This window comes from Microvirga sp. P5_D2, from assembly GCF_054049475.1.
The window spans coordinates 1-44,922 of sequence record NZ_JBFUMH010000027.1 but is presented as its reverse complement, the minus strand read 5'-3'; the positions used below and the strand labels follow the sequence as shown (position 1 = coordinate 44,922).

At 61.9% G+C, this 44,922-nt stretch carries 35 protein-coding genes; 13 read left to right on the top strand and 22 right to left on the bottom strand.

Annotated features, from left to right (window positions below):
* The 10 genes from ACXJKO_RS10360 to ytfQ form a co-directional block, all read right to left on the bottom strand.
* The coding region (locus ACXJKO_RS10360) for a response regulator (RefSeq protein ID WP_457091008.1) at nucleotides 1-238 on the bottom strand (238 nt) is incomplete at its 3' end.
* A gap of 231 nt (nucleotides 239-469) precedes the next feature.
* Nucleotides 470-1,945, bottom strand: coding sequence for an aldehyde dehydrogenase family protein (locus ACXJKO_RS10355; RefSeq protein WP_457091007.1), 1,476 nt, complete (start codon nucleotides 1,943-1,945; stop codon nucleotides 470-472).
* Nucleotides 1,946-2,050: 105 nt separating this feature from the next.
* The gene (gene mmsB, locus ACXJKO_RS10350) at nucleotides 2,051-3,247 is read right to left on the bottom strand and encodes a multiple monosaccharide ABC transporter permease (RefSeq protein ID WP_457091006.1); all 1,197 of its coding nucleotides are present in this window, start codon (nucleotides 3,245-3,247) and stop codon (nucleotides 2,051-2,053) included.
* A 1-nt stretch (nucleotide 3,248) separates the two neighbouring features.
* The gene (gene mmsA / locus ACXJKO_RS10345) at nucleotides 3,249-4,778 is read right to left on the bottom strand and encodes a multiple monosaccharide ABC transporter ATP-binding protein (RefSeq protein ID WP_457091005.1); all 1,530 of its coding nucleotides are present in this window, start codon (nucleotides 4,776-4,778) and stop codon (nucleotides 3,249-3,251) included.
* A gap of 100 nt (nucleotides 4,779-4,878) precedes the next feature.
* Nucleotides 4,879-5,940 (bottom strand): multiple monosaccharide ABC transporter substrate-binding protein, encoded by a 1,062-nt coding sequence (chvE, locus tag ACXJKO_RS10340; protein ID WP_457091004.1) that lies wholly within the window; start codon nucleotides 5,938-5,940, stop codon nucleotides 4,879-4,881.
* A gap of 306 nt (nucleotides 5,941-6,246) precedes the next feature.
* Nucleotides 6,247-6,996, bottom strand: coding sequence for a FadR/GntR family transcriptional regulator (locus ACXJKO_RS10335; RefSeq protein WP_457091003.1), 750 nt, complete (start codon nucleotides 6,994-6,996; stop codon nucleotides 6,247-6,249).
* A 33-nt stretch (nucleotides 6,997-7,029) separates the two neighbouring features.
* The gene (gene yjfF, locus ACXJKO_RS10330; protein WP_457091002.1) at nucleotides 7,030-7,995 is read right to left on the bottom strand and encodes a galactofuranose ABC transporter, permease protein YjfF; all 966 of its coding nucleotides are present in this window, start codon (nucleotides 7,993-7,995) and stop codon (nucleotides 7,030-7,032) included.
* The gene (gene ytfT / locus ACXJKO_RS10325) at nucleotides 7,992-8,996 is read right to left on the bottom strand and encodes a galactofuranose ABC transporter, ATP-binding protein YtfT (protein WP_457091001.1); all 1,005 of its coding nucleotides are present in this window, start codon (nucleotides 8,994-8,996) and stop codon (nucleotides 7,992-7,994) included. The genes yjfF and ytfT overlap by 4 nt, the downstream gene beginning before the upstream one ends.
* A 1-nt stretch (nucleotide 8,997) precedes the next feature.
* A complete protein-coding gene (ytfR, locus tag ACXJKO_RS10320) occupies nucleotides 8,998-10,506 on the bottom strand; it encodes a galactofuranose ABC transporter, ATP-binding protein YtfR (RefSeq protein ID WP_457091000.1) in 1,509 nt (502 codons plus the stop codon).
* 72 nt (nucleotides 10,507-10,578) lie between these two features.
* Nucleotides 10,579-11,541 carry a galactofuranose ABC transporter, galactofuranose-binding protein YtfQ gene (ytfQ, locus tag ACXJKO_RS10315; RefSeq protein WP_457090999.1) on the bottom strand — a complete coding sequence of 321 codons (963 nt, stop codon included), beginning with the start codon at nucleotides 11,539-11,541 and terminating at the stop codon, nucleotides 10,579-10,581.
* Between the two features lie 167 nt (nucleotides 11,542-11,708).
* On the opposite strand from ytfQ, the gene ACXJKO_RS10310 reads away from it, so the two are divergent.
* Complete coding sequence (locus ACXJKO_RS10310; protein ID WP_457090998.1) at nucleotides 11,709-13,442, top strand: IlvD/Edd family dehydratase; 1,734 nt, start codon at nucleotides 11,709-11,711, stop codon at nucleotides 13,440-13,442.
* Between the two features lie 36 nt (nucleotides 13,443-13,478).
* Nucleotides 13,479-14,417, top strand: a complete 939-nt coding sequence (locus ACXJKO_RS10305; RefSeq protein ID WP_457090997.1) for a dihydrodipicolinate synthase family protein — start codon at nucleotides 13,479-13,481, stop codon at nucleotides 14,415-14,417.
* A 190-nt stretch (nucleotides 14,418-14,607) separates the two neighbouring features.
* Here ACXJKO_RS10305 and ACXJKO_RS10300 read toward each other — a convergent pair whose 3' ends face one another.
* The 3 genes from ACXJKO_RS10300 to ACXJKO_RS10290 are packed head-to-tail and all read right to left on the bottom strand — an operon-like array spanning nucleotide 14,608 to nucleotide 18,406.
* A complete protein-coding gene (locus tag ACXJKO_RS10300; RefSeq protein WP_457090996.1) occupies nucleotides 14,608-16,854 on the bottom strand; it encodes a xanthine dehydrogenase family protein molybdopterin-binding subunit in 2,247 nt (748 codons plus the stop codon).
* A gap of 8 nt (nucleotides 16,855-16,862) precedes the next feature.
* Nucleotides 16,863-17,888 carry an FAD binding domain-containing protein gene (locus ACXJKO_RS10295; protein WP_457090995.1) on the bottom strand — a complete coding sequence of 342 codons (1,026 nt, stop codon included), beginning with the start codon at nucleotides 17,886-17,888 and terminating at the stop codon, nucleotides 16,863-16,865.
* Complete coding sequence (locus ACXJKO_RS10290) at nucleotides 17,885-18,406, bottom strand: (2Fe-2S)-binding protein (RefSeq protein WP_457090994.1); 522 nt, start codon at nucleotides 18,404-18,406, stop codon at nucleotides 17,885-17,887. Before ACXJKO_RS10290 ends, ACXJKO_RS10295 begins: the two co-directional genes overlap by 4 nt.
* Nucleotides 18,407-18,621: 215 nt before the next feature.
* Here ACXJKO_RS10290 and ACXJKO_RS10285 point away from each other — a divergent pair, with 215 nt between their 5' ends.
* A complete protein-coding gene (locus tag ACXJKO_RS10285; protein ID WP_457090993.1) occupies nucleotides 18,622-19,242 on the top strand; it encodes a nucleotidyltransferase family protein in 621 nt (206 codons plus the stop codon).
* Here the strand turns inward: ACXJKO_RS10285 and ACXJKO_RS10280 are convergent.
* Complete coding sequence (locus ACXJKO_RS10280) at nucleotides 19,191-20,276, bottom strand: XdhC family protein (RefSeq protein WP_457090992.1); 1,086 nt, start codon at nucleotides 20,274-20,276, stop codon at nucleotides 19,191-19,193. The genes ACXJKO_RS10285 and ACXJKO_RS10280 overlap by 52 nt on opposite strands.
* A gap of 209 nt (nucleotides 20,277-20,485) precedes the next feature.
* Between ACXJKO_RS10280 and ACXJKO_RS10275 the strand changes: the two genes are divergently transcribed.
* The 4 genes from ACXJKO_RS10275 (at nucleotide 20,486) to ACXJKO_RS10260 (ending at nucleotide 24,459) form a co-directional block, all read left to right on the top strand.
* The gene (locus ACXJKO_RS10275; protein WP_457090991.1) at nucleotides 20,486-21,646 is read left to right on the top strand and encodes an adenylate/guanylate cyclase domain-containing protein; all 1,161 of its coding nucleotides are present in this window, start codon (nucleotides 20,486-20,488) and stop codon (nucleotides 21,644-21,646) included.
* Nucleotides 21,647-21,850: 204 nt separating this feature from the next.
* On the top strand, nucleotides 21,851-22,792 hold the full coding sequence (locus tag ACXJKO_RS10270; protein WP_457090990.1) for an ABC transporter substrate-binding protein: 942 nt from the start codon (nucleotides 21,851-21,853) through the stop codon (nucleotides 22,790-22,792).
* A 102-nt stretch (nucleotides 22,793-22,894) separates the two neighbouring features.
* A complete protein-coding gene (locus ACXJKO_RS10265) occupies nucleotides 22,895-23,671 on the top strand; it encodes an ABC transporter permease (RefSeq protein WP_457090989.1) in 777 nt (258 codons plus the stop codon).
* On the top strand, nucleotides 23,668-24,459 hold the full coding sequence (locus tag ACXJKO_RS10260) for an ABC transporter ATP-binding protein (protein ID WP_457090988.1): 792 nt from the start codon (nucleotides 23,668-23,670) through the stop codon (nucleotides 24,457-24,459). The genes ACXJKO_RS10265 and ACXJKO_RS10260 overlap by 4 nt, the downstream gene beginning before the upstream one ends.
* Here ACXJKO_RS10260 and ACXJKO_RS10255 read toward each other — a convergent pair whose 3' ends face one another.
* From ACXJKO_RS10255 to ACXJKO_RS10245, 3 genes are all read right to left on the bottom strand, one after another.
* Entirely contained in the window at nucleotides 24,460-25,404 is a 945-nt protein-coding gene (locus tag ACXJKO_RS10255) for a pirin family protein (protein ID WP_457090987.1), read from the bottom strand.
* A gap of 105 nt (nucleotides 25,405-25,509) precedes the next feature.
* Nucleotides 25,510-26,130 (bottom strand): alpha/beta hydrolase, encoded by a 621-nt coding sequence (locus tag ACXJKO_RS10250; RefSeq protein ID WP_457090986.1) that lies wholly within the window; start codon nucleotides 26,128-26,130, stop codon nucleotides 25,510-25,512.
* 88 nt (nucleotides 26,131-26,218) lie between these two features.
* Entirely contained in the window at nucleotides 26,219-27,151 is a 933-nt protein-coding gene (locus ACXJKO_RS10245) for a ring-cleaving dioxygenase (RefSeq protein WP_457090985.1), read from the bottom strand.
* A gap of 193 nt (nucleotides 27,152-27,344) precedes the next feature.
* On the opposite strand from ACXJKO_RS10245, the gene ACXJKO_RS10240 reads away from it, so the two are divergent.
* The 5 genes from ACXJKO_RS10240 to ACXJKO_RS10220 all read left to right on the top strand — a co-directional run bounded on the left by ACXJKO_RS10240 (nucleotide 27,345) and on the right by ACXJKO_RS10220 (nucleotide 33,346).
* The gene (locus tag ACXJKO_RS10240) at nucleotides 27,345-27,782 is read left to right on the top strand and encodes a DoxX family protein (protein ID WP_457090984.1); all 438 of its coding nucleotides are present in this window, start codon (nucleotides 27,345-27,347) and stop codon (nucleotides 27,780-27,782) included.
* A 68-nt stretch (nucleotides 27,783-27,850) separates the two neighbouring features.
* Nucleotides 27,851-28,807, top strand: a complete 957-nt coding sequence (locus tag ACXJKO_RS10235; RefSeq protein WP_457090983.1) for a LysR family transcriptional regulator — start codon at nucleotides 27,851-27,853, stop codon at nucleotides 28,805-28,807.
* 174 nt (nucleotides 28,808-28,981) lie between these two features.
* Nucleotides 28,982-29,659 (top strand): hydrolase, encoded by a 678-nt coding sequence (locus tag ACXJKO_RS10230; protein WP_457091011.1) that lies wholly within the window; start codon nucleotides 28,982-28,984, stop codon nucleotides 29,657-29,659.
* A 172-nt stretch (nucleotides 29,660-29,831) separates the two neighbouring features.
* Nucleotides 29,832-31,703, top strand: coding sequence for an amidohydrolase (locus tag ACXJKO_RS10225; protein WP_457091010.1), 1,872 nt, complete (start codon nucleotides 29,832-29,834; stop codon nucleotides 31,701-31,703).
* A gap of 11 nt (nucleotides 31,704-31,714) precedes the next feature.
* Nucleotides 31,715-33,346, top strand: coding sequence for an MFS transporter (locus ACXJKO_RS10220; protein ID WP_457090982.1), 1,632 nt, complete (start codon nucleotides 31,715-31,717; stop codon nucleotides 33,344-33,346).
* Between the two features lie 34 nt (nucleotides 33,347-33,380).
* Here the strand turns inward: ACXJKO_RS10220 and ACXJKO_RS10215 are convergent, their stop codons facing one another.
* From ACXJKO_RS10215 to ACXJKO_RS10195, 5 genes are all read right to left on the bottom strand, one after another.
* On the bottom strand, nucleotides 33,381-37,688 hold the full coding sequence (locus ACXJKO_RS10215; RefSeq protein WP_457090981.1) for a translocation/assembly module TamB domain-containing protein: 4,308 nt from the start codon (nucleotides 37,686-37,688) through the stop codon (nucleotides 33,381-33,383).
* Nucleotides 37,688-39,676, bottom strand: coding sequence for an autotransporter assembly complex protein TamA (locus tag ACXJKO_RS10210; RefSeq protein ID WP_457090980.1), 1,989 nt, complete (start codon nucleotides 39,674-39,676; stop codon nucleotides 37,688-37,690). Before ACXJKO_RS10210 ends, ACXJKO_RS10215 begins: the two co-directional genes overlap by 1 nt.
* A 181-nt stretch (nucleotides 39,677-39,857) precedes the next feature.
* Nucleotides 39,858-40,514, bottom strand: a complete 657-nt coding sequence (locus tag ACXJKO_RS10205; RefSeq protein ID WP_457090979.1) for a dioxygenase family protein — start codon at nucleotides 40,512-40,514, stop codon at nucleotides 39,858-39,860.
* Nucleotides 40,515-40,596: 82 nt separating this feature from the next.
* Nucleotides 40,597-41,409, bottom strand: coding sequence for a formate dehydrogenase accessory sulfurtransferase FdhD (fdhD, locus tag ACXJKO_RS10200; protein ID WP_457091009.1), 813 nt, complete (start codon nucleotides 41,407-41,409; stop codon nucleotides 40,597-40,599).
* A 2-nt stretch (nucleotides 41,410-41,411) separates the two neighbouring features.
* Complete coding sequence (locus ACXJKO_RS10195; RefSeq protein WP_457090978.1) at nucleotides 41,412-43,724, bottom strand: FdhF/YdeP family oxidoreductase; 2,313 nt, start codon at nucleotides 43,722-43,724, stop codon at nucleotides 41,412-41,414.
* Between the two features lie 553 nt (nucleotides 43,725-44,277).
* Here ACXJKO_RS10195 and ACXJKO_RS10190 point away from each other — a divergent pair.
* Nucleotides 44,278-44,733, top strand: a complete 456-nt coding sequence (locus tag ACXJKO_RS10190) for an Lrp/AsnC family transcriptional regulator (protein ID WP_457090977.1) — start codon at nucleotides 44,278-44,280, stop codon at nucleotides 44,731-44,733.
* Nucleotides 44,734-44,922: the final 189 nt, after the last annotated feature.

The following is a 44,922-nucleotide window of genomic DNA, read 5'->3' as shown; positions in this document are numbered from 1 at the left end:
GCTGGACGAGCCGTGCGAACTCGAAACCGTCAATCGAGCCAGGCATGTTCACATCTGTGAGAACTGCACCGATATCCGGGCGGTTTTTCAGGAGATCGAACGCCTCGTCCGCATCCTGAGCCTCCACGACCCAGAATTCCGCATCCTTCAGGATTTCGACTTGGGTCAACCGCACGAGCGACTCGTCCTCAACGAGCAGGACGACAGGACGGTTAAGGATCTCGCGGCGCGGCTTCATGGAGCGGAAACGGACGATACCGATTCAAGTTCCCACAATCGTAGCAGCAGAATTGAGATGCTTGTGGAAGGCCGGAGCCTGCCTTCTTTTCTCTGCCGTCATCACCGGCCTTGTGCCGGTGATCCCGAAGGTTTGAAGCGCGGTGCTATTCGGATCGGGATGGCCGGGACAAGCCCGGCCATGACGGAGACGAAAGCGCCTAAACCGTCCAACTCGATGGCAACCTTGCTCCTACTCGCTGCCTTTTGTCTTGGGCACGTAGGGGCCGTTGCCGTCAAACGTGTAGGCGGTCTTGACCGTGGTGTAGAACTCCGCCGCATAGCGCCCCTGCTCGCGCGGGCCATAGCTCGAGCCCTTCCGCCCGCCGAACGGCACATGATAATCCACCCCCGCCGTCGGCAGGTTCACCATCACCATCCCGGCTTCCGCGTTCCGCTTGAAGTGCCCGGCATATTTCAGGCTCGTGGTGCAGATCCCCGACGACAGCCCGAACGGCGTGTCGTTGGCCAGCGCCAGCGCCTCGTCATAATCCCGTGCCCGGATCACCGTCGCCACCGGCCCAAAAATCTCCTCGCGCGCCACCCGCATCGCRTTGTCGACTTCCGTGAACARRGCCGGCTGCAGATAGAAGCCCGGCGCCTCGCGCTTGAGCACCTCGCCGCCCGCCACCAGCCGGGCGCCCTCGTCCTGGCCGATCTGGATGTACTTCAGGTCCTGGTCGAGCTGGCCCTGGTCGACCACCGGGCCGATCTGCGTGCCCGCCTTGAGGGCATCGTCGACCACCAGCTTAGCCATCCGCTCCTGCATCGCGGCGACGAAGCGGTCGTGGATGCCCTCCGTCACGATCAGCCGCGACGAGGCGGTGCAGCGCTGGCCGGTGGAGAAGAAGGCCGAGTTGATGGCGCACTCCACCGCCACGTTGAGATCGGCATCGTCCAACACCACCATCGGGTTCTTGCCGCCCATCTCGAGCTGCAGCTTCTTCATCGGRTCGGCGCTGATCGCGCTCATGGCGACCCGSCGCCCCGTCGGCACCGAGCCGGTGAACGAGATCGCSGCGACCTTGGGGCTGGCGAGCAGCGCCTCGCCGACCACCGAGCCCCGGCCCATGACSAGGTTGAACACGCCCGAAGGCACCCCGGCGCGGATGATGATCTCGGCCAGCGCGTGCCCTGAGCCCGGCACCAGCTCGGCCGGCTTGAACACCACGGTGTTGCCGTAGGCCAAGGCCGGGGCGATCTTCCAGGCCGGAATGGCGATGGGGAAGTTCCACGGGGTGATCAGSCCGATCACGCCGACCGGCTCGCGGGTGATCTCGACCTCGACGGCCGGSCGCACCGAGGGCAGCTTCTCGCCSGMSAGMCGCARGSWTTCGCCGGCGAAGAAGTGRAAGATCTGGGCGGCGCGGGTGACCTCGCCGATGCCCTCGGGCAGGGTCTTGCCCTCCTCGCGCGAGAGCAGGCGGCCGAGCTCGTCCTTGCGGGCGAGGATCTCGTCGCCGACCGCTTTGAGGAGGTCGTGGCGGGCCTGGATCGAGGAGCGCGACCAGGCCGGGAAGGCGTCGTACGCCGCGGCGATGGCGGTCTCGGCCTCGGCCGCCGAGGCGCGGGCGAACTCGCCGAGGATGTCGTGGGTGTTGGAGGGGTTGATGTTGGGCGCGGCCTCGGAGCCCACAACCCACTCGCCCGCAATGTAATTCTTCGTCATCTCTCACTCCGTTCCATACAGCCGCCACCCTCGTCGCCATATCAACGGGGCGGCAGCGCGATGTAGCTTTAAGCCAATGCGGCTGCCTCGACGAACAGCCCTCGTTTACTTCTTTCGGTTGTAGACATCCAGCGAAACAGCGGCCAGGAGCACAAGGCCCTTGATGACCTGCTGGTAATCGATGCCGATGCCGAGGATCGACATGCCGTTGTTCATGACGCCCATGACGAAGGCGCCGATCACGGCGCCCGTGACCTTGCCGACGCCACCCGTCGCCGATGCGCCGCCAATGAAGACGGCGGCGATGACATCGAGTTCGAATCCGAGGCCCGCCTTCGGGGTCGCCGTGTTCAAGCGGGCGGCGAAGATCAGACCGGCAAGGCCTGCGAGTACGCCCATATTGACGAAGGTCAGGAAGGTCAGGCGCTCGGTCTTGATGCCGGAAAGCCTTGCCGCCTTCTCATTGCCGCCGAGCGCATAGATCCGCCGGCCGATGGTCGTCCGGTTCGTCACGAAGGCGTAGAGCGCGATCAGGGCCGCCATGATGATGAGAACGTTCGGCAGACCGCGATACGTCGCCATCAGATAGCAGAAGGCCACCACGAGGATCGCCAGCAGCGCATTCTTGAAGACGAACAGGCCGAAAGGCGCGGTCTCGACCGCGTGCTTGAGCTGGTTCGCGCGGCTGCGGACGCTGAAGTAGATCAGCGCGATCACGCTCGCGGTGCCCAGAAACAGGGCGGTGTAGTTGAACCCTTGCCCTCCGAAGACATCGGGGAGGAAGCCGGAGCTGAGGCGCTGGAAGGCGACCGGGAACGGACCGACCGACATGCCGCCGAGAAGCGCCAAGGTCAGGCCCTTGAACACGAGCATGCCGGCAAGCGTCACGATGAAGGACGGCACCTTGAAATAGGCCACCCAATAACCCTGCGCCGCGCCGATGAGACCGCCGACGACGAGGCAGGCGATGGTCGTCGTCACCGGATCGATGCCCCACCGCACCATCATCACGGCGGCCAAACCGCCGACGAAACCGACGATGGAGCCGACGGACAGATCGATGTGCCCGGCCACAATGACAAGCAGCATGCCCAACGCCATGATGACGATGTAGCTGTTCTGAAGGACGAGGTTCGTAAGATTGAGCGGGCGCAGCAGGGTGCCGTCCGTCACCACTTGGAAGAACAGCATGATGACGAGGAGCGACAGCAGCATGCCGTAGTCGCGGAAATGCGTCTTCACGAAATCGAGCCACGACGTTTTCTGGGAAGCGTGAAGCTCGTCAGCGGTTCTCGTATCCATCTCAGCGCCTTCCCGACTTAACAATGGCGTGCATGATCTTTTCCTGGGATGCCTCGGCAACCTCGAGCTCGGCGATGAGTGCGCCCTCGTTCATGACGTAGATCCGGTCGCACATGCCGAGCAGCTCCGGCATTTCCGACGAGATCACGAGCACGCCCTTCCCGGCATCCGCCAGCTTGTTGATGATGGTGTAGATTTCATACTTGGCACCGACATCGATGCCCCGGGTCGGCTCGTCCAGAATGAGGATTTCAGGATCTGAAAAGAGCCACTTGCTCAAAACGACCTTCTGCTGGTTGCCACCGGACAGGTTCACCGCCTGCTGGAACACGTTCGAGCTTCTGATGCGAAGCTTGTTGCGGAAGTCGTTGGCGACGGCAAGCTCGCGGATATCGTCGATCACCAGAAGCTTCGAGACGCCTTTGAGATGCGCCAGAGTCACGTTCTTGCGGATGTCTTCTTCGAGAACGAGGCCATAGGTCTTCCGGTCCTCGGTGGCGTAGGCGATGCCATTCGAGACGGCTTTCTCCACCGAGCTGACGTCGATTTCCTTGCCGTGCAGCATGACCCGGCCGCTGATGTTCTGGCCATAGCTCTTGCCGAACAGGCTCATGGCGAACTCGGTCCGCCCTGCCCCCATCAACCCCGCGATGCCGACGATCTCGCCGCGCCGGATGTGCAGGTTGACGTTCTTGACCACCTGAACATTGCTGTGCAGCGGATGGTAGGCGGACCAGTTCTCCACCTGGAAGATCGTCTCGCCGATCTTCGGTTCCCGGTGCGGATACCTGTCCTCCATAGTGCGGCCCACCATGCCGCGAATGATGCGATCCTCGCTTACCTCTTGCGCGCGGCAATCGAGGGTTTCGACCGTGCCGCCATCACGAAGGACGGTGATGGAATCCGCCACCTTCGAGATCTCGTTGAGCTTGTGCGAGATCAGGATGGAGGAGATGCCTTTCGCCTTGAACTGCAACAGCAGGTTCAAGAGCGCGTCGCTGTCCTTCTCGTTCAGGCTCGCCGTGGGCTCGTCGAGGATCAGGAGCTTCACCTTCTTGGAAAGCGCCTTGGCGATCTCCACGAGTTGCTGCTTGCCGACGCCCAGATTGGTGACGAGTGTCTCAGGCGATTCATTGAGCCCGACGAGCTTGAGCAGTTCCTTGGTGCGCGCAAACACGAGCGACCAGTCGATGACCCCGTATTCCGCCTGCTCGTTGCCAAGGAAGATGTTCTCCGCAATCGACAGGAGCGGCACGAGCGCCAGCTCCTGGTGAATGATGATGATGCCGAGATGCTCGCTGTCGGCGATGCCCTTGAAGCGGCGCTCCTCGCCCTCGTAGACAATCGAGCCGGTATAGGAGCCGTGCGGGTAGRCGCCGCTCAGGACCTTCATCAGCGTCGATTTACCCGCGCCGTTCTCGCCGACCAGCGCGTGGATTTCGCCCGCCTTGACGGTGATATTGACGTTGTCCAGCGCCTTGACGCCCGGAAACGTCTTGGTGATCCCCCGCATTTCAAGGATCGCACTCATGACCAAACCTCGGATCGCTCTGCGGGCGGGCTTTTGAGACGCCCTCACCAAATGAACGAGGACCCTGCGTTCACACGCAGGGTCCGCCACCATATCGTTCTTACTTGAACTGGTCTTCCTTGTAGTAGCCGCTGCCGACCAGAACTTCCTTCCAGTTGGAGGCGTCCACGCTCACGGGCTTTAAGAGATAGGACGGAACCGTCTTCACGCCGTTCTCATAGGTCTTCGTGTCGTTGACCTCGGGCGTCTTTCCGGAGAGCACGGCGTCGACCATGTTCACGGTGACCTTCGCGAGCTCGCGAGTGTCCTTGAAGACCGTCGAGGTCTGCTCCTTGGCAAGGATCGACTTGACCGACTGCACCTCGGCGTCCTGGCCGGTGATGACCGGCATCGGCTGCTGGGGCGTGCCATAGCCCACGCCCTTGAGCGAGGAGATGATGCCGATGCTCAGACCGTCATAGGGAGACAAAACCGCATCGACGCGCTTGTCGGTGTAATAGGCGCTGAGCAGGTTATCCATGCGGGCCTGGGCGACCGCGCCGTCCCAGCGCAGGGTCGAGACCTTGTCCATGCCCATCTGGCCGCTCTGCACCTTGAGCTTGCCGCTCTTGATGTAGGGGTCGAGCACCGACATGGCGCCGTTGTAGAAAAAGAATGCGTTATTATCGTCCGGCGAGCCGCCGAACAGCTCGACATTAAAGGGGCCCTTGCCCTCCTTCAGCCCGAGCGCCTTCTCGATATAGCCGCCCTGGAGCACGCCGACCTGGAAGTTGTCGAAGGTTGCGTAGTAATCGACATTCTTGGAATTGCGGATGAGGCGGTCATAGGCGATGACCTTGATGCCCTTGTCGGCGGCCTGCTGGAGCGCATCGGAGAGCGTGGTGCCGTCGATGGCCGCGATCACCAGAACCTTCGAGCCCTTCGTGATCATGTTTTCGATCTGGGCGAGCTGGTTGGGAATGTCGTCCTCGGCATATTGCAGGTCTACGTTGTAGCCCTTCTCCTTCAGCACCTTGACCATGTTGTTGCCGTCGTCGATCCAGCGGGCGGATGACTTGGTGGGCATGGCGACGCCGACGGTGGCTTTGGTCTGCGCTTGAGCCGCGCCGACGAATCCGACGGCTCCGAGAGCCAGGATCGCCAGAGTTGTCTTGAGATTCATCAAGGTCGTTCTCCCTCTTTCATGTGCGCATGCCCTGGCCTGTCGTTGGCGTGCCCGGTGCATGACCTTCCGTGCTTCTCAACAGTGAATTTGTGTCAGCTGTGACCTGCTGACCAGGGCCGTCTTCCTATCCTCCCCGCTGGTGAGGCGATGAGCCGGGACGCCGCATGCTCCGGGCTCGCATTCCAGGCAATCAGCGAATGAGCCTCATCCGTCCGATCGTCAATTAATACTATAATACTATTTTGCTGCGGCAAGTGGGTTCTTCGGATGAGGCGACCTTATCCTCCTGGGAAATTTGCGCCGTCAGGCTTTCGAAAAAGCGTGCACCTGCAGGGTTGCGATGGCGCTCTCTGCCCGTTTGATCTGTACCCGCTCGGCCGCCTGGACGATCAGCAGGGACATGGCATCGCTCGCGGCTTGCGGGTCGCGCGCCTTGATCGCCTCGAACACGTCCTGATGCTGGCGCATGACCCGCTTGAACTGGGCATCGCTCGAAACCGGAGAGCTGATCGTGAACGAGGTCGCAAGCGCCGCGCCGATGACGGAGCCGATGGATTGCAGGAACGGGTTGCCGGAGGCTTCCAGAATAGCCTGATGGAACGCGAGATCGGCCTTGGTGAAGCCCTGCCGGTTCTTCTCGCAATGATACATGGCCTGGAGCGCCTGGTTCGTGCTCTCCAGTTGCGCGGGCGTCCAGCGCAAGGCCGCGGTGGCGCAGGCCAGCGGCTCCAGCGTCTGCCGGATCTCGAAAAGCCAGCCGAGGAACTGGGGATCGACACCGAGCTCGAGATGCCAGCCGAGGATATCGGCATCGAACATGTTCCAGTTCTGACGATCCAGAACCTTCGTACCGACCTTTGTCTTCGATTCAATCAGGCCCTTGGCGGCCAGGGTCTTCATGGCTTCCCGCAGCGCCGTGCGGGACACGCCGAAATGCTCCATCAGCTCCGCATCGCCCGGCAAGGTGCTGCCGATGGGGAAGTGGCCCTGCATGATGCTCTGCCCGATCCCCTGGGTCACGAGATCATGAGCGGAGCGCGCTCTGCCGGCCATTTTGAAGCTGCTACCCGAAACCATTATACCGCCTTAAGCCTGTCGTGAACGCAGCGATGCTGCCGCGAGGCCGCGCTGCAATACTATGAATGCGAACAAAAGCCCACCGATTGCGATCTTCGTCCACCAGGAGCTCAAGGTGCCCTCGAAGGTGATATAGGTTTGGATCAACCCCTGGATAAGCACGCCGATGAGCGTGCCGAAGATCGTGCCGTAGCCGCCGGTGAGCAGCGTGCCGCCGATCACGACGGCGGCAATCGTATCGAGCTCCACGCCGGTCGCGGCCAGTGAATAGCCAGCTGATGTGTAGAAGGAGAAGACGATGCCCGCCAATGCCGCGAGAAAACTCGACAACATGTAGATCCTGATTGTCGTGCGCCCCACGGGCACGCCCATCAGCTCGGAGGAGGTCCTGTTGCCGCCCAGCGCATAGACGTTAGTGCCGAACCGGGTGAAGTGCGCCAGAACGATGCCGACCCCAAAGGTGGTCAGCATGACCATCGCAATGAAGGTCAGGCGCCCTCCTCCGGGAAGCCGCAAGGCGATGTCCGTGATGTCTCCATAGGCCGGCGCGTTGATCGCAATGGAATCCGTCGTGAGCACGAAGCACGTGCCCCGTGCCAGGAACATGCCCGCAAGCGTGACGATGAAGGCCGGGATCTGGAACACATGGATCACATAGCCCATCGCCGCACCGAACAGAGAGGCAACCGCGAGTATGAGGATGAAGGCGATATAGGGGTTGATGCTGTACTGCTCGATGGCGACAGCGAGGAACACGCCGGTGAAGGCGATGACCGATCCGACCGACAGGTCAATGCCCCCTGAGAGAATGACGAAGGTCATGCCGACGGCGACGATGCCGAGGAAGGCGTTGTCAGTAAGAAGGTTGCCGATCACCCGCGTGGAAGCAAAGCTCGGGAACTGTGCCAGGCAGATGAGATATCCGACGATGAACACGGCCAGGGTGACGAAGACCGGAAGGTGACGCCGGATCATGCCTTGGTCCTCCAGATGGCGCGGAGGCCCGTGACGACAGGTGATTGCACAAGGAGGACTGCCAGCACCACCACCGCCTTCACGATGAGGTTGTATTCGGGCCTGAAGCCGCTCAGCAGAATGCCGGTATTCATGGCCTGAATGATAAGCGCGCCGATGACCGACAGCCCTAGGCTGAACCGGCCGCCGAACAGCGACGTTCCGCCGATCACCACGGCAAGGATCGCATCTAGCTCCAGCCAGAGGCCCGCATTGTTGGCGTCCGCCCCTCGGATATCGGCCGCGACGATGAGGCCGGCGACCGCAGCGCAGAGGCTGCACCACATATAGACGGCGATGGTCACCACCTTTGTGCCGATGCCGGCATAGGCGCTGGAGCGGAGGTTGGCACCGATGGACTCAATGAAGAGACCGAGCGCGGTGTGCCTGACGACGATGTGCGTCACGAGAAGCATGGCCAGCGCGATCACCACGGGCATCGGCAGCATGAGGAACGAGCCGCTGCCGATGGCGGCGAAACCTTCGCTGACGAAGGTGATGATCTGCCCCTCGGTGATCAGCTGCGCGAAACCACGGCCTGCCACCATCAAGATCAGGGTTGCCACGAAAGGTTGGATTTCGAGCACGGCGACGAGGATGCCGTTCCACAATCCGCAGAGCAGCCCGACACCAAGAGCCGCCGCCAGCACGACGGGCAGAGGGTATCCCTCCGCTGTCAGCGATGCCGCAAGCGCTCCCGCAATGGCCATGACCGCGCCGACCGACAGGTCGATGCCGCGCGTGGCGATGACGAGCGTCATTCCCAAGGCGAGGATCGCCACGGGAGCGCCACGGTTGAACACGTCGATGAGGCTGCCGAAGAGACGCCCATCCTGAAGGCGAACGGCGAAGAAGTCGCGGAACACGAGCCAGTTGACGAGAAAGACGATCAGGAGAGCGGCGACCTGCGGCAATCCTTTGGGAAGCGTACGGGGAGCGCTGGCTTGAATCATGCTGCTCATTTTAAGTATTCGCGATAGTCGTCATGATGTTATCCGCATTGACCTCCGACCCGGTCAATTCGCGCACGTGCCGCCGGTCGCGCAGCACGACCACCCGGTCGCTGTAAGAGGCAATTTCCTCGAGCTCTGAGGAGATGACGAGGAGCGCCATGCCGTCCTCGCACAGGCGCTCGATCAGGCGGATGATCTCCGCGTGAGCGCCCACATCGATGCCACGTGTCGGCTCGTCGAGAATGAGGAAGCGCGGCTCGGTGGCAAGCCAGCGCGCCAGCAGCGCCTTCTGCTGGTTGCCGCCGGAGAGAAGCCCGATAGGCTTTTCGGCATCCGGTGTGCGAATATCGAGGAGCTTGATGAAGCGGTTGGCGATCTCTTCTTGCCTGCGCCGGGAAATCTGGTGCATCCAGCCGCGCTGCGCCTGAAGGGCGAGGATGATGTTCTCGCGGATGGACAATTCCGCGACAATGCCCTCGGTCTTGCGATCCTCGGGCGTGAACCCGAACCGCAGTCGCGCGGCATCCCGGGGAGACGCGATGCGCACGGGCTTTCCATCGACGAAGGCCTGCCCCGTCTCTGCCTTGTCGATGCCGAAGACGAGTTTTGCCGTCTCCGTTCGTCCGGAACCGAGCAGGCCCGCCAATCCCACCACCTCGCCTTGGCGGATCGCCAGATCGAAGGGCTCAATGAGGCGACGCTTGCCGTAATCCTTGAACGCTACCATCGGCTCGCCGGTAACTTCCGGCCTCTGATTGCGATGCAGGGCTTCCGCCGCAAGCTCACGCCCCAACATCATCGAGACCAATTCGATGCGCGGCAGCTCCGCCGTCAGGCGCGAGCCGACGAGACGCCCGTTGCGCAAAACCGTGATCCGGTCGCAGACGGCATAGACCTGATCGAGGAAGTGCGTGACAAAGACGATGCCGATGCCGCTCTGCTTCAAGCCCCGCAGGATTCCGAACAGCGTCTCGACCTCGTGCATGTCGAGGCTCGCGGTCGGCTCGTCGAGGATCAGCACCTTGGCCGAGAGATCGACCGCGCGGGCAATGGCGACGATCTGCTGGACGGCGACCGAAAAGCTGCCGAGCGGATCGGCCACATTGATATCGAGGCCGTAGCCAGAGAGAATTTCAGCGGATCGCCGCCGCATCTCGGCACCGTTCACGAGGCCGAAACGAATGGGCTGGCGACCGATAAATAAGTTCTCTGCTACCGACAGGTTCGGCAGCAGGTTGACCTCCTGATAGACTGTCCCGATGCCCAGTGAGCGCGCATCCGCAGGATCGCGGGCATTGATCTCCTGCCCGTCGAGGCGGATGGTTCCGTCGTCCCGCTTGAAGACGCCGGTGAGCACCTTGATCAGTGTGGACTTGCCCGCGCCGTTCTCGCCCAACAGCGCGTGGATTTCGCCGCGATGCAGGGTGAAATCCACATGGTCGAGCGCCTGCACGCCCGGAAATCCCTTCGTCAGGCCCCTGATCTCAAGCAGCTGAGGCCCTTCCTCCAATGACGCCATGAACTCCTCGCCGACACGCCGCATAAAGAAAAGGGGCGGCATGCTCATTGAGCATGCCGCCAGCTGGGAGGATCAGTAGAGTTCCTTGCGCTTCTCGTATTCGGCCTTGGCGGTATCAGGCGTGAAGACCTTGGATTCCGTCTGAATCCACTTCTTCGGCATGGTGCCGTCCTTCTTGTAGGCCGCGAGAGCATCGAGCGCGGGGCCTGCCATGTTCGGCGTCAGCTCCACGGTCACGTTGGCTTCGCCATCGCCCATGGCCTTGAAGATATCCGGCACGCCGTCGATGGAGACGATCTTGATATCCTTGCCGGGCTTCAGGCCTGCTTCCTTGATGGCCTGGATCGCGCCGATGGCCATGTCGTCGTTGTGGGCGTAGACCGCGCAGATGTTCTTGCCGCCGCCTTCGGCCTTGATGAAGCTTTCCATGACTTCCTTACCCTTGGTGCGGGTAAAGTCGCCGGACTGGGTACGGACGATCTTCATGCCGGGATTGGCGGCAACGACCTGATCGAAGCCCTTCTTGCGGTTGATCGCCGGGCTGGAACCCACGGTGCCCTGCAGCTCGACCACATTGCACTTGCCGCCGGTTTCCTTGGCGAGCCATTCGCCGGCGACCTTGCCTTCATAGACCGTGTCGGAGGTGACTGCGGTCAGGTAAAGCGAGTCGTCCTTCGTTTCGATGGAACGGTCGAGAAGAACCACGGGGATCTTCGCTTCCTTCGCTTCCTTCAGCACGGCATCCCAGCCGGTCGCGACGACCGGAGCCAGGAGAATCGCATCCACGCCCTGCGCGATGAAGGAGCGCACGGCACGGATCTGATTTTCCTGTTTCTGCTGAGCATCGGAGATCTTCAGGTCGATGCCGCGCTTGTCGGCCTCGATCTTCGAAACCTTCGTCTCGGCAGCACGCCAGCCGGATTCGGAACCGACCTGCGAGAAACCCACCGTCATTTTGTTTTGTGCATAGGCAGCGCCCGATGCCATCATCAGAGCAGCCATACCGATCGTCGTCAGCAGATGACGAGCCTTCATGCGTTTTCTCCCGATAATTTCATTGCATGTTGACTTTTGAGGCCTTACCAGCCCTCTTATTTATAATATAATATGCACTGAAGACCAGGGCAATGCAACTGGCGGTTCGAACTTGCTGTCTCCGCCAAAAGGCGAAGGTTCGACCGAAAAGGGTCAGGGAAACGGGAATGAGCGAAGACAAGAAGCGCCAGCTGCGCAGCCAGGCTTGGTTCGGCCGCCAGGACAAGATGGGATTCTATTACCGCTCCTTCCTAAAGAACAGTGGCACCCCGCAGGACCAGTTCGAGGGCCGGCCGGTCATCGGCATCTGCAACACATGGTCCGAGCTGACGCCCTGCAACGCCCATTTCCGCACCATCGCGGAGCATGTGAAATACGGCGTGCTCGATGCTGGCGGCTATCCGCTCGAGTTCCCCGTCTCCTCCCTCGGCGAAGTAACCATGCGCCCCACGGCCATGCTGTTTCGCAATCTCGCGGCCATGGATGTGGAGGAAGCGATCCGCGCCCATCCGCTCGATGGTATCGTGCTACTAATGGGCTGCGACAAGACCACCCCTGCCCTGTTGATGGGCGCGGCCTCCGCCGATCTTCCCACCATCGGCGTGTCCGGCGGACCGCAGCTTCGGGGCGTGTACCGGGGCAAATATATCGGCTCCGGCACCAACATCATTTCCATGAGCGAGCAGTTGCGCGCCGGCGAAGTCACGCTGCAGGAATTCCATGAAGCCGAAGGCGGCATGAACCGCTCCGCCGGCCATTGCATGACCATGGGCACCGGCTCGACCATGGCGTCGATGGTGGAAGCCCTCGGCGTCGGCCTGCCCGAGAACGCCGCCATCCCCGCCGCCGATGCGCGCCGCAACCATCTCGCCCGTATGGCAGGCCGCCGCATCGTCGAGATGGTAAACGAGGATCTTGTTCTCTCGAAGATTATGACCCGCGAAGCTTTCGAGAACGCCATTCGTACGCTGGCCGCCATTGGCGGATCGACGAACGCGGTCGTGCACCTCCTCGCCATCGCCGGGCGCATGGGCATCGAGCTCACACTCGACGACTTCGACAATCTCGGCCGTGACATCCACTGTCTCGTGGACCTCATGCCCTCCGGCCGCTTCCTGATGGAAGACTTCTATTATGCCGGCGGCCTGCCCGTGGTGCTGCGCACCCTGGGCGAGAGGGGCCTCCTCCATAAGGACGCGATGACTGCCAACGGCAAGCCGATCTGGGATAACGTGAAAGACGCGCCGTGCTGGAACCGGGAGGTGATCACCACCTTCGAGGAACCGTTCAAGCCGGAAGCCGGCATCGCGATCCTGCGCGGCAACCTCGCGCCGAACGGCGCCGTCATCAAGCCCTCCGCCGCTTCGCCGGAGCTGATGAACCATACGGGCCGCGCAGTGGTGTTCGAGAGCATCGAAGAACTTCACCATCGTGTCGATGACGACAGTCTCGATATCGACGAGACCTGCATCATGGTGCTCAAGAATTGCGGCCCGAAGGGCTATCCGGGCATGGCGGAAGTCGGCAACATGCCGCTACCGCAGAAGCTGCTGAAGAAGGGTATCCGCGATATGATCCGCATTTCCGACGCGCGCATGTCCGGCACGGCTTATGGCACCGTTGTTCTGCACGTCGCCCCCGAGGCCACTGCCGGCGGTCCGCTGGCCTTCGTCCAGAATGGAGACCTCATCACCCTGGATGTGGAGGCCCGCAGCCTGCACCTTCACGTGGAAGCCGAGGAAATGGAGCGTCGTCGTGCGGCTTGGACGCCACCGGAACCGCATGCCACACGTGGCTATCTAAAAATGTATCTCGATCACGTGATGCAGGCCGACAAGGGCGCGGATCTGGACTTCCTCGTCGGGAAATCCGGTGCGCCGGTCGCCCGCGACAACCATTAACGCCAACATTCAAACGACAATATTCAGGGAGAGAACATGTCTTCGCTCGTCAGGTCTTCAGTCCGCCCTTATCGCGGCGTGTATCCGGTGGCTCCGACTATCTTCGGTGACAATGGAGAGCTCGATCTCGAAGGCCAGAAGCACGCCATCGACTTCATGATCGACGCCGGGTCCGACGGAATCTGCATCCTCGCGAACTTCTCCGAGCAATTCCTGCTGACGGATGTCGAGCGCGACGCGGTGATGCATGCGGTGCTCGACCATGTGGCCGGCCGCATCCCCGTCATCGTCACGACCAGCCATTTCTCGACCGATATCTGTACCGACCGCTCAAAGCGTGCTCAGGAAGCCGGAGCGGCCATGGTCATGATCATGCCGCCCTTCTTCGGCGCAACCTTGCGCGTCTCGGAATCCGGCATCTACGAATTCTTCCGCAGGGTTTCTGACTCCATCAGCATCCCGATCATGATCCAGGATGCGCCCATGGCGGGCACCTCGCTCTCGCCGACATTCCTGGCGCGCATGGCGAAGGAAATCGCCAATGTCTCCTATTTCAAGATCGAAGTAGCCGGCACCGCCAACAAGCTGCGCGATCTGATTGCATTGGGCGGCGACAGCATCGAAGGGCCATGGGACGGCGAGGAGGCCATCACCCTCATGGCTGATCTCGATGCAGGCGCCACAGGCGCCATGACCGGCGGCGCATATCCGGATGGTATCCGCCAGATCATCGATCCCTATTTCGCAGGCGAACGCGAAGAAGCCGCCGCTGCCTATGAACGCTGGCTTCCGTTGATCAATTACGAGAACCGGCAGTGCGGCCTCTCGGCTGCGAAGGCGCTGATGAAGGAAGGCGGCGTAATCCACTCGGAAGCGGTGCGGCATCCGCTTCAGCCTATGCACCCGGAGACGAGGAAGGGCCTCATTGAGATTGCCCGCCGCCTCGACCCGATGGTGTTGCGCTGGGGGAAGTGACGGCTTCGAGCACCTCAATCTCTATCCTCATCCTGAGGAGCCGCGTGAGCGGCGTCTCGAAGGAGGCTCCAGAGTTCACTGGACGCTCCTTCGAGACGGTCGCTGAAGCGACCTCCTCAGGATGAGAGCTATGGCGAGAGGCGGTTAGCGAGCCACGAAGGACATTATGCCCTGCCGTGGCACTGCGCTTTCAGCCATCCTCCATCAAAATCTTGTCGATAGTGATCGGCAGATCGCGAATCCGTTTTCCGGTCGCGTGAAAGACCGCATTTGCGATGGCGGCTGCCGTGCCGACGATGCCGATCTCGCCAAGTCCCTTGACGCCGATAGGGCTCGCCTTGTCGTCATGCTCCTCCACGAAGATCACATCGATGTCGTGGATGTCGGCATTCACCGGCACATGATATTCGCCGAAATTGTGGTTCATGTAGCGGCCGAGATTGTGATCGGTGAAGGTCTCTTCATGGAGAGCCATGCCGATCCCCCACACCACACCGCCGACGATCTGGCTTCGCGCGGTCTTAGGATTGATGATCCGTCCCGCCGCCACCGCATTCACGACGCGCGTCACGCGGATCACGCCAAGCTCCTCATCCACTCTCACTTCCGCGAAGACGGCGGAGTGAGTGTAGGCGGAGTAGCGCGCCATGTTGGTTTTGCTGGGGCTGGCGGTTTCCTCCATCTGGATCCGATCGACTCCACCCGCCCGCATGGCATCCTCGAAGGTCACGAACCGAGACGGATCGTTGGTCAGCTGGATACGGTGATTGGCGAAGGTCACATGTTCGATCTTGGCATCCTTCAGCGGCGAGCCATCCATCTTTTGGGCATGCTTGAAGAGTTCTGCACAAACCAGCTTGCAGGCTGCATCAACCGCCGACCCCGCAGACGCTGCGGTCCAAGAGCCGCCCTGGACCGGAGATTTCGGAAGCGTCGTATCGGCGATCCGCGCCGTGACATCCTCCATCGGCACACCCAACGCATCCGCGCCGATCTGGGTCAGGATGGTGTAGGTGCCGGTTCCGATATCGGCCGTTGCGGTCGCCACTTCGAGCTTGCCCTCGATTGTCAGGATTGCGCGAGCGCTCGTCTTGGTCATCTGCGCTTCCCAGACGCCGCTCGCCATGCCCCAGCCGATGAGCTCATGGCCCTCGCGCATGGAGCGCGGCTTCGGATTGCGTTTCGACCACCCGAAACGCTCGGCTCCGAGCTGATAGCAGGCCCGCAGCTCCTTCGAGGTGTAGGACTTGTTTTCGTTCTCGTCCTTCTCGGTATAGTTCTTTAGGCGCAGGTCGACCGGATCCATTTCCAGCACGTAGGAAAGCTCGTCCATCGCGCTCTCGATGGCGAAGGTGCCAAGCGGCGCGCCCGGTGCACGCATATCGCCCGGCGTATAGGTATCGACCTGAGCGATCTTGTAGGTCAGCTCCATATTATCCGCGTGATAGAGAAGCCCTGACCAATTGACGACAACCTCCTGGTAATCCTCGAAGCGGGAGGTCACAGCCACCGCATCGTGCTTCATGGCCACGAGGTGACCGTCCGGGTTCGCACCGAGCCCGACGGTGTTGATCGTCTCGGGCCGATACACGAAGGTGAACATCTGATCGCGCGTCAGCTCGACCCGCACGGATCGCTCGAGATCGAGCGAGGCCATGACGGCCAGAAACAGCTGATATTGCGGACGAAGACCAGAGCCGAAGCCGCCGCCGACGAAGGGCGACACCACATGGACGTCATCCTTGGAGAGCCCGAACACGCTGGCGACATAGCCCTGCGAATTCAGCACGCCCTGGATCTTGTCATGGATGGTGAGCTTGCCCTCACCCTCCCACACCACCGTGGATACATGCGGCTCCATCGGGTTGTGGTGCTCGGTTGCGATAGCATACTCGCCCCAGATTCGGGCCGGTGCTTTGCTATAGGCTTTCATGGCATCGCCGCGCGGTTTCGGCGGGGGCGTAATGCCCGAACGCTTCTTCGGAGGCACATAGGCTTTCGTGCGGACCAGACGCAGATCCGTCTCATGCGGTTCGACATCATACGCGACATCGATCAGCGATGCGGCGTAGCGGGCCACCTCGAAATCGTCGGCCACGACAAGCGCAATGGGCTGGCCACTATAGATGATCTCATTGTTGTAAAGCGGGCGGAACGCCTTGCCGGGCGGTGCAACCTCATCGCTGTAACTGTGACTGAACCAAGCGGTATTCGGCCTGTTTTCGTGCGTGAAAACCTTGATGACGCCAGGGACGGCCTCTGCAGCCTGTGTATCAATTTTGGCAATGCGGCCGCGGGCGACCGAACTCGACACAACATAACCCTGAGCCAGATCGGGAGCATCGAATTCTGCTGAGTATTGGGCGCTACCCGTTACCTTGGCACGGCCATCGACGCGGTTGCGGGGAGAGCCGACATTGGGATCGTTCTTCAGCATGACAGCCCCTATCGAATGCGCTTGTCGACTTGAGATTGAGGATTGCCCGCAGCGGCCTGCGTCAACGCACGGATGATCCCCCTGCGGGCGAGCTCGATCTTGAAGGCGTTGTGCTCGTAGCCTCGCGCGCCTTCCAGCAACCGCTCGGCCACAGCCGCGAACGCATCCCGCCCGGCGGATTTCCCGACAATCAGATCCTCTGCATCGGGCCTGCGCCACGGTTTGTGGGCAACGCCGCCGAGTGCGATGTGAGCTTTGCGGATGACTCCGCCGTCGATCTCCAGACCTACAGCCACCGACACGAGCGCGAAGGCATAGGAGAGACGGTCGCGCAGCTTGAGATAGGTGTAGTTGGTGGCGAATGCCGCGCTCTTCGCAGGCAGTTCGACCGCAGTGACGATTTCATCATGAGCAAGCGTTGTATCGATCTCAGGCCTGTCCCCCGGCAGGCGGTGATACTCCGCCATCGGGATCGTGCGGGGTCCATCGGGACCGGTCACATGAACGACGGCTTCGAGTGCCGCAAGCGCCACGCACATGTCGGAGGGATGTGTCGCGATGCAATGCTCGCTTTGGCCCAGAATAGCGTGGATGCGATTGACGCCTTCGATGGCGGGGCAGCCAGTTCCCGGCTCACGCTTATTGCAGGGTGTTCCGGAATCGTAGAAATAATAGCAGCGCGTGCGCTGATTGAGATTGCCGCCGGTTGACGCGGCATTGCGCAATTGCGGCGTAGCACCAGCCAGAAGCGCACTTGCAAGAAGGGGGTAGCGGCTTGTGATACGAGAGTCGGTAGCCACATCCGCATTCGGAACGAGCGCGCCGATCCGCAGGCCGCCCGCATCTGTTTCCTCGATCGTCGAAAGGTTGGCGATCCTGGTGACGTCGATGAGGCATGTCGGCCGCTCGACATTGTACTTCATCAGGTCGATGAGGTTCGTTCCACCGGCGATGAGCTTGCCTTTAGGATCGGCCGCAAGCGCCTTCACGGCATCATCGATTTTCTCGGCGCGAACATAGGAGAATCTGTTCATTCCGCTGCCTCCCGCGTGCCTGCGCCACCCTGCGCGAGCACATCCTCGATGGCATCGACGATGTTGGGATAGGCGCCGCAGCGGCAGATGTTGCCGCTCATATATTCCCGTATTTCCTCCCTCGTGTGCGCCGTGCCCTCATGAATCAAGGCGATGGCGGACATGATCTGGCCGGGAGTGCAGTAACCGCATTGAAAGGCATCGTGCTCCACAAAGCTCACTTGCATGGGATGCAGGTGTCCGTTCTGGCACAGCCCCTCAATGGTTGTAATCTCGTGCCCATCCTGCATCACGGCAAGCTGGAGGCAGGAATTGACACGCTTGCCGTCGATCAGAACGGTGCAGGCGCCGCATTGGCCGTGGTCACAACCCTTCTTCGTGCCGGTGAGGCCAAGGTCGAGGCGCAGCAGATCGAGCAATGTCGTCCAAGGCTGAATATCGAGGCGTCGCGTCTCACCGTTCAAGGTCAGCGTGACGGCAACCGCATCGGGCGAGGTTGAGGTGGCACTTGCACTCAAGGGAGTTCTCCAACGCGTGAGAACCCTCGGAGGAATTGCAGGCGGCAATGAGGCCCGAAGGCGCATGCCGGCCAGCGTTCAGCCTCGTTCGGGCGCTTGTTTCGGGTAACTACGACGCTTGACAACGCAGCCAAGCCGATCCCCGTTCCGAAGGGCGCAATGGCCTTAATCTGAGTTGACCCGCGGGCAAGTCACAGCCACGATGGCTCCATGCATTGCCACCTGCTCAAGCCGCCTCATCTATGAACGAAGTTACTGCCATCATCCTCGCGGCGGGGCGTGGAACCCGGTTCGATGCCGGGCCAAAGCTTTTGACTTTGTTGGACGGCAAGCCGTTAGTGCGCCATGTGGCGCAGGCAGCCATCATCTCGACGGCTGAGCCAGTGATCGTAATAACCGGCTACCGATCGGAAGAAGTTGAATCCGCCCTCGATGATCTGCCTCTCCGCTTTGTTTCAAACCCGTTCCATGCGGAGGGTCTGTCGACATCTCTGAAAGCCGGCTTTTCCGCGCTGCCGGACCATGCGGAGGCCGCCGTTATCATGCTCGGCGATATGCCGCTCATCGGACCGAACCTGATCGATACACTCGTAAATGCATGGCGCGAGATAGGTAAGCCGACGGCGCTGATCCCAACTCTCGATGGACGGCGCGGCAATCCCGTCATTCTCTCTCGCGCACTGGAAGAAGAGATTACCGGCCTTACCGGAGATAAAGGCGCTGGAGTGATCCTTCGTGACCGCTCAGATGTGGTCGAATACCCGGTCGATGACCCGGCTATTTTTCAGGATGTCGATACGACCGAGGAACTCGAAAAGTTGTCCGGCGGGATTTGAATTTCCTTTCGGGTCTCGGATGTCATCGCCGTCTCCTGCCGGTAGCTTTCGACAACCTGCGCCAAGGCGGACAGCCCCAGTGTCAGAGGGTCTCGCGCCGAGGGGATCAGCCCGAGTGGGGCGACGATGCGGGACAGACATTCTTCCGTCACCCCGCGCTCGCGCAGCTTTTCGAGCCTCTGTGCATGTGTTCTCCGGCTTCCCATCGCACCGATGAAGAAGGCCCGCTGACCCAAGGCTTGAGCTATCAGGGCGGGCTCCCAGGCATGGTCATGGAATAGGAAGACGACAGCGCTCCAAGGATCAGTCGCGAGCGCTTGCGTAGGGCCGGGCATAGTGAGCAGCTCGACCCGAGCGCCTAAATCTGCGGCAAGAGCTCCCACCCTTTCATCCGGTGATAGCAGTTGCACCTCTGCGCCAAAGCTAAGGCCCAGCTGCACCAGCGCCAGACTCTCCGCCCCATGCCCGATGACGACGATTTTCAGCGCTGGCGCGTACCAGGACACGAAGGTGTCGCCCTGCCAGCTTGGCGCCGCGCGGGTCGCATCCGGCACAACTCGCAGACCTCCAGAGGCATGCTGGATCAGAGACAGCGGCCTGCGCTGTTCGAGAACGGCGCAAGCCCGCCGGATGACGGCGAGGTCAGGATCGGGCTGGAACAGCAGGTCCGCCCCACCGCCGCATGGCAGGCGAATGTCGAGATAGGGAGAGCCTGCTCCATAGCGGACCTGACGGGGCTTTCCCTCGCGCATCGCCTCCTGAGCCTCGGCTACGACGGCAGCCTCAATGCAACCGCCTGAGAGGGAACCGGCAAACCCACCATCCTCCGCCACGCCCATGAGCGTGCCCACAGGCCGGGACGACGAGCCGGTCAGATGCGTGATGGTAACCAGGGCAATACACTGGCCGCGCTCGGTCGCCTCTACCAGGAAGCGAAGAACCTGAAGCGGTGTTGCCGCAATCGCAACTGCCTGTTCGCCGCTTGCGCAGGCATGAGGATCGAGCATGGGAAAGGCGGACAATTCTCCATCCATTGCAGCCTGCTCCGACCTCAACACCCTCGGTCTCCCTTCTCGAAAGCCGTCATGCGGCGGAACACGACTGTGTTGGCGGCGGGCAGTTCCATGGCTTCTCGCAGAGCATGGTTCGGGCGGGATTGCACGAACGGCAAAGCCACCAACGCCCCGGAGGTTCCATCAGGCCGATGAATGAGGCACACTCGCGATCAGCGAAGGTTCGACCGATGGAAGCACCACACGACATCCCGCAATGGCTGGCCGACAAGGCGCCGCATGACAGCGTGGAGGTCCTATTCGCCGCCTTCTGCCGAGACGTCATCCGGTTCATTGCGCCTGTCTGGCGCGCATCGCTCGGCCTGGAGGTCCTGCATCCCGAAATCAGCGGTTGGCAGCATGTCTGGATGGACGAGAGCCTGTCGGTCCGGGAATCGGACAGGGCCACGGCATCGACCTCTCCGTCATATCTGAACAGCCCCACCCGCGTGGTGGATGAAAGCGGCAAGCCCTTCCGCCGCCGTCTCGATGCGCCCTGCCCGGACATGCCTCTTCTCGATGAATTGCGGCAGGATGGGGCGACGGACTATGTCATCTTCCCCCTGCCCTTTCTCGACCGCAGTAGAACCGCCGCGCTCTCTTTCGCCACGCAGTATCCGCATGGCTTCGACGATGTGTCCCTGGAGCGGCTGGAACTCGCGGCGAAGCTACTCGGGCCCTATGTGGAGCGGCATGTCCTGCAACGCATCGCGGTCGATCTGCTCGACACCTATGTCGGCCCGCGAACGGGACAGCGCATCATCGAAGGCCGGGTGGACCGTGGCGCAGTGGAGTTCATCGAGGCCGCGATCCTGTTCACGGATCTGCGCGGCTTCACCCAACTTTCGGAACGCTCACCCATTCCTGAAGTGCTCGCGCATCTGAATACCTGGTTCGGAATCATCGGCGAGGTTGTCGAAACGCATGGGGGCGAAATTCTCAAGTTCATCGGGGATGCGGTGCTCGCAATCTTCCCCACCTCGGACGGCCGCGACCGCGCGGCGGCCTGCAGGAAGGCGCTGGCAGCCGCACAGGAATTTTGCCTCAGGACCGATGAGGAAAACCTCAAGCGCCGGTCGGAAGGCCTGCCCGCGCTCACCCATGGCCTTGCCCTCCATGTGGGCGAAGTCGCCTATGGCAATGTGGGAGCCTCGCACCGCCTGGATTTCACGGTCATCGGCCCGGCCGTCAACCGGGCCAGCCGGCTTCTCGATCTGGCAAAGACATTAGATCGGAAGGTTCTAGTCTCCCAAGCTCTTGCCCGAGCGGTCGACCAGCCCTTGGTCGATCTGGGATGGCACCCCCTGCGAGACGTGGACAAGCCCCAGCAGGTCTACACCCTGCCGGAGTGAATTCGGCCCTTCGACCACAGAGCGTAATTTTTGACGCGCCATGCTCAAAACTATGGCAGTCGCAAATGTATAGACATTTGACATTGCCGTTGCGTCATGGTGCCATTCGCCCGCTCGAGGGAGGCTGATCGCCGGGAGCGAGCCTAAAGGCTCCGGAGGCGGATCGGCGGAACGAGCCAGGGAACAGAAGCAACGGAGGCTGCAATGAAGGCTGTATTGGGTAGTTTGGCCGTTTTGGCGCTGGCGGTCGGCTCCGCCTCGGCGCAGGAGACGAAGGTAACGGTCGGCATTTCGGGCTGGACGGGCTTCGCCCCGCTGACGCTCGCGAAAGAAGCCGGCATCTTCAAGAAGAACGGCCTCGACGTGACGATCAAGAAGGTTCCCCAGGCCAGCCGCCACCTTGCGATCCAGTCCGGCGACATTCAGTGCGCCGCCACCACGGTCGAAACGTGGGTCGCGTGGAATGCCAATGGCGTGCCCACCAAACAGATCTTCCAGCTCGACAAGAGCTACGGCGCGGACGGCATGGTCGTGCGCCCCGATGTCGCCTCCATCAAGGACATCAAGGGCAAAACAGTTGCTGCCTCCGCGCCCGGCACGTCACCCTATTTCATGCTCGCCTGGATACTCAAGAAAAACGGTCTCTCGGTGAAGGATGTCACCGTGGTCAACATGGAGCCCGGCCCTGCAGCGCAAGCCTTCATCGCCGGTCAGAACGACGTGGCCATGACCTACGAGCCCTATCTCTCCTCCGTTCGCGCAGCGCCGCAATCCGGTAAGATCATCGCCACCACGCTCGACTATCCCGCCGTGATGGACACGTTCGGATGCACGCCGAAATTCCTGATCGACAATCCGAAGGCCGCGAAGGCGCTGGCGGACAGCTATTTCGAGGCACTCGACATGATCGCGAAAGATCAAGCGAAATCCTATGAGATCATGGGCGCGGACGTAAAGCAGACCGGCGAAGCCTTCGGTAAGTCGGCGCAATATCTGCGCTGGCAGGACCGCGAGGCGAACAAGAAGTTCTTCGCAGGCGACTTCAAGACCTTCTCGGCGGAAGCCGCCGACCTGCTTCTGGAGACCGGCATCATCAAGCAGAAGCCGGATATGGAAGCTCTGGCGGATACGACCTTCATTCAGTAACGCATTCCACAAGCGGACCGTGACCTGCATCGGGTCATGGTCCGTTTCCTTTTCACCATGCGCTCCGGGATTACAGTCTCGGCTCGCCAAGCAGATCACTCAATGCCTCGTCCTCTCGAACCCGTCAGCCAAGGCAAGCGCATCACGCTCGGCATTGCCTTCTTCGTTCTGTTCTTCGCAGCCTGGGCCTTCGCGACCCTCGGCGGCTTCGTTTCGCGCACGTTCCTCGCCGATCCGATCACCATGCTTCAGGACGGCTGGCTGCTGCTGACGCGCTTCGACTTCATGGGTGATATCGGCATCACGGTCTGGCGCGTCGTCGGCGGTTTCATTCTCGCCACGATCATCGCCGTTCCCATCGGCATCATGATGGGGGCCTACAAATCCTTCGAGGCGTTCCTCGAACCTTTCGTGTCCTTCGCACGCTACCTGCCCGCTTCCGCCTTCGTGCCGCTCCTCATTCTCTGGGCGGGCATCGGCGAGATGCAGAAGCTGCTCGTCATCTTCATCGGCTCGGTCTTCCAGATCATCCTGATGGTGGCGGTTGCCGTCGGCAACACGCGGCGCGATCTGGTGGAAGCCGCCTATACGCTCGGCTCCAGCGACCAGGGTGTGGTGCGGCGCGTGCTTATCCCAGCGAATGCGCCTGAAATCGCGGAAATCCTGCGCCTCGTGCTCGGCTGGGCCTGGACCTATGTGATCGTAGCGGAACTCATCGGCTCGTCCTCCGGCATCGGCCATATGATCATCGACAGTCAGGCGCTTCTCGCGACAGGCCAGATGATCTTCGGCATCCTCGTGATCGGAATCATCGGCCTCATCTCCGACTTCCTGTTCAAGGCGCTCAACCGTTCGCTCTTTGCCTGGAGGCTCGCATGAGCAGCACGATCCTCCAGATCGAACAGGTTTCGCGCGTGTTTCCGGCCGTGCGTGGCGGCGAGCCAGTGCGGGCGCTTGAACCTACGAGCCTGCAAGTCGCGCCGAACGACTTCATCACTATCCTCGGCCCGTCCGGCTGCGGAAAGTCTACTCTCCTGCGCATCGTGGCAGGGCTCGACCGCCCCAGCGCCGGACGAGTGCTTCTCAACGGCCGCGAGATCAAGGGACCGGGTGCCGACCGGGGCATGGTGTTCCAATCCTACACCCTGTTTCCCTGGCTCACGATTGCCGAGAACATCGCCTACGGCCTGCGCGAAAAAGGCATACCGAAATCGCAGCGGCAGGACATTGTTGCCTCTTATACCGAGAAGGTGGGCCTGCGCGGTTTCGAGAACCATTATCCCAAGCAGCTTTCGGGCGGCATGCAACAGCGCACGGCCATCGCCCGCGCGCTCGCCAACGATCCAGACATCCTGCTTCTCGACGAGCCCTTCGGCGCGCTCGACAACCAGACCCGCGGGTTGATGCAGGAATTGCTGCTCGGCATATGGGAACGTGAGCGCAAGACGGTTCTCTTCGTCACCCACGATATCGAGGAAGCGATCTTCCTGGCCTCGCGCGTGATCGTCATGACCGCGCGTCCCGGCCGGATCAAGGCCGACATCCCTGTCGGCCTGCCGCATCCCCGGCATTACAGGATGAAGACCACGCCCGAGTTCTCGGAACTGAAGGCCCATCTCACGGAAGAGATCCGCGTTGAGGCCATCCAGGCCGATGCGCCTCATTAATCAGGGATAGTCGACCGGCGGTGGCGGCGGTTCGGGCAGCGGAATGAACTCTTCCTCATCGCCCGGCACCGTATCGAAGCGGGCAGCCTTCCAGTCGGCCTTAGCCTGCTCGATGCGGTCCTTGCGCGAGGAGACGAAGTTCCACCAGATGTAGCGCGGACCGTCCATCGGTTCGCCGCCGAGCATCATGAACCGGGCGTTGCTGCGCGCCTTGATCGTGATGCGGTCACCGGGACGAAACACTAAAAGCTGGGCAGGACCGAAGACATCGCCCGCAATTTCGATTTCGCCCGACACGGTATAGATCGCCCGCTCATCGTAATCGGGATCGAGCGGCAGAGAGGACCCCGCCTGGAGAACCACGTCGGCATAGAACATGGGGCTTGAGGTCTTCACGGGAGAGCTCGCGCCGAGGATGGAGCCTGCGATCACGCGCACGGTCTTTCCATCGCCGTCGAGCACCGGCATATTGCCCGCATCGTAATGCACGAAACCGGGCGTCGTTTCCTCATCCTGTGCGGAGAGCGCCACCCAGCTCTGGATGCCGAAGAGCTTCGAGGCCGTGCTGCGCAGATCCTGCGGCGTGCGCTCGGAATGCACGATGCCGCTCCCGGCCGTCATCCAGTTGAGTTCGCCGGGACGGATGGGCAGCTCCGTTCCAAGAGAGTCGCGGTGCATGATCTCGCCGTCGAACAGGTAAGTCACGGTCGAGAGACCGATATGCGGATGGGGCCGCACGTCGATACCCGATCCGAGCAGGAACTCCGACGGGCCCATCTGATCGAAGAAGATGAAGGGGCCGACCATTTGCTTCTGGGCGGAAGGGAGTGCGCGGCGCACCTCGAAGCCGCCGAGATCGCGCGCACGAGGCACGATCACCATGTCGATGGCCTCGCATGCAAGCTTGTCGCCGGGCTTCGGATCGTCTGCTGGATTCCAGCTCATGAGATTTCCTCCTTACCTGCGCGGTTCTGCGGATTGCTCATAATGGGCAAATGAGAAGACCGTATGTTCATGGAAATGGGCGGGGAGCATTCCCCGCCCATACCGTTACAGCTTATCGATCCACGCCTTTGCAAGCGCGACATCGGTCTGCGAGAGCCCATGGCCGGTCGGCAGCATGTGATGCTGGACGATTGCACCATCGGCCTTCAATTGCGCAGCAAGGCGCTGGGCATTCTCCGCCGGCACGATCGGATCCGACATGCCGGACGTGATCAATATCGGCTTTCCGTGAAGATCGGCGGAGGGCGCGTTCTGCAGCGGCACCATGGCCCTGAACAAAGCAGCACCTGCGAGAGCATCCGGCCGCAATTGCAGCACGGCGGCCGCGATGTTCGCGCCGTTCGAGAAGCCGACGGCGATGGGCGCGGGCAGATCGTAGACCTCTCGCATGTCTGCGATGAAGTCTGCGAGCTCGTTTGCACGCAGGCGCAGATCCTCCTCGTCGAACACGCCTTCGGCGAGACGGCGGAAGAAGCGCGGCATGCCGCCTTCCAGCACCTTGCCCCGTGGCGACACCAGCGCCGAGCCGGGAGACAACATGCGCCCGAGCGGCAGGAGATCGTCCTCGTTGCCGCCGGTGCCGTGCAGCAGCAGAAGCGGCGGACGGCCCGGCTCGGAGGCAGGAATGAAACGATGGAGGAACGAGAGTTCGTTCTTGGTAATCATGGGAACCTCGGATCGGGCTTGTCGCCCTGCTCAAATCTGATGTGCCCTCGCCACCCGGCACGTGCGGGCGACGAGGGTCGTTATTTCGTCAGGCCACCTTCGGCAGGATGTCCTCGATGGCGCCTCGGCTCGCTTCCAGGAAACGCGGAAGCTTCAGCTCCTGCCCCAGCGACGTCGCGGGCTCATCGACCGCGAAGCCGGGAGCATCCGTTGCGATCTCGAACAGCAGGCCCCCAGGCTCACGGAAGTAGACGGCCCGGAAATAGTCGCGGTCCTTCTGCTCCGTGGTGTGGATGCCGTGGTTCTCGGCAAGCCGCTTGACCATCTCCGCCTGCACCGCATCGTTCTCCGCACGGAACGCGATGTGGTGGACCGTTCCCGCTCCGGGGCGGCCACGCAGGAAGCCGCCGGCCTCACGCAGATCGATGATGCCGCCGAACACCGTATCGCCCGCCTTGTAGCGAACGAGCGTACCCTCGCGGGCGATCTCCGTGAAGCCGAACACGTCCGTCAGGATCGCGCCGGTCGGAGCGGCCTTGTCCAGCAGCAGGCTGGCGCTGTGGAAGCCGCGGATCGCGTGCTCGGCCGGAACATCGCCTGTCGTCCAGGCGGGCTCGTTCTCGATGCCGGGCACGCCCACGAGCGCCAAGCGCATGCCGTCCGGATCCTTGAAGGACAAGACGGTCTCGCCGAAGCGCTTTTGCGGCAACTCATGCGGCACGCGGTTCTCGATGAGACGCTGCGTCCAGTAGCTGACAGAGCCTTCCGGCACGCGGAACACGGTCTCCTGGGTTTCCCCGATGCCGAGACGGCCGGGGGCCGCATGCTCCCAAGGGAAGAAGGTCAGGATAGTGCCAGGCTGTCCGGCCTCGTCGCCATAGTAGAAGTGATAGGTGCCGGGATCGTCGAAATTGACGGTCTTCTTGACCAGACGCAGCCCAAGCATACGGGTGTAGAAATCGAGGTTGCGGCGGGCGGGACCTGCGATGGCAGTGATGTGATGAATGCCGTTCTGACGCATTGTCGTGTCCTCTGAAGTGGGGGGCGATCACCGCCCCGGCTGCATCAGAGATAAGCCGATCCGAGCCGGACGCCACGCCCTTTCGATTGCGCCCGTGCAATCTCAAGACTGCATGATAGGCGATTGCATTGCACGAGAGAAATCATCAATTCTGTCGCCAACGGACCACATCCGGTCCTGGAGGACCTGACCCATGATCGACAATCGCCTTGCTCCCTATGGTGCTTTCACCATCCGCGCTGCCCTCGGCATCATGTTCATCGCCCATGCGTATCTGAAGATCGCCGTGTTCACGGTGCCGGGCTTCGCCGGCTTCCTCGGACAGATCGGCTTCCCCGGCTTCCTCGCATGGCCGATCATCCTTGCCGAACTGATCGGCGGCATCGCCATCCTGACCGGTTTCTATGCCCGCATCGTCTCGGTCGTGCTTCTGCCGGTCCTGCTCGGCGCGGTTCTCGTCCATGCTCCGAACGGCTGGGTGTTCAATGCGCCCAACGGCGGCTGGGAATATCCCGCTTTCCTGGCAGCGGCTGCCCTGGCTCACATCCTGATCGGTGACGGTGCTTTCGCCCTGAAGCCCGTCACACTGCCAAATGCATCCGAGCCTGCCCTGCGCCCTCGGATCAGCTAAGAAGATTGCCTAGCAAGCTGCCGGTGCCAAAGCTGCGCCGGCAGCCTGCATGTTGTTGGGAGGGTGCCATGGGCGAACCGTTCAAGAATCTGGCCTGGGACGATTTTCGCCTGATCAAGGCGATTGCCGATGTCCGCAGCCTGCCGGCAGCCGCCGCACTTTTGGGCATCAACCATTCCACCGTCTTCCGCCGTCTCGGACAGATCGAGGAGGCGCTCGGCGCCAAAATCTTCGAGCGCCATCGCAGCGGCTATACCCTCACCACGCCCGGCGAGGAGATGGTCGCCCTCGCGCAGCGGGTTGATGAAGACATCACCGCCTTTACCCGCAAGATGGCGGGGCGCGAGATCGCACCGGCCGGCGAACTGCGCGTCACCACCAACGACTCGCTTCTGGTGCATCTGCTCACGCCGCTTTTCAGCAAGTTCCGGGAGCAATGCCGCAATGTGCGCCTCGATGTGGTGCTAGCCAATCAGGAGCTGAACCTATCCAAGCGCGATGCCGACGTAGCGATCCGCGCCACGGATAATCCACCCGAGAATCTGGTGGGCCGTCGCGCCGCAACCATCGCCTGGGCGCTCTATGGACGCGCCGAGGATTTCCCGCAGCCTGACGGCATCAGCGAAGAAAGTCTCTTCGAGCGCGAATGGGTGTCGCTTGGCGACAACCTCGCCGCCCTCAAAGCCGTGAAGTTCGTGCAGGAACATGTTCCGCCGGAGCGGATCGGCTATCGCGTCAACACAGTGCTGGGATTGGCGGAAGCGGTCGAGCAGGGGCTTGGGATCGGTCACCTCCCCTGCTTCATCGGCGATGTGCGGCCCGGCCTCGTTCGCCTTGGCGCGATCAAGCCGGATTTTGCCGCCAGCCTGTGGTTCCTCACCCATCCGGATTTGCGGCAATCACCGCGTGTTCGCGTGTTCCTCGACTTTCTCGCGGAGGAAATCGGATCGCAGCGCAAGCTTCTCGAAGGGCAAGGCCGGGCATCGCCATCCATGGCTGAGGAAAACTCTCCTCGACCTCAATGATTGTCGTCACAACAACACTCTATGACGAGGTGTCATTCAGTCTTGTCATGAAAGATTTGCATCGCCATCCTTCAACGGCAAAATTCGCTCAACCCTGTTTAAAGTTTTATCCGTTTTCTCTGCGCAACCAGGGAATGCCCTGAGCATTCGAAAGGAACAGGACCAATCATGTCCATCAAAGCATCTCCCACACCTGGCTCAACGCTCGTCAACCCGACCGACCACGCACTGATCCTCATCGATTTCCAATCGCAGATGTCGTTCGCGACGAAGTCCATCGATGCAGTGAACCTGCGTAACAATGCAGCCTTGATTTCCGAGGCCGCTGCCGGCTTCAAGGTTCCGACAATTCTGACGACCGTCGCCGAGAAGAGCTTCTCCGGCCCCATGTTCTCCGAGATCACGGACGCATTCCCCGGTCAGAAACTTCTCGACCGCACATCCATGAACACCTGGGAAGATGCGGCCGTCATCGAGGAGGTCAACCGGATCGGCAAGACCCGGCTTGTGTTTGCAGGCCTCTGGACCTCGGTCTGCATCGTCGGCCCTGCGCTATCGGCACTCGACCAGGGCTTCGAGGTTTATGTGATCACCGATGCATGCGGCGATGTCTCGACCGAAGCGCATGAGCGTGCCGTAGAGCGCATGATTCAGACCGGCGTCCGCCCGATGACCTCGCTGCAATACCTGCTGGAGTTGCAGCGCGATTGGGCTCGCACCGAGACCTACGACATGACCACGGGCATCGCGAAGAAGTTCGGCGGCTCCTATGGGCTCGGCATCATCTACGCAAAGTCCATGTTCGGCGCCAGCGAAGGCGGGCACAGCTCCTCGGCCGTGGCTGCGGAATAACGATCATACGAGGCAGATGCGGTAGAACTCTACCGCATCTCGTCGGCTTAGCACTCAGCGGCCGCGAACGAGAAGCTGGTATGTCATGACTTACAATCGTCGCACGATTGTCGCCGGGCTCGGTGCGTTCGGAGCCGGGTTTGCTCTTCCCAAAGGCTTGGAGGCTCAGATGATGAACACGTCAACCGACCTGATCCTGTTCAACGGCAAGATCACGACACTCGATCGTCAAAAGCCGGAAGCCTCGGCGGTTCTCATCCGCGACGGGCATTTCGTCTCTGTCGGAGACGATAGTGAGATCATGCCGCTTGCCGAGCCGGCCACGCAGCGGATCGACTTGAAGGGGCGGCGCGTCATTCCGGGGCTGATCGACAGCCACATGCACATCATTCGCGGTGGCCTCAACTACAATATGGAGCTGCGCTGGGATGGCGTCCGCTCCCTCGCTGACGCCATGCGGATGCTCAGAGAGCAGGTGGACCGAACTCCTGCCCCACAATGGGTGCGCGTGGTCGGCGGGTTCACCGAGCATCAATTCGCCGAGAAGCGCCTTCCGACTCTGGAAGAAATCAACGCGGTCTCACCCGACACGCCCGTTTTCATCCTGCACCTCTACGACCGCGCCCTTCTGAATGGGGCCGCCCTTCGTGCGGTCGGTTATACCAAGGACACGACGAACCCGCCTGGCGGCGAGATTCAGCGGGATGCGAACGGCAATCCTACAGGCCTCCTGATCGCAAAGCCCAATGCCACGATCCTTTACGCGACTCTCGCGAAAGGCCCAAAGCTGCCTCCCGAGTACCAGAAGAATTCATCGCGCCACTTCATGCGCGAGGTGAACCGGCTCGGCGTGACCGGCGTAATCGATGCCGGCGGCGGCTTCCAGAATTACCCGGATGATTACGCGATCATCGAGGAACTGCATCGTGAAGGAAACCTCACGGTTCGCCTCGCCTATAACCTGTTCACGCAGAAGCCGAAGGAAGAACTCAAGGATTTCGACACCTGGGCGAAGAAGGTCAAGCCCGGTCAGGGCGACGATCTCTATCGTCATAACGGCGCGGGCGAGATGCTGGTTTATTCCGCTGCCGATTTCGAGGATTTCAAGGTCGAGCGTCCCGAGATGCCGCCATCCATGGAGGGCGATCTCGAACCCGTGGTGCGCCTCTTGGCCGAGAACCGCTGGCCCTGGCGGATGCACGCCACCTATAACGAAACGATCACGCGCGCGCTCGACGTGTTCGAGAAGGTGAACCGCGATATTCCCTTCGATGGCCTGCACTGGTTCTTCGATCACGCCGAGACCATCGACGACCGCAACATCGACCGCATCGCCGCACTCGGAGGCGGCATCGCGGTTCAGCATCGCATGGCGTTCCAGGGCGAGGATTTCGTGGAGCGCTACGGCGACAAGGCGGCCGAGCGCACACCACCGATCCGCCGCATGCTCGAAGCGGGTGTGCCGGTCGGCGCGGGTACGGATGCAACGCGCGTGGCCTCTTACAATCCGTGGATTTCCCTGTCCTGGCTCGTTACCGGCAAGACGCTGGGCGGATTGACGATGTACCCCGCAGCCAATCGCCTCGACCGCGAGAGCGCACTGCGCTTGTGGACGGAGGCGAACACCTGGTTCTCCAATGAAGGGGGCAAGAAAGGGCAGATCAAAGCTGGCCAACTGGCTGATCTCGCGGTGCTCTCCGACGATTACTTTTCGATTCCCGAGGATACGATTCAGGACATTACCTCCGTTCTCACGCTCCTCGGCGGCAAGCCGGTTCATGGTGATCGCGAATTCAAGGATCTCGCGCCATCCCTGCCCCCGCCCATGCCGGACTGGTCGCCGGTGCGCACCTATGGCGGTTATCAGAAGCGTGCCGAAACCGATAACGAACGCAAATATGCCTTCGCGGCGGCCGCATGCGCCTGTGCCATGAGTTGTGGGGTGCATGGTCATTCCCATGCCAACGCCTGGGGCGCGAGCCTGCCGGCATCCGATTCGCGCTCGTTCTGGGGCGCTCTCGGCTGCTCGTGCTGGGCATTCTGACGGAGAACACAGTGACTGAAGCCCAAAGCACAATTTCCCAAGGCACGACACCTCCTCCGCCCGGCACCTTCGCACCCTTGCGCCATCGCCTGTTCGCGGTGATCTGGATGGCAACAGTTCTTGGCAATGTCGGCACATTCATGCGCGATGTCGCCTCCGCCTGGCTCGTCACGGAGATTTCCGCTTCGCCCGCCGCCGTCGCGATGATCCAGGCGGCCGGCACTCTTCCGGTCTTCCTCCTGGCCATTCCGGCAGGCGTGTTGTCCGATATTCTCGACCGCCGCCGCTTCCTCATCCTGATCCAGATCGGGCTCGGAATCGTCAGCAGCCTGCTGGCTCTCCTCTCCTTCTCCGGTGCTGTCACCGTGGAGAGCCTCATCATCCTTACCTTCCTCGGCGGTATCGGCGCGGCTCTCGCAACGCCCGCGTGGCAGGCGATCACGCCGGAACTCGTTCCGCGAACGGAGATTAAGGGCGCGGTGGCGCTCAATTCGCTCGGCATCAACATCGCCCGTTCCATCGGTCCCGCCACGGGCGGTTTCATTCTCGCAGGTTTTGGCGCGGCGGCCGTCTATGGCCTCGATGTTCTGACCTATGTGGTTGTCGGCATTGCCCTGCTCTGGTGGCGGCGGGCGGCCGATGCCGATGACGGATTGCGCGAGCATTTCGGCAGTGCGCTGCGGGCGGGCCTGCGCTATGCCCGCGCCAGCGGCGACCTTCATCGCATCCTGTGGCGAGCGGTGCTGTTCTTCGCCTTCGCCAGCGCGGTCTGGGCTCTTCTGCCCATCGTGGCGCGCCAGGAGATCGGCGGAGGACCGGGATTCTACGGCCTGATGCTCGGCAGCGTCGGTGCAGGCGCGATACTGGGCGCGGTGCTGCTGCCACGCATCCGCTCACGGCTGGGACAAGACCGTCTCGTGCTCGCCATGACGCTGGTGACGGCCGGCATGACAGTGCTTCTGGCGTTGACGAACTTCGAGGTCGTGGCGATTGTCGCAACCTTCGTACTCGGCATTGCCTGGATCGCGATGCTGACCACGCTCAACAGCACCATGCAGGCCATTCTGCCGAACTGGATCAGAGGACGCGGCCTCGCGATTTATCTGACGGCGTTCAACGGCGCCATGGCCGCCGGCAGCCTCGGCTGGGGCTTCCTGGCGCAGGCGATCGGCACGGATTCGACACTGATCGTCGCCGGCGTTGCTCTCGCCGCCACCGCACTCATTGCCTATCGCGCACCTTTGCCGGGTGGCGAGGGAGACCTGACGCCATCCATGCACTGGCCTGAGCCGGCCATGGCCGAACCCGTCGCACATGATCGTGGTCCGGTGATGATTACGATTACCTATCGCATCGCGAAATATGATCGCGCTGCCTTCCTGACCGCGCTTGAACGCCTGTCCGAGGAGCGCTGGCGCGATGGGGCCTATGCCTGGGGCATCTCCGAGGATGCGGCGGAGCCTGAGCACATCGTCGAATGGTTCTTCGTCGAATCCTGGGCCGAGCATCTGCGCCAGCACAAACGGGTCTCAAAGGCGGATGCCGACCTCCAGGCTGAAGCGCGCCGCTTTCATCGAGGTAGCGAGCCGCCTGTGGTCAGGCATCTCCTGGGTCTCAGCAGGCGGGATGTCATGAAAGCGTAGAAGCGTCGAAACAGCATCGACACTTCTCACTCATTCAATACTCCATCTCGAAGCCGAGGCCGACCGAGGTTCCTCCCTCAGCATCGACCGCGCCTTGCGCCTTGAGACGGCGGGTGAGATCCACATCGACCGTGACGCCGCTGTCCTCGGGCCGCGCTCCTGCGCGCACGCCGACGCGCACATTGTCGCTGATGTAGCGGGAAACGCCGACTGTGGGGTCGCCGCTCGCGCCCAAATTTATATCGAGCCCATCGACGCCAAGCGACCGGCGCAAGGCCTCGAAGGCATCCGAGCCGGTGCCGCCGGAGAGCTGCGCCACGGTCTGTGCGAGCTGCAGCGCCTGCCCGGCGGAAAGACCGCCGGAAGGGCGCTGGAACAGAACACGCGAGAGGATCTCGTCCTGAGGCAGATCGGGACTTGAGCTGAAGGTAAAATCCGGTCTCGATGCAGGCCCGGTGACGCCGATGCGTGCAGTCACATCGCCCGCCTGGGTTTCCGCCAGGAAGTCCAGAGAGGGCGTCAAATCTCCCGTGAAATCGAGACGCCCGCGCACGAAGTCGATCCGCTTGCCGATGAGATCGAGGCGGCCGCGCCGCAGCTCGAAAGCGCCGATGGCGATGGGATCGCTCGATGTGCCCTGGAGGCGCAAATCGCCACCGAGTTCCGCATTGATCCCGCGACCGCGCACGAAGATTCGGTTCTGCGCCGTGATGGTGAGATCGAGCTCGGCGTTGAACTTCGGCCCTCGTGACGTCGATGCCTGTTGCCGCCGCGCCAAGGCGAGCCGCGCTGCGGCCGCAGGCGGCGGCTGGACATGCTTCGTGCCCGGCAGGGGTCGCAGCGTCGTCGGCAGACGGTCCGGCACGGAGACGTTCATCGTGATGATATTGACGCTGCCCGCAACGCGCGGCCTGCTCATGAGCGGGCCGGACAAAGCGAGATTCAAATCGGCAGTTGCATCCACGGTTTCATTCGAAACGAGCTGGGCGCGGTTGCCGGTGATGCGCAGATCGGCGGGCATTCCTGCTGCCGGATCGATCGTCACCTGTCCTCTGACGGCAAGGGAGCCGCCGTTGCGGGTGCTGGCGCTGAGACTCTCGATGGTCACCACCTGCCCGCGCGCGGCAAAACGGCCGTTGATGTTGCTCAGCTGAATGCCCTGGAGCGAATCGACGAAGCTGCCGCCCGAGAGCGTAACCGAGCCCTGAACCTGCGGATCGGCGGTTGCGCCGGTAATCGAAAGATCGAGATTGGCGGCCCCTGTCACACGCTGCCCCCCAGTCGAGAGGAACGCGTTCGCGACAGCCAGATCCGTTCGCCCTGAAACGCGCAGGGCCAATTCGCCCGTCGCATCGAACGGAGCGCTGCCTGTGATCCGCAACGTGCCGAAACGTCCCGCGGCCACATTGGCATCCACCGTCGCACGCTGGTCGGCAATCCGTCCCTCGGCATCGATGTTGAGAGGCGGAAGGCCCGCTTGACGGGTTTGCGGGGTTGCGAGACCCGTCACCCGCAGATCATAGGTGCCGCTTAAGTTGCTCGCCTCGCCCCGGATCGTGGCATTGCCGTTCACGCTGCCTGCGAGGCCGAGATTGGGAACGGCGATCTCGGCCACCTGAAGCGGCAGATTACGCACGTCCACCGCGAGATCGAACCGATTGCCGACGGCGCCGGAGACGCCGATGCGTCCCTGGTCTGCCGCGACCACCAGATTGCTGATGGTGGCGACGCCGTTCTGGAGCAAGATGCTGGCGGGCTGAGCCAGGGCGAGACGCCTGCCGCCCCGCCGCGCCGTGAAGCTGGCGAGATCGATGCGGATAGCATCACCCGGTACGACCGTTCCCTGAGCATCGAGATCGAAGCCCTGGCCTACGGCGGAGGCGGTGATGCGCGATGCATTGGGCGTGCCTTCTGCCGTGAGACGCACCGTCCTGAAGGTCTGGCCGCCTGCGGTCAGCGCATCGGCCTGGATGTTGCCATCGATCACGGGCCGCGCGTAGAGATCGAGCACAGAGAGGCGCACCACAAAATCTCGCACCGCCACATCGGCGGCAGAAATGCGCGAGCCATTGGCAACGACAGAGACATCCTGTCGGCCATTTTGAGCGCTCAGCGAAATCTCCGCATCGACCTCGCCATCGAGCTTGGTCAGAATCAGGGGCGTGAGATCGTCGAGATTGCGGGCCGACAGGGAGATCTGCCCCTGCGCCAGATCATCTGCGCCGAGACGGAGATTTCCGTTCAGGGCGACGGAGCCGATATCGATATCGAGCCGGTCCAGAAGCCATCCGCCAACCGTTGGTCTCGCCAGATGAAGGCTGCCCGTCGCGGGCTTGTCGTCAACCCGGCCTTCGAGGGTGAGATTGGCATCGAGCGCGCCTGTCACATCCTTGGCATCCACCGCCAGCACAAGGCGCGGGATCGGCCGGTTGAGCGCGCGCAGATCGGTGAGCGTCGCCGTGGCCGTCACATCGGGCCTCTCGAGCGAGCCTGTCAGGCGCGCCGCCACGTTGGCCCGGCCCGCGGTGATGCGCGGGTCCACATGGCGAAGTTCGTCGATGGTGACGTCAAGGCCCAGAGCAGCGGCGCTTTCCGTCGCGCGCCCGTCGATGCGCGCGTTCAGGTGCGTGCCTTCGAGACGGAAATTCTCGAACGCGAAGCCACCGGGCACCCGGCGCATGATGCCGTTCGCCGTGACCGAGCGTCCGAGGAGGCCATCCAAWGCCGGTGTTCCGGTCGAGAGCTCCCGCAATTGCGCATTGACGGTCGCGGCAATGTCGGAGCGTCGCGGATTGCCGGTGAGGGCCGCCGTGAGCGAGGCCGAACCGCGCAGCGTTCTGCCCGTGATGCCGGAGAACGGGGCAAGCGCCGGGATTTGCGCCTGAAGATTGCCATCCAGAATCGTCGAACCGACTCGGCCAGTAAAACCCGCCTGGGCCGTAGATGTTTCAAGACGGGCATTGTCGACGCTGGCGACTCCATCACGGTCGAGGGTGCCGTTCGCGGTCAGCGCCAGGGTCGGCCCCATGGCGCGGGCGAGCGCCTTATCCGCGGGCTGAATTCCGCTCGCTCGCGCATCGACGGCGAAGGAAAAGCGGTCCGGCGGAGCCGCATCATTGACCGGGTTCATAGCGACGCGCGCGGTCAGGGCATCCAATGCGCCTTGCGGCAAGCGCACTCCGGCGGCATCGAGCGAACCGTTGATGCGGGGAGCCGTCAGCGTGCCCTGCACGGTTCCGTCGAATGCGAGACGGCGGATCTCGGCGTCGCCTGCGCGGGTCGTCGTGCCATCGGTCGGCAAGGCGCGAGCCTTCAAGGTCAGATCGAGCGCCTGGCCCGCGCTGACCGTTCCTTCCAGGTCGAAACTTGCGACATTCGACGTGATGCGAACGGGCTGGAAGCGCAGCGCGCCGTCATCGCCCACCGTCACATTGCCGACGAGTTTCGTGACGCCTGAGAACACCGGGGAGACCGGTGCGGGCAGAAGCCCTTCGATCCTTGCATCGAGATTGGCGGCAACCTGATAGGCCGCGCCGTCACGCCTGACGGTCGTGGTGCCCGCAGCTCCGATGGTCGGCCCGGCCGCGAAATCGAGGCGCGCCGCGAAATTGCTCAACGGGCCTTCGCCGGCCACTTTCAGATCGACGGGTGGCAGGCCCGGCAGGTTGAGCAGGTGAGCGGCAATACCGCCCTCCGGCTCCTGATGATTCAGGTCGAGGGAGAGACGGTTCGTCTGCGGCAGGTAGTTCAGATTGATCGCCAAACGTCCCGCGGCATCGAGACGCTGCGCCGCGAAATTGAGCTTGAGCCCCTCAGCCGGATCGCCGAGATTGGCAGAGCCTTCAGCTGAGAGCCGTGCAGGCGTGCCGAGCACTGGCTCGCCCAGTGCGAGTTCCTTCAGAAGGAATTTCTCGACGATCACCTTCACTGGCAGTTCGGGGAAAAGCGGCTCATCCGATACGGCGGCTTTTTCTTCTTCCGTCGAGACCGGTTTTCTCGAAACTTGCAGACGATCGATTTCGAGTTCGTTGACCTCGAGTCGCCCGCGCAGAAGTGCGGTCCGGGTCCAGACCAGGCGGGCCCGGTCGAGCGTCAGCCATACACCATCGCGGTCGGCGATACGCACATCCCTGATGATCGCATTCGACGACAACGCGCCATCGATGCCGCCGATGGTGACCTGCGTGGACGGCGTTGACAGCAGGCGCGAGATCAGGCTCGCCAGAGCGCTCTGGTCGCTTTGCGCGCGGCTGGGAGAACCGGACGCCATCCAGAGAACGCCGAGCGCCAGAACCAGGGCGGCGGCGATGAAAATAGAGGTGCGGCGCAATGTTTTCATCATCAGAACGCCTGTCCGATGCCGATATAGATGGCGAAGGAACGGTCATCCCCCGGCTCGCGGCGGATCGGTTTGGCTACGTCGAGGCGGATCGGGCCAATGGAGGTGTAGTAGCGCAGGCCCAAGCCCGCGGACACGCGGATGGTGTCATCAAAGTCCGGATAGCTCGATTCAAAAGCCGTGCCGGCATCGATGAAAGGCACGATGCCGATGGTATCCGTGATCTTGATCCTCGCCTCGACAGATCCCTCCAGCAAGCTTCGTCCGCCGATGGGTTCACCCAGGAATTTAGGGCTCAAAGTGCGATAGCCGAAGCCGCGCACGGAGCCGCCGCCACCCGCATAAAAGCGCCGGTTGGCCGGAATATCCTCGAGATCCGAGCCGACAATCGAGCCGAGGCCGAGACGGCCGGCGAGCACATAGCGGGATTCTTCATCGAGCGAGAAATAGGTCGACGCCGTACCCTTCGCGACGGTGATGGGAACGGAGGAGCCCAGAAATTCCGGGTAAGGCGTGACCGATGCGAGCACCTTGATGCCGCGCGTCGGATCGAGCGGGTTGTCCGTGGAATCGTAGGTGACGGAGAGCGGCAGGCCTACGAGGGTGTAATCGACCTGCCCGAGAATATCCGAGGCCTGACCCTTCTCGTACTCGATGCCGCCCTGGATCGCGAACTTGTCGCTGAAGCGGTGACGGATGCCTGTCGTGACGTTGACGCGACGGCTCGTATAGCTCTCCGTGCGGTCRCGCTCGACGAGGGCATCCGCGAGGAAGTCGTTGCGCGTTCCCCAGAGAGCGGGCTTGAGGAAGCTCGCGGTGAAACGGCCTCCCAGATCGTTCCAGTCGAAATCCTTATTCTTTTCGTCATCCGGCACGCCACCATTCTCGGTGAGATAGAACACGCTACCTTCCAGACGCAGCCGCTCGGCGCCTCCGAAGAGATTGCGATGCGCCCAATAGGCGCGCACCGCAGGACCATCGGTGGTGGAATATTGGACCGAGGCACCGATCACGCGCGGCTGCCGCTCGGTGATATCAACGAAGAGCGGGAGATTGCCATAAGCATCGAGAGTCTCCGCCTCGCGGATGCGCACGGAGGACAGTGCCTCGATGTTCAGGATCGATTTGCGCATCGAGGCGAGGGCCGCAGGCGAATATGGGTCGCCCGGATCGGTATAGATGAACGAGCGTATCACCGCCGGGTCGACATTTTCCGTGCCCCGCACCATGATGTCGCCGATGCCCGCGCGCGGCCCCACATCGACGGCCACGGTAATGTCCATGACCTGGGACGGGTGTGTGACGACAGGGTCCTGCCGGGTCACCTTCGCGAAGGGGCGCGATTGGGCCCGGAAATGATCGACAATGCGCGCCTCGGCGGCGATGATGTCGGCACCCCGTGCCGGGTCGCCGGGCTCGATCCCGACAACGCGGGGCGGCAGCTCGCCCGGTGCAAAGGGACGGCCCGTTCCCGCATCCAGAACGGTTATGTTGCGCAGGACGAATTGCGGACCGGGATCGACGATCACCTGGACCGGCACGAGCGCGCGCGCGGCATATACGGAAGCGGCGCGGATCGCCGCTGCGGATCCCGGCTGCTGCAGCGACAGCGGCATGCCCGCCACCGAGATGGCGACGCGGGCATTGTAGTACCCCGCTCCCCACAGGGCATCGGTCAAACGCGGCAGATCGGCCTCTGCCCGGCGCACCAACGACTCCGCATCCGGCGGAGGATCGTCTGTCAGGCTGCGAAGGGTCGAGGCGTCCTTGAGAGTTTGCACCACACTCTTTTCGTTGCCCGTGACCGTGAATTCGAGGGAGTACGGGAGAGAGGTGGCATTGGGCGGCGGCGGCTTGTCTTCGCTTGAGCCAAACAGGCCGAAGAAATCAAACGCAGTGGCAGGCGGAATCCACAATCCACCGGACAACAGTCCTGCAAGGACGACCAGCGAAGTGTATTTCCCGGTTCCCGACCATACCTTTTGAGCCACGTTTCCCCTAACTACTCGTTACAAATTATGATCTGTGCAATTCCCCTGACTTTGCGTCCAAATAGGGCGAAATCGGGGTCAGGCACCCGCCCTTCGCCACAATCCACATCCGAGGGCGTCATTCAAGCGCTATAGGTGCAATAAAATTTTGTATCGATTGTGAATGTCGGTCGCGATAGCGCTAGGCGGCCACCACGATGTCGAAGCGTCCGGTCAGGGCACCGGGCTCCGACGATTGCCCCGGAACGAGCGGAACGATCACGGAGCGGCGGGCGCTCGCATCGCGGATGCCGTTCAGGACTCCATCGCGCGCGTTCTGAGGCTCGCCCTCGATATACATCTGCGTGATGAGACGCCCCTGCCCCGGCAAATGCACGGCAAAATGGATGTGCGGCGTGCGACCGGGATAAGGCACGGGCCGGATGGTGCGGAACGAGTAACGGCCGTTTCCATCCACCTGCGTGCGGCCGTAGCCCTGGAAGGCATTGTCGATGCGCCCCTGTCCTCCGGCACGCGGATGACGGTAGATGCCATTGGCATCGCATTGCCAGATCTCGACAACGCTTCCCGGCTTAGCCTGTCCGCGCGTATCCGTCACACGGCCAGAGACATGGATGAGCTGTCCCAGCGCCCGTGCGCTCTGGCCCCTGACGAGGACGAGGTCATTGTCCATGTCGGGCGGAAACTCGACGGGGTAGAAAGGCCCTTCGGTCTGGCCGGGCGTCACGACAAGCTCGGCCGCCGTCAGAGTTTCCGGGATCAGGGTTGCCGCACCCAGAAGCCCGGCATTGATCAGCAAGGACCGCCGGCTGAGATGGACGGAGGAACGGATGATCATCGAAGCCTCCGGTTCAGGCGAAGAAGGCATCAAGCATAACCCAGCCGTGCTCTCATGCCACCCGATAGGGGGCAATGTCGCGCTAAAGTGATTGCTGCATCAAAAGACGGTCTGGATGGGTAAACACCTCGAAGGAATCGCCACGCGCGATTGCCACCAGGGTGATACCGCACCCCTCTGCGATCCTCACGGCCAGAGCCGTTGGCGCCGATATGGCGACAAGGATCGGCGCGCCCATCCGAGCTGCCTTCTGGACCATCTCCACCGAGACGCGGCTCGTGAGCAGGACGATCCCATCGGAGCATCGCTCAGAAGCTCCCGCGAGTGCGCCCGCGAGCTTGTCGAGCGCATTGTGGCGGCCGACATCCTCACGAATGGCGACGATGCCTTTCTCCAGTTTCCAGAACGCCGCCGCGTGAATGGCGCGCGCCTCCCGGTTGAGACGCTGAGCCAGCGAGAGATCGATCATCGCGGCAGAGATGGAATTCGCAGGCAGGCTGAAGTCGCTGGTGATTAATTGCGCGGGACGCGTTGCCTCGGCCAGGGATTCCACCCCGCACAAGCCGCAGCCGACAGGGCCGGCAAGCGCGCGTCTGCGGACCTGATAGGTTTGTGCGCACCGATCCGAGAGGTGCATGCGGATTTCGCAGCCGCCCTCGTGTTCCACGATTTGCATGGAAACCAGATCGCCGGGATCGGAGATGACACCTTCCGACAGGCTGAAACCATAAGCGAAATCCTCCAGGTCGGAAGGGCTTCCCATCATCACCGCATGGGTCGATCCGTTATAGGTGAGTGCGATGGGCGTTTCTTCCGGCACCGTGCGCTCGCCTGCGGATGAGGTGATCCCGACCACGCTCATTCGCGGCAATCGGATGACGGGCGGCTGATGCATCGTCATTCCGCAGCCTCCGGGAGCTGCTCCTCGGAAAGCGTGATGCGGATCGGGATCGACTTCGCCGCCGGCAYCTTGCTCTTGTCAGCATGGTGCCACACGGGGATCAACGGGTTGCACTCCGGAAAATAAGCGGCACAACAGCCCTCGGGAATGTTGTAGGTCACCACTCGCAGGCCTCTGACCCGGCGGATCACTCCATCATCGACTGCCGTCGTGAGCGTGACGATATCCCCCTCCTCCAGGCTGAGACGGACGATGTCGTCGCGGTTCATGAAGATCACCATGCGCGTGCCCTTGACCCCTCTGAAGCGGTCATGAAGGCCATAGATCGTCGTGTTGAACTGATCGTTGGAGCGCACGGTCATCAGTTTCAGGACATCGCGATGCGTCTCGGCAACTCCGAGGTCGACTTCGAGAGTCTTCGGTTCGATGAAGTTCGCTTTTCCGGTCTTGGTCTTCCACTTGCGCTCGCGCGCCGCATTGGGACGATGGAAGCCGCCGGGCGTCCACATGCGTTCATTGAAGCCACGAAAATCGTTCGGGTAGGTTTCCTCGATGGCATCTCGAACGCGCGCATAATCCGCGACCCAATCGTCCCATGGTACGCGCGGGTTCGGCGGCAATGTCGCTTTCGCGAGCTCCGCGACGATCTTTGGCTCGGAGAGAAGATCGGGACTGGCCGGCTTCGCGATGCCTTTCGAGCCATGAATGCAGGCTGTGGAATCCTCCACCGCAACAGCCTGAGGCCCGGTTTCCTGCTCGTCAATCTCGATGCGCCCGAGACACGGTAGGATGTAGGAGATCTCGCCGGGGATGAGATGATTGCGATTGAGCTTCGTGGAGATTTGCACGGACAGGCGAATGTTCGCCCAGGAATTCTCCAAAGCCGCCGTCTCCGGAGCCGCTCTTACGAAGTTTCCACCAAGGGCGACGAAGGCTTTCACCTCGCCCTTGATGATGCCTTCGCAGACCTCCACCGTGGTCATGCCCTTCCAGCGCGGCGGCTCGAAGCCATATTGCTCCTTAAGCTTGTCGAGAGGCACGAGTTCCGGCTTTTCCGAAATGCCGACCGTGCGCTGGCCCTGAACATTCGAATGGCCGCGCACGGGGCAGATACCGGCTCCGGGCCTGCCGATATTGCCGCGCAGGAGAAGCAGGTTCATGAGCATCTGCACGTTCTCGACGCCCGCCTTGTGTTGGGTCAGGCCCATGCCGTAGATGGCCATCGCGGCGTTCGCCCGGGCATAGGTGGTAGCGGCTGCTTCCAGGGCTGACCTGGTCAAGCCAGAGCGGCGCTCCAGTTCCGGCCACGATGCATCGCGGGCTGCTTTCGCGAATTCCTCGAAACCGTGCGTATGTTCGGCAATGAAGGCGTGGTCGAGGATCGGCTTCCTGCCTTCCGACCGCGCGCGGTCGTCGGCTTCGATCAGGATCTTCGCCATGCCCATGAGCGCCGCGATATCGCCGCCGATCTTCACCTGATAATATTGCGACGAGATGCGCGTTTCCGCGCCGGTCAGCATTTCCGTCGGCGCCTGCGGATTGGTGAACCGCTCGAGGCCCCGTTCGCGCAGGGGATTGAACGCGATAATGGGAACACCGCGTTTTGAAGCCTCCTGAAGTGGATGTAGCATGCGCGGGCTGTTCGTGCCCACATTCTGTCCGAAGAACAGAATGCAGTCTGTCTGCTTGAAATCATCGAGAACCACGGTGCCGACAGGCACGCCGATGCTCTCCGGCAGGGCCACCGAGGTACTCTCGTGGCACATGTTGGACGAGTCCGGCAGATTGTTCGTGCCATAGAGCCGCGCGAACAGCGCCCACATATAGGAGGTTTCAAGCGACGCACGACCGGAGCAATAGAGCACCACCTCGCGCGGATCGAAGCCTTTTAGCTCATCTCCGATTTCACGGAATGCCTCTTCCCAACTGACCGGAACATAAGTGTCGGAAGCCTCGTCCCAGCGCATGGGATGCGTCAGGCGACCCGCCTCTTCAAGCTGATGATCGGACCATGTCCGCAATTCCGAGAGAGTATGCTCCGCGAAGAATTCCGGCGTCACGCGCTTGGTGGTGAGCTCCCACGCGGTCGCCTTGGCGCCGTTCTCGCAATACTCGAAAGGATGCGGCTCAGCGGGCTTCGCCCAGGCGCAACTCACGCAGGCATAGCCATCAGGCTTGTTCTGTTTGAGAAGCAGCGCGTTGCCGCTAATGAGCCGCTTTTCCTTCGCCAGAATGCTTTCGACAGAGCGAACGGAACCCCACCCCCCTGCCGGACCGGGATAGGGCTTGATCTTCGGTTCGTCATTCATGTCGGCCGCTCTCCCGCTCGCCGCGCATGCGACGATTGACTTTAATTAAGACAATGATCGGGAAGCCTGACCGTTCCAGGAGTGAGCTTGGCCCTCCAGGCAAGCCAGGCACATGCCGGGCAACGCAAGGAGGCTCGAAAGAGCCGCATCGTCACTTCAGGATATCCACTTTGACGGAGGGCTTCTCCTCGTCAAAGTTCAAGACGTGGCTGATTTCGCGCTGTCAGGCGCTTTCCGGTCCAGCAACAGGCACGATATTCAATCCTCTATATAGAACACTTCCGCCTGCCTACATTCGTGAACATCTGAATCTCTTTGCGTAAATCGCCCAACTTAAGGGGGAATTCCGATGGATGAAGCGGCTTGCGGACATAAATCGCGTGGCCACTTGTTCTTTATAAAGAACAAGCTTACGATGGCCTCATGAATCGTCGGTAGATGCTTCGAGCCGCCTGCCAACAATGTGCCATGTCATTTTGAATCGACCGAATGCGATGGCGCGGGGGGTGACCGCCTTGTCGTCTTATTGGATACCTTCTCGCTGGAACAGCAAATGGACGCTATCGACCTGAAAATCCTGGCATTGCTTCAAGAGGACGGAACGATACCGATTGCGGCGCTTGCGCAGAGGGTCAACCTCTCGCAGACACCGTGCTGGAAACGGGTGCAGAAGCTGGAAGCCTCGGGAACGATTCAGAAGCGCGTGGCGATCCTCGATCCTGAAAAGGTTGGCCTTGGCCTGACGGCCTTCGTCTCCATCGAGACCTCCGACCATTCCGGGCAATGGCTGCAAAGTTTCGCGGAATTTGTCTCATCCATACCTGAAGTGATGGAATTCTACCGCATGGCGGGCGATGTGGATTACATGCTGCGCGTTGTCGTGCCCGACATGCCTGCCTATGACCGCTTCTATAATCGATTGATCGAAACGATCCCTTTGAAGAAGGTCACGTCGCGCTTCGCGCTGCAACGGGTCAAGGCAACGACAGCCTATAGCTTGAGCCAGTAGGCGTAATGTGTGATGCTAAAGCATCGGACGGTTAAACGGACGCATATCCGGCAGCCCTGAGGAAGTTCCAACACTCGTGCGGCTCAAACAAATCGCAGATGTCGCCGAGGGCGCGCCAGAGCGCGTCGAACGTTCGCGCCTCGGCCTTGCGCAAGTGTGCCTTGATCTTGGCGAAGGCCTGTTCAATGG

Bases quoted from the DNA above. Each gene is read 5' to 3' on its own strand.
- mmsB (WP_457091006.1), bottom strand. From the start codon at position 3,247: ATGGATACGAGAACCGCTGACGAGCTTCACGCTTCCCAGAAAACGTCG.
- chvE (WP_457091004.1), bottom strand. From the start codon at position 5,940: ATGAATCTCAAGACAACTCTGGCGATCCTGGCTCTCGGAGCCGTCGGA.
- ACXJKO_RS10335 (WP_457091003.1), bottom strand. From the start codon at position 6,996: ATGGCCGGCAGAGCGCGCTCCGCTCATGATCTCGTGACCCAGGGGATC.
- yjfF (WP_457091002.1), bottom strand. From the start codon at position 7,995: ATGATCCGGCGTCACCTTCCGGTCTTCGTCACCCTGGCCGTGTTCATC.
- ytfT (WP_457091001.1), bottom strand. From the start codon at position 8,996: ATGAGCAGCATGATTCAAGCCAGCGCTCCCCGTACGCTTCCCAAAGGA.
- ytfR (WP_457091000.1), bottom strand. From the start codon at position 10,506: ATGGCGTCATTGGAGGAAGGGCCTCAGCTGCTTGAGATCAGGGGCCTG.
- ytfQ (WP_457090999.1), bottom strand. From the start codon at position 11,541: ATGAAGGCTCGTCATCTGCTGACGACGATCGGTATGGCTGCTCTGATG.
- ACXJKO_RS10310 (WP_457090998.1), top strand. From the start codon at position 11,709: ATGAGCGAAGACAAGAAGCGCCAGCTGCGCAGCCAGGCTTGGTTCGGC.
- ACXJKO_RS10305 (WP_457090997.1), top strand. From the start codon at position 13,479: ATGTCTTCGCTCGTCAGGTCTTCAGTCCGCCCTTATCGCGGCGTGTAT.
- ACXJKO_RS10300 (WP_457090996.1), bottom strand. From the start codon at position 16,854: ATGCTGAAGAACGATCCCAATGTCGGCTCTCCCCGCAACCGCGTCGAT.
- ACXJKO_RS10295 (WP_457090995.1), bottom strand. From the start codon at position 17,888: ATGAACAGATTCTCCTATGTTCGCGCCGAGAAAATCGATGATGCCGTG.
- ACXJKO_RS10280 (WP_457090992.1), bottom strand. From the start codon at position 20,276: ATGGATGGAGAATTGTCCGCCTTTCCCATGCTCGATCCTCATGCCTGC.
- ACXJKO_RS10275 (WP_457090991.1), top strand. From the start codon at position 20,486: ATGGAAGCACCACACGACATCCCGCAATGGCTGGCCGACAAGGCGCCG.
- ACXJKO_RS10270 (WP_457090990.1), top strand. From the start codon at position 21,851: ATGAAGGCTGTATTGGGTAGTTTGGCCGTTTTGGCGCTGGCGGTCGGC.
- ACXJKO_RS10265 (WP_457090989.1), top strand. From the start codon at position 22,895: ATGCCTCGTCCTCTCGAACCCGTCAGCCAAGGCAAGCGCATCACGCTC.
- ACXJKO_RS10260 (WP_457090988.1), top strand. From the start codon at position 23,668: ATGAGCAGCACGATCCTCCAGATCGAACAGGTTTCGCGCGTGTTTCCG.
- ACXJKO_RS10255 (WP_457090987.1), bottom strand. From the start codon at position 25,404: ATGAGCTGGAATCCAGCAGACGATCCGAAGCCCGGCGACAAGCTTGCA.
- ACXJKO_RS10250 (WP_457090986.1), bottom strand. From the start codon at position 26,130: ATGATTACCAAGAACGAACTCTCGTTCCTCCATCGTTTCATTCCTGCC.
- ACXJKO_RS10245 (WP_457090985.1), bottom strand. From the start codon at position 27,151: ATGCGTCAGAACGGCATTCATCACATCACTGCCATCGCAGGTCCCGCC.
- ACXJKO_RS10240 (WP_457090984.1), top strand. From the start codon at position 27,345: ATGATCGACAATCGCCTTGCTCCCTATGGTGCTTTCACCATCCGCGCT.
- ACXJKO_RS10235 (WP_457090983.1), top strand. From the start codon at position 27,851: ATGGGCGAACCGTTCAAGAATCTGGCCTGGGACGATTTTCGCCTGATC.
- ACXJKO_RS10225 (WP_457091010.1), top strand. From the start codon at position 29,832: ATGAACACGTCAACCGACCTGATCCTGTTCAACGGCAAGATCACGACA.
- ACXJKO_RS10205 (WP_457090979.1), bottom strand. From the start codon at position 40,514: ATGATCATCCGTTCCTCCGTCCATCTCAGCCGGCGGTCCTTGCTGATC.
- fdhD (WP_457091009.1), bottom strand. From the start codon at position 41,409: ATGCATCAGCCGCCCGTCATCCGATTGCCGCGAATGAGCGTGGTCGGG.
- ACXJKO_RS10190 (WP_457090977.1), top strand. From the start codon at position 44,278: ATGGACGCTATCGACCTGAAAATCCTGGCATTGCTTCAAGAGGACGGA.